This is a genomic window from Vibrio harveyi NBRC 15634 = ATCC 14126 = KCTC 12724, assembly GCF_001591145.1.
Lineage (GTDB): Bacteria > Pseudomonadota > Gammaproteobacteria > Enterobacterales > Vibrionaceae > Vibrio > Vibrio harveyi.
In genome coordinates this window covers 1-50,278 of the sequence record NZ_BCUF01000044.1, presented here as the reverse complement: position 1 = coordinate 50,278, position 50,278 = coordinate 1, and the positions used below count along the sequence as shown (strand labels likewise).

The following is a 50,278-nucleotide window of genomic DNA, read 5'->3' as shown; positions in this document are numbered from 1 at the left end:
ATTAACAGACCCTAGGTATTACCCCACCACAGACACATTATCAGCCACCCATTTAAGAAGCTGTTTTGCGGCTTTGGACAGCACTTGGTTTTGGCGCACTATGTAGCCAAAATCTGTGTTGGGGAAACTAGGTAATGGCGTGACTTCTCGCGAGAGTTTCAACCTTGGGTCGAGGGAGAAGTCAGGTACAATCGCAGTTCCAAATCCGGCTTCAGCCCAATCTATTTGAGCTTCAACACTGCCAACTTCCATGACCCTATGCCTAGGAAGATTTAGCTCTGGTAGAGACGCGTCAATCAACTCGCGCGTTCGGGTGTCGTGACCGAGCAAGATCAATGTTTGGTTCTCTTCACTGTTTTCTCGCCAATCAAAGATGTTATCGCCGAAAGCACACCAATGAATTTGAGTAAGTGACGTAAAGTGCAATGGTTGGCTCTCTTTCTGCGCAATAACAAAGCCGATGTCTGCACGAGCACTTTTTACCAAATCTACCGCTTGTGATGATGTAGTGTTGAACAGCGCCAAATCAATTCCAGGATATTCACTTTTAAACTGTTGAAAAGGCTTGATAAGTAATAGGCGCGAGACAATATCACTCGCTGCAATCGAGAGCGTTCCTTGCGTTAAGTCATTGATGGCATTGAGGTCGGATTGGCAGATTTGCAGCTCATTCAGCATGTGTTCGGCAGTGTCTAACAAACGCTTTCCGGCTTGGGTCAATTGCACAGGGTTGCGTTCAATCAACTTAGTGCGAGTGGCTTGTTCTAGCTGTTTGATATGAAGACTCACATTTGGCTGCGTCATGTGCAGTTCAATCGCTGTTTTTCCGAAATGTTTCACTTCTGCCAAGGTGACAAACGTGCGTAACCAGTTCAAATCCAACATAGAAAATTACCCGATATGAGTTTCTTATCAAGTTAATGAGTATAATTAATTTCTCTTATTCATGCGAGCATCCTAAGATTTTCCGGTCTGTTTTTGGAGAATGAATTATGTCGTCTATCGTTGTTGTGGGTGCAAACTGGGGTGATGAAGGCAAAGGCCGCATCGTTGACTTTTTGGCAGAGCAAGCTTCTGCAAGCATTCGTTTCCAAGGTGGTAACAACGCGGGTCATACCGTAGTTAACGACCTAGGTACGTTTAAGCTACACCAGCTACCAAGTGGCGTTTTCAACCCTGACTGTTTAGCAGTATTAGGTCCGGGTATGGTAATCAGCCCAGCGTCGCTGTCTCAGGAGATTGCGGAAGTTGAAGAAACGGGCGTTAAAGTGAACATGTGCATCTCTGATCGCGCAACACTGTGTCTACCTCTACACGCACTAGAAGATACGCTAGAAGAACAACGCTTAGGCGACAAAGCATACGGTTCAACTCGTCAAGGTATTGCACCTGCATACGGCGACCGTGTGATGAAAAAAGGCATCCTAGTTGGTTGGTTGAAGCAGCCAGAAGTCCTAGTAGAGCGCATCAAATTCTGGATGGAGTGGAAACTTCCTCAACTACGTGCGCTTTACCCAACGTTCGAGTTTGAACAAACCGCTGAAGAGATGGCGAGCTGGTTGTTAGAAGTAACTGCACCTTGGCGTGACGCTATCTGCAACGTAACGCTACCGTTAAAAGAACTGCAAGCGAAAGACCAAACTCTACTGTTCGAAGCGCAGCTAGGTGCAGGTCGTGACCTTGTTTACGGTGAGTACCCATGGACAACATCTTCAAACGTTGTGTCTATGTATGCAGGTATCGGTAGTGGTCTTCCTGCTCTTCGTCCAGAGCGTGTTATTGCGGTAGCAAAAGCGTTCAGCTCATCGGTAGGTACCGGCACACTAATTACTGCAATGGAAGAGCAAGATGCATTCCGTGAACTAGCGGGTGAGTTCGGTGCAACAACAGGTCGTCCACGTGACATGGGTTACTTTGATGCAGTAGCAACGAAGAACGGTGTTGAGCTTCAAGCAGCGACTGAAATCGCACTGACAAAAGTGGACTGTCTGACTGGTCTTAAAGATCTAAAAATCTGTGTTGGTTACGAAGGCGAGCACAGCGAAAACCCAATTTGGCCTCAAACGGCTGCACTAGCACCAATCTACGAGAAGATGGAAAGCTGGAGCGAAGACATTACTGGTTGTCGTAAATTCGAAGAGCTACCAGTCGCGGCACAAAAATACGTTCTACGTATTGAAGAGCTGATGGGTGTACCTGTGAAGATGGTATCGGTTGGTCCTGGTCGTGAACAAATGATTATGCGCTAAGACGTGAATTAACACGTCTATTGGCAAGCGGCTTTTATCTTTTCCGGGGTAAAGCCGCTTTTTTTTAGTTCTAGCCCGTCATTGTGCGCTTCCAGCACAGTATGCTGTCATTCAGTCATCATCGACAAACTATACGCCCACACAAAGTTACAAATAAAGCTCAAAAGAGAAATAAAAGCTCAGCAAAAAACACCAAAAACACTCGTATTCATGACTATCTCATCATCAAAAACCTGCATTTTCATCGTTCATAAATCCAGTATTTAATCTCAAAAACTTCACTCCCAGAAATAAATAAAATCACATCAAAATCACCCTAAGATAATGCAAAAAAATCGTCTTTATCTCAGCCAATTTCTACTCGAACAGGCACGACCAGTTGCCTAAATAGCAACTAAAATTGAATAAACTCGCTTTATGGTCGCCTTATATTTAGATAAGGAAACCCATACTTTTTATTTTAAAATAGTAGTTTATAGATAATTTATAAGATCTAACTCACACTTTGAAATGTTCAATTCCTAAAAATGAGACACTTGTTATAGTTTTACGCAATTACTTGCTGGTAGCACCGATAACTGTGAACAATAAATTCTTTAAAAATCCGTCCAAGAGTTGGAGTGACAACATTGCATTAATAGTTGTTGGTGTACTCTCTTTTAGCATCACTATGCTGGCTTTTATCCCTTTTGCACACCAATATCATAAAAAGCTCACAGAAGAAGCTATCTTGACGATTGAGTCTGAATTTCACGATAACGTGGAGCAGTTAACACACCTGTTAGACGATAACTTTTTTCTTAAGTCGTGCGACGAGCTTATCCATGATCTCAGGACAAGCATTTTTGGTCTGGGCATGGCAAAAGACATTGCCACCTTCGATCAAAACGGAAAAGTGTTGTGCACGAGTAGCGAACGCCACCCGTCTTTCAGTATCTATTCGTCAATATTGACGCGTCTTGGTGACAGTGATGTGCATGCAACATTGGCTTTTACTAAGCGAGCGCTCACCAACAACCAAGCTCTGATTCTCTTTTTCACCAAACAACAAGGACGAGGAATCAGTGTTGTTTTCCCGAAAGAGGTTTTGGAAGTTCTCGTTAGCGATATATTTCGTTTTGGTGATATGGATTACCGAATCGACATCACAGACAAAACCGCTATAGATTCTATTGCACTCAACCCACTTAGAATGGAACAAGCCAGTTCCGAGATTTTGCCTTTTACCGTCTACTCTGCAATCAGCTATCCATTCTATTTTCAGTTCTTAGGTAGCAAGCTTTGGATTGGGTTATTGGGAATGGCATGTGCGTTGATTGTTCACCTATTTTTCTCTTCCAAGAAGTTCGCCAAAAATAGCTTAGAATTCTCTCTTGCTCTTGCCATTAAAGGGCGTAACTTAACCGTTCATTATCAACCCATTGTCGATCAACGTGATGGCAGCGTTATTGGTGGAGAGTCACTTGTTCGCTGGAACGATCCAGTACAAGGGTTTATTTCACCAAGTATCTTTATCCCTCTGGCAGAAAAGGTGGGGTTGATCGATCAGATCACTTACCTTGTGCTAGATAAAGTGATCAGCATGATAAGCAGTAACAAGCTTGCGTTCCATGACCGCTACATTAGCGTCAACGTGAGCCGCTCATTGATCCTCAGAGAAGACTTTATTCAAGAGGTTGAATCGCGTCTTAAATATCATTATTTCATTAGTGAGCGTTTGGTGTTTGAAATCACCGAAGAAGCCATCTTCAGCGCGAGTGAACTGGCTGTACTTCGAAAGCACTTGGACCGATTAACCGCACTTGGTATCCGAATTGCGGTGGATGATTTTGGTACCGGATATTCGGGTTTAGATTTTATCGGTCAATATTCATTCGATATCATCAAAATCGACCGCGTATTCGTTAACAACCTTGGTAATGGCCAGACGATCCAACCTTTGTTGGAAGCAATCCTCACCCTGACAAGAAACCTAAGCATGTCAGTGATTGTCGAAGGAGTAGAAGAGCGAGCGCAATTGCAAGTCTTGCACGATCTCGGTTTTTACAACATTCAAGGGTTCTACTTTTCAAAACCACTACCTAAACCTCTCTTTCTCGATTATTTAGAAGTAAAGCCAACCGTCGCTTTTCAAAAATTCGCACCTGCCGTCAGTTAAGCAGCGATCATCAACCAGCAGTTGAACAAGCAGATTGGAGCTCGTATGGCTAACCAAAGGTAACTCAAGTGAACTGTCACTCCGAGTTCTCTCGCAGGGTCTTTACTTACAAATCAATTAATTACAATTAATCAAATGTTGTCCAGATTACCGGAACATCTCACTTGTTAATGAAGCACGCCAATTAGGTTAAACACTTGATTTAATGTTCTTTAAGTGATTAGTTGATCACGATTTTCATCTGTAAATTGGTGAAGTTGTACTCAAAAAATCTACTGTTCTGTTTTTAGGATAGATAACGTTTCCCCCAACATCTAACCCAAAAACAGGTGATTCCTATGACCAAAAAGTTTCTCCGCCTCAGTTCGATCACGCTTGGTTTGTGCATGAGCTCATTTGCTTTTGCCAATGCCGATTTACCAAACATCAAAATTCTGGCGACTGGCGGCACTATCGCTGGCGCAGGTCAATCTGCGACAGAATCAAATTACACCGCAGGTAAAGTCGGTGTTGATTCGTTGATCGCCGCCGTACCCAGTATGACGAAGATCGCCGACATTTCTGGCGAGCAAGTGGTCAGCATCGGCTCTCAAGATATGAATGACGAGGTCTGGCTTAAGTTGGCTAAACGAGTGAATGAGTTACTCGCCCAAGATGACGTGGATGGCATTGTGATTACTCATGGCACTGATACATTAGAAGAGACAGCCTACTTCCTCGATTTAACGGTAAAAAGCGATAAACCAGTGGTTATCGTTGGTGCAATGCGCCCTTCTACGGCAATGAGTGCTGACGGTCCGGTTAATCTCTACAATGCGGTTGTCACAGCAACAGACGAAGATTCTCAAGGTCGTGGTGTACTGGTTGCGATGAATGACACCATCTTTGATGCGCGTGACGTAACAAAAACTAACACAACATCAGTCAGCACTTTCCAATCTCCTAACTTTGGTCCGCTAGGTTATATCCACAACAGTGATGCGAAATATCAAAGAAGCCCGGAACGTAAACACACTACTGAAACAACCTTCGATGTTTCCAAGCTCGATAAGTTGCCACAAGTCGGAATCGTTTATAACTATGCAAATGCGTCGAGCTTACCTGTTAAAGCATTCGTCGATGCGAAGTTTGATGGCATCGTCAGCGCAGGTGTCGGCAATGGTAACTTGTACCACACGGTATTTGATGAGTTAGAAAAAGCAAGCAAAGACGGCATTCTGGTTGTTCGTAGTTCTCGTACGCCTACCGGCTCTACCACTTTAGATGCAGAGGTTGATGATGATAAGTACGGTTTCGTGGCATCAGGTACACTGAATCCACAAAAAGCACGTATTTTGCTGATGCTATCACTGACACAAACCAAAAATTACCAAGATATTCAGAAGATGTTTCAGCATTACTAGGGTCTATTGACCTTTTGAGGTTAAATTTAAGAGGAGGCACAGGTGCCTCCTCTTTTTTTGATTTATTACCGGAAACTTAGCCGAACAAGCGGCGCTTCATCCCTGCTCTTTCAAGAATCCGCGTAGTGATCTCTTCTACAGACAAAGAAGACGTATTGATATATGGAATTGCTTCTCTTCTAAACAACGCTTCTACCGTATCTAGTTCCAGTTTGCATTGTTCCGTACTCGCGTATTCGCTGCCTGATAAGCGGTTCTCGCGAATCTCATTCAAACGTTCTGGATTGATGGTTAAGCCAAACAGTTTGTGTCGATGAATTTCGAACTCCGGCAACAAACGCATCATCTTGACGTCTTCAGCGATAAACGGGTAGTTCACCACACGTAAACCAAACTGCATCGCCATGTAAAGACTGGTTGGGGTTTTGCCACTGCGTGAGACGCCAAGCAGAATAATGTCAGCCTCCTCCAAGCCTTTGAGCGTAATACCATCATCATGAGCAAGTGTGTACTCAATCGCCGCGATACGGTCAAAGTAAGTATCGGAATCTTTGCTCACGCTTCTTGAACGCTGCATCTTAGGCTGAGGAGCCATCTGAATGTCGTCTTGTACCTTTTGCACAATGCTTTCTAGCACGTCATAGCTGTAAGCGGGAGCTTTGAGCAACACTTCACGAATTTCTGGCACAACAATCGAAAAGAAAACCAGCGGTTTCACGCCATCACGTTGGTAGGAAATCTCGATTTCTTTGATGACATCGGCAACTTTGTCTTCACTTTCAACAAAAGGAAAGGTTTTTTCATTAGGAATAAAGGGAAACTGACCCAGAACAACATGTCCTAATGTCTCACATGTTATGGCCGTTCCGTCAGAAACATAGAATACATCACGACTTTGGTTATTTATTTGCATTTTAGTTTAATTTTTCAAATTCATTTGAGTAGGATGGTTTACATAATATTAATAAATGAGTTTGGCTTGCAATTACGTTCCCCACAGCTTTGAAAATTCTTCGGAGTTTTTTTCAGCAAATACGTAATCGTTTGCCTTTCATATCAACCAAGAAAAGTGTTGATACATGTTTGCGTCGGAAAATTCGTTTAAGCCCTAGTTGGGAAGTTGTAGTTAACGCCCCTTATCTACAATGGCTGCTATCAGCTCGAAACTGCGTCTTCAATGACATTGACCTGCAAGGATGCATAACCACTGTTCGAGGTTGGTATTAATCCCTACAAAGCTGCAATGTTTCTGGAGAAAGACATGCAAAAGAACACCCTCTGGTTCAATGGACTATCCATGGATGATGTCGACAAAGTCGGCGGTAAAAATGCTTCACTTGGCGAGATGGTTTCTAACCTAGCCAATGTTGGTGTATCGGTACCAAACGGTTTTGCGACAACCTCGTATGCGTTTAACCAATTCCTTGACCACGAAGGTTTGGATGAGCGTATTCACCAACTACTTGATGAACTGGACGTTGAGGATGTAGAAGCCCTCCGCAAGACAGGTGCCACCATTCGTCAATGGGTATTAGAAGCCCCGTTCCCAGCGGATCTTGAACAAGACATCCGCGATAACTACAAAGAACTGACAGATAATCACCCTGAGATTTCTGTTGCTGTTCGCTCTTCTGCAACTGCAGAGGATCTGCCGGACGCGTCATTTGCTGGTCAGCAGGAGACGTTCCTAAACGTAAAAGGCATTGATGCAGTCTTAGAAGCGACTAAGCACGTTTACGCTTCTCTGTTCAATGACCGTGCAATTTCATACCGCGTACACCAAGGCTTTAACCACCGAGGCATCTCGCTATCGGCAGGCATTCAACGCATGGTGCGCTCGGACAAAGCCTCTTCTGGCGTTATGTTTACCCTAGATACAGAATCTGGCTTCGATCAGGTCGTATTCATCACCTCTTCTTGGGGCTTGGGTGAAATGGTAGTTCAGGGTGCAGTTAACCCTGATGAATTCTACGTTCACAAGCCAATGCTAGAAGCGGGTCAATACCCTATCGTTAAGAAGACGTTTGGCTCTAAGCAGATCAAGATGATCTACTCAAATAGCCAAGAGATCGGTAAGCAAGTTGAGATCATCGATACCTCTGTAGAAGAGCGCAATGCCTTCTCTCTGAACGATGAAGAGATCAAAGAGCTGGCAAAACAGGCGATGATCATCGAGAAGCACTACCAGCGTCCTATGGATATTGAGTGGGCAAAAGATGGTATCGACGGCAAACTTTACATCGTTCAAGCACGCCCTGAAACCGTATGTTCTCAAAGCGAGCAAAACGTAATTGAACGTTACGAGCTGAGCAACAAAGCAGACGTTTTGGTTGAAGGTCGTGCAATTGGTCAACGTATCGGTAAAGGTCCAGTACGTTTGGTTGACTCCCTAGACCAAATGTCATTGGTCCAAGACGGTGATGTACTGGTTACAGACATGACTGACCCAGATTGGGAACCAGTGATGAAGAAAGCCTCTGCGATTGTTACAAACCGTGGCGGTCGTACTTGTCACGCGGCCATCATCGCACGTGAACTTGGTATTCCGGCTATCGTTGGTTGTGGTGACGCCACCAGCAAACTGACTGACGGTGAGACCGTAACAGTATCTTGTGCTGAAGGCGAAACGGGTTACGTTTACCAAGGCGAGTTGGACTTCGAAGTGAAACGTTCTGCGGTTGATGAGCTTCCACTGCTACCAACCAAAGTCATGATGAATGTGGGTAACCCAGACCGTGCATTCGACTTCGCTCAGATTCCAAACGAAGGTGTCGGTCTTGCGCGTCTTGAATTCATCATCAATAAGATGATTGGTATTCACCCGAAAGCGCTGCTGAACTTCGACGCGCAAAGCGATGAGCTAAAAGCCGAAATCACTGAACGTATCCGTGGTTACAAAGATCCAATCGACTTCTACGTTAGTAAGCTAACAGAAGGCATTGCGACCATCGCGTCAGCATTCTGGCCAAAGCGCGTCATCGTACGTATGTCTGACTTCAAATCCAACGAGTACAGCAACTTGGTTGGCGGTAAAGGTTACGAACCACATGAAGAAAACCCTATGCTGGGCTTCCGTGGTGCATCTCGCTACATTTCTCCAGTGTTTGAAGACTGCTTTGAGCTAGAAACTCAGGCAATCAAGCGCGTTCGTAACGAGATGGGTCTGAAAAACGTTGAAATCATGATCCCGTTCGTTCGTACACCGAGCGAAGCGGCATCGGTTATCGACTTACTTGCTAAGTTCGACCTACGCCGTGGCGACCAAGGTCTAAAAGTCATCATGATGTGTGAACTGCCATCAAATGCGGTACTTGCTGACGAATTTTTGAAGTACTTCGATGGCTTCTCTATCGGTTCAAACGACATGACTCAGCTTACACTTGGTCTTGACCGTGACTCTGGCGATGTTGCACACCTATTCGATGAGCGTAACCCAGCGGTGAAAGCCATGCTACAAATGGCGATCGATGCGGCCACTAAAGCAGGCAAATACGTTGGTATCTGTGGTCAAGGTCCATCAGACCACGATGACCTTGCAGAATGGTTAATGGAACAAGGCATCAGCTCTGTGTCATTGAACCCAGATACGGTTATCGATACCTGGTTGAAGCTAGGTAAAGTGAGCAAATAAGCCACTCTACTCTGTCGATAATATAGCCCTCAAGCTCCTGAGTTTGAGGGCTTTTTACTGTGTCTTAATTATGTCAAACCTACGTGAGTTCGTGACAGCAATCCCAACCCAATAAGCTGATCAATTCTCCCTGTTAAAATTTTCACCTAGAATAAAAGGATATGATTTCATAAAAGAACGGACCTATGAAAAAGCCTCTTGCTCTCATCACCGCATTAACGCTTCTTGCTTCTCCCGCTTATGCAGACTGGGATGACATTTCCAACAGCCTTTCAGACCTAGGAGATGCCGTCTCTGACACCGCTAAAGAAACTTGGGACAGCACCAAAGCCTTCTCCAAACAAGCTTGGGAGGACTTCACCAATTGGTCAGAAGATGCGATTAACACCGCTGGCGAGTGGACCGACGCAAGCATTGAAACCAGTAAAGGTTGGATCGATGAAGCGGACAAGAAGATCACCGAACTGATGGAAGGCGATACACCTCAAGAAGCACGCCAAGCGATTGATCTTATGGCGGATAGCACACTTCTCAAACTGTTCAATGAAGAGCCTAAAGCCAAAGCACTGTACGACAAGGCATACGGCTACGCGGTTTTTGATTCACGCAAACTATCGCTGATGTTCCATACCAACTCTGGCTCTGGGGTTGCGGTCAACAAGTCCACAGATCAACGTACTTATATGAATATGTTTGGTGCGGGCGTCGCTCTTGGCGTTGGTGGTAAGTTCTACCAACAGGTCGTACTGTTTGAAAAAGAAAAAGACTTTAACACCTTTGTCGAAGAAGGTTGGGAAGCATCAAGCGAAGCTTCTTTAGTCGCTGGTGAGGACGGCGAAGAAATGACAGCGCAATTCAACAGCGGCGTAGCAGTATATCAGCTAAACACCACAGGGTTATTAGTTGATGCAAACGTTTCTGGCTCAAAATACTGGGTGAATAAAGAGCTAACCGATTCCCAGTAATCTCTTAGTGACAATGATTTATTGAGGGGGAGCACAACGCTCCCCTTTCTGATCACTTTGGGATATCAGCCTATTGCGTTATGCTTACCCCAACCTTTATCGAACTCCCGAATCACCATGCCCAGCGACGCATTCAACACTCAGCTTGCAGAAACAATATCTGCCCTTAACTCACCAAGCTTTACGCCTAAACTCATGCGCGTGATAGCTTCACTACTGAGTTTTGATTGCGCAGTGATCCTCGGCTACCGCGAAGGCAAACACCCTATCTATCTGTATGATTCGATTGAAAATGAACGCGAGCTACTGTTCCAGCGTTATCTCACGACTTCTTTTCAAAATGACCCGTTTTATCAAAAACTTAACGCTAACAAAGAACAAGGTATCTTTACGCTCAAAGACGTGGTGAGAAAAGATGTCGCGCGCAACGATCTCGATTATCAAGCCTACTGCGAGCAGTTCTACCATCAAACTGGCTGGAAAGATGAACTCAGCATGTTGGTCGAAATCGAACCGACACGTTGGGTGATGTTCTACTTCGGTTTTATGCAGGACGATAAGCGCTTCACCAAGCCTCAAGTAGCCAAGCTCAAATCTTACTTTGCCATTATTCAGTCTTTGTGCCGACAGCACTGGAAACAAACCGAGTTTACACTCGCCGAGCCAGTTTTCAGTCCTACCACCTACTCGGGACAAATGCGTACTGCAATTGAATCCGCTCTGGCATCTTTTGGCGAAACTGTCCTCACTAATCGAGAACAAGAAATTGCCGCATTAATCGCGCAAGGCTATGACAGCAAAGAGATTGCAGCGCAGCTAGATGTCGTAGAAGGCACAGTCAAGAATCACCGTAAACGCATCTACGCACAACTGAATGTGGCGTCTTTAAGCGAGTTCTTTCAGTTGTTTCTCAACCACCTGATCACTCAATCAAGATAACAAACTGTCCCTTTAGGGATATATCTCGATTCCGCATCGCCTTTTAATCTGAATACAACCGAACCAGATAAAGATAAGACGATGACACTGATTGAAGATTTACAAGCTCGCGGTTTGATTGCCCAAGCGAGCGATTTAGACCAAGTTCAACAACTGCTTTCTGAGCCACAAACCTTGTACTGCGGCTTCGATCCAACCGCAGGTAGCTTACACATCGGTCACCTTGTTCCACTTATTATGCTCAAACGCTTTCAAGATGCAGGACACCAAGCCATCGCCCTGATTGGTGGGGCAACGGGTATGATCGGCGATCCAAGTTTTAAAGCTACAGAGCGCAGCTTAAACTCAGAAGAAACCGTAACAGGCTGGGTAAAAGATCTGTCGAACCAAATTCAACAATTGATGAATAACCAAGTCAGCAAGCCAATGATCATGGTAAACAACGCAGATTGGGTGAAGCAAATTAACGTGATCGACTTCTTCCGCGATGTGGGTAAACACTTCTCCGTGAATACCATGATCAGCCGAGAGTCGGTTAAGCAACGCTTACAACGCCCAGACCAAGGGATTTCATTCACCGAGTTCAGTTACGCACTGCTGCAATCTTACGACTTTGCAGAATTAAACCGTCAGTACGGCTGTCGCTTACAAATCGGTGGTAACGACCAGTGGGGCAACATTGTTAGCGGCATTGACCTTACTCGCCGTCAAAATGGTGAACAAGTATTTGGCTTAACCTTACCTTTGATCACCAAATCCGATGGCACTAAATTTGGTAAAACCGAAGGAGGTGCAGTGTGGCTGGATCCAAGTAAAACCTCGCCTTACGCCTTCTACCAATTCTGGTTATCCGCGGAAGATGCCGATGTTTACCACTTCCTACGCTACTACACCTTCTTGAGTTGCGATGAGATTGCAGCAATTGAAACACAAGACAAAGAGAGTAAAGGCAAACCGCAAGCACAGCGTATCTTAGCGGAACAAATGACAAGCTTTGTTCATGGCGAAAAAGGATTAGCAAGTGCAGAGCGAATCACTCAAGCGCTATTTAGCGGTGATGTCCAGCAATTGAGCTTGAGCGAGCTAAAACAGTTGGAACTCGATGGCTTACCGAGCATGCAAAGTGCTGAGCAAGACTTGGTTGAGCTTCTGGTTGAATCCGGTCTAGCCAGCTCAAAACGCGTTGCTCGTGAGCTAATTGGCAACAACGCCATCAGTGTGAACGGCGAAAAAATCGATACAGAAAAACCAAGCTTGAACTTCCCACTGTTCGACCAGTACTGGTTGCTTCAACGCGGTAAAAAGCACTTCTGCTTGGTGAAGCGTCTCGAAGGTTAATCGCTCACACTAACTACCGATAATCTAGCTAACTTAACTAAAGCACGAGCCACTGTGCTCGTGTTTTAGTTTTCCTATTTTGTGAAGCTAAGAGCTAACTTGAGCGCAGATGCCCGCTATAGTGTTGTTCTTCAAAAACAACAACATGACCAAAACCATGATCAGACACATTCTACTCATCAAATTTAAAGCTTCTGCCACCAGCGAAAAAATTCAGCAATTACGAGAGCTATTCGAAACCATGCCAACGAAAGTAGAAGGCGTAACCGACGTTGAGTGGGGCTTAAACAACAGCCCAGAAGGAAAGAACAAAGACTACACGCACGCCGTGATGATGACATTTTCTGATGAAGCAGGTCGTCAGAATTATCTGCCTCACCCTGAGCACGACGCCTTGAAAGAAGTATTTAGACCTCTGCTTGAAGACATCATCGTATTCGATTACGAGATTTAGTATCGGCTATTCATTCCAAATCGGTGGGACATATCATCATCCATACGTCCTCCCTTCCAGCCGCCAGAGCCCAATAAATTCACCACATCTTGCGCGTTGTAGTCACCACCTTCGAAAAAATCATTGGCGACATCAGTGCGTAGAGACTGAATTTCAGCAGCTTCTTCTGAGTTAAGCGCTTCAGGGTTAGCATAAAGCGCCAAAGCAATGTGTTGTTGGCGCTTGCTTAACTCAGTTGTACTGCTCTGAACTTGACCAATAGAAAAGTAGTCACGACTACCATAGCCCTTTATTAGCCTTGCAGACAGTAATTTAATGACCTTTTTGATTCGACGGCGTTGGATAACTCTCAGCACATTAATTCCCTATTTCTATTTGATGACAAGTGACGGTTATCAAAAGTCGCGTTATGTTTTGTGCATAACCTTGTGATGCTTTAGAGTGTCACGGTTTAATACAGTGTTCAATAAGCATGGAGCGCCAGAGTGAAAATTGACGATCTCAAACTGTTCATTAAGGTGGTGGATTTAGGTAGCTTTACCGCCGCAGCCAATGCGCTGGACTTACCACGTGCGAATGTAAGCCGGCGAATTGGAGAGTTAGAACAATCTCTTGGAGCACAGCTATTCCATCGAACAACACGCAGTTTATCGCTCACCAACAACGGCGAGGCGTATTACGAGAATCTGCAAAAAGCACTCACTATGCTCGACTCTGCAAATGAGCAAGTCAGCAACGATACCAATGAGGTCCGCGGTCGAATCAAGCTCGGTTTATTACCTGAAACCGATGAACTAGTGCGCCCTATTCTGTTCGACTTTCACGATCAATACCCTCATGTTGAGTTAGATATTCGTAATATCAACAACGGCTTCCATGATATGTTCCAACAAGGCTTGGATATTGCGTTTCACGGTGGTGCATTATTCGATTCTGATATTGTGGCACGCAAACTGCTGACGCTCGACCGATGCTTGGTCGCCTCCCCGAGCTACCTACAAACCCACGGAACGCCGGAAACGCTAGAGCAATTAAAAACGCATCAATGCGTGTGCTTCCGTTGGCCAAATGGCGACATTGATAATGTCTGGCATTTTCAAGAACAAAGCGTACAACTCAGTCCCAAGCTTATCTCGAATAACATCGGTTTTATTAAAAACGCCACCATCTTAGATCGCGGCATTACTTTTATGCCCAAACTACTCGTAAAACGTGAATTAGAATCGGGCACTTTGGTCCAGTTATTGTCACAGTATTCGGTAACAGAAGAGTCTGGCTGGCTACTCTACCCTCAACCTAAAACCCTAAGCCAAGCGAGTCGATTACTTATTGAGCATCTAATTAAAGAAATCCCCAAATTGGTTTAGATACATTATTGTCTCATTTTTTGAGACAGTGAGTCTCAGAGTCGAGTAATTATCTGAACAGCGTTCGATTGTATGATGGCACCAAAATTAGGGAGCCATCTTATGAACCGTCTATTCAAAACCACAGCGTTAAGTGCAGCGACACTCGCGCTGCTTGGTTGTAACCAAAACCAAACCACATTCGCCGAACCTGAATCTCCTCGACCAATACAAGTCGTCGAAGTAAAGGACAGCAACTCCGCCTCAAGCAAATCATTTAGCGGCATTGTTCACGCCAAAGAAAGTGCTTCTCTTTCTTTTCGTGTACCAGGCACGGTAGAAAGCGTTTTGGTGAAGAAAGGCGATCATGTCGAGAAAGGGCAAGTCATTGCTACGCTTGACCCACACGATTATCAAGTCTCATTAGAAGAGCTACAAGCTCGTATGCTGGAGGCAAAGTCCGCACATAAACTGGCGAAAGCGGAGCTTAAGCGCGTTAAGCAAGCAACTGACGATAATGCCATTGCTAGCGTTAATTTAGACCGTGCCATCAGCGGTTATGAACGTAGTCTATCCGCTGTCAAAGTGGTAGAAAAAAACATCCAGCGAGCGGAAGACGCACTGACTTACACCACATTACGCGCACCATTTTCTGGCAACATTGGTGAAGTCCGTATTGATGCTTTCGAACAAACCCTGCCTGGCGTGAGCGTGGCTACGATTCAGCAAGATGGGCAATGGGAAGTGGATATCGATGTGCCAGAAAATATGGTTCGACAGTTTAACCTTGGTCAATCTGCAGCACTTTCTTGGTACGGTGCTGAGCAAACCTACAGTGCAAAAGTCGCCGAGATTGCTCCGAAGAAGCATTTAATCAAGCAAACTTATCCTGTCACGCTAGCGATCGATTCTATTTCTAAAAACTTGTTCAATGGTAAAGCGGTTACGGTAACGACTTCGTTCCAGCCGAATCAATCAAGCCACTGCTTCCCATACTCTGCCATTTTGGGCGAAAAGAAGACCCTACACGTCAACGTGGTGCGAGATGCTGTCGTACACAGTGAACCCGTTAACTTGCAATCCATCGATTCTCATCAAGCTTGTGTTTCCGGCGATTTCCAACAAGGTGACTATGTCGTTATCAGCGGAACTCACTATCTCAAACCAGGCGATAACACGCCAAACCTAACCATCAAAACGCTATAGGTTCAAACCATGATCAATTTAGCCGAATTCGCGATAAGACAGCGTACTTTCGTGTTGTTCTTCATCGCCTTAAGTGTGGTGGCGGGTATTTACTCCTACTTCGACCTAGGGAAATTAGAAGACCCAAGCTTTACCGTTAAAACCGCTGTCGTGGTGACCTTGTATCCGGGAGCATCGGCTCAAGAAGTCGAACAGCAAGTGACCGATACTATTGAGACTAAGCTGCAGGAAATGGCAGAACTGAACCGATTACGTTCATTGTCTCGTCCTGGAATGTCGATGGTATTTGTCGATTTGAAAGAGAGTCTCAATTCAAAAGCGTTGCCTCAGCAATGGGACTTACTGCGACGTAAAGTGAACGACGTGAAGCTACAACTGCCTTCTACGGCACAAATCAGCATAGTTCAAGATGAGTTTTCTGAAGTGTACGGCATGCTTTTCTCGATCCACAGTGAAGACGCAGTACCAGAAGAATTACGTCGTTATGCAGAAGAGCTTCAGCGCCAAATTAAGGCAGTAAAAGGCATCAAAAAGATCGAACTTCACGGCGTACAGCCGCGTGTCGTGCACATCGATATGCCTGATGAACGTTTAGCACAATACGGCTTATCTGTTGCGCAAGTGTGGAACCAGCTCAGCACACAAAACATGACCTTTGAAGCGGGGAAATTCGATGCAGGAACCGAGCGTATTCGCATCACGCAAACCAGCGAGTTTCAATCACTAGACGATATTCGCAACTTGGTGATCAAAGGTGGCGTAAGTGAACTAGGCACAGGTCTAATTCGCTTAGGTGACATCGCCGAAGTGAGTATGGGATACCAAACTCCCGCGCTGACAGAAAGTCGATTTAATGGTCAACCTGCCGTGACTTTGGCGGTGAGTCCTGTTGAAGGCATTAACGTTGTGTCACTGGGCGATACCATTCGTGACATTATCCATAACTACGAGCAAACATTGCCGCTCGGCGTCGATATTTCTACCGTCGCTTATCAGCCAGAGGAAGTACAAAAAGCCATTGATGACTTCGTGGGCAACCTACTGGAAAGTGTCGGTATCGTATTCGTGGTGCTGCTGGTCTTCATGGGTTTTAAAAGCGCAACGATTGTTGGCTCAAGCTTGTTGCTAACAATCTTGCTCACGTTGATTTACATGAACATCGCGGGAATTGATTTGCATCGTGTCTCGCTAGGTACCTTCATCCTTGCGCTAGGCATGTTGGTAGATAATGCCATCGTGATCACTGACATGATGATCGTGAAGCTGAGCAAAGGCATTGAGCGCACTCGTGCTGCTATTGATTCAGTCAAGGAAACGGCGGTACCACTACTTGGTGCCACCATCATCGCCATCATGGGTGCAAGCCCAGTATTGTTTTCGAAAACCGACTCGGCTGAATTTGCTGGTTCAGTATTCTACATTGTTGCTTCATCGCTGCTACTGTCTTGGCTGGTAGCCATGACCTTCACCGTATTGATGTGTTGGATGTTCATCAAACCAACACCCGCGGATGAAGATGCCAAACCAAGCCGATACAAGCAATTAGTGTTTTGGACAGTCGACAATCCGATGAAAGCACTGACGGCATTGATTCCGCTGATTTTAGTGACTGCATTTGCCGTGCCCTATGTAGCGGTAAACTTCATCCCACAATCGGATCGCCCTATCGTGTTCCTAGATTACTGGCTACCAAATGGCGCCAAGATTGAGCAAACCTCAGCAGACATGCGCAAAGTCGAACAGTGGCTGCTCAAGCAACCTGAAGTAGAAAGTATTTCTAGCTACATGGGCGCAAGTGCACCTCGATTCTCTGTGACTGTAGAACCCGAACCGTTTGATCCCGCATATGGTCAGATTTTAATTAATACCAAGGATTACGCAGGCATCAGCCAACTTGTTGAACGTGGTGATAAATGGCTGCAGAACACATTCCCGGACGCAGAGCCCCGCTTTAGAGCGCTGAAGCTCGCAACCTCGGACAAATACGCAGTCGAAGCTCGCTTCTCTGGTCCAGATGAAGTAGTACTGCATCAGCTAGCGGATCAAGCAAAAGCCATTTTTGCTACTCATCCTGATGCAAAATACGTTCGTGATGACTGGCGCCAAGAGAGCAAGGTTCTCAAACCCATCATCAATCAAGACAAAATGCGTCAAGCTGGTATCAACCGTGCGGACATCGCCTTTGCTTTGAAACGTGCTTCTGACGGCATGCCTTTGGGACAGATGAATCTCAATGATGAGCTCATTCCAATTCAACTGCGTGGCACTTCTCAAAACATGGCGTCACTGGAAACATTACCTGTACGTTCACTACTGGGCATGCACAGCGTACCTCTTGGTCAGGTGGTTGATGGCTTTGAGTTAGTACCAGAAGAGAGCATGATTTGGCGTCGTAACCGAGTAAAAACCATCACTGCGCAAGCGGGTGTCGCACGTCACTCGACACCTGCGACAGTAAGAAATGCTGTGAAAGATCAGATTGAAGCCATTCACCTTCCTGCGGGCTACAGCTTGGAATGGGGTGGAGAGTTCTACGACGAGCACAAAGCTGTTACGGATATCTTCAAGCAATTACCGAAAGCGATGTTAATTATGGTGATCATTTTGGTCGCGATGTTTAACGGCTTTAAACAACCAATCATCATTTTTGCGACTTTGCCATTGGCCGCAACGGGCGCAACCTTTGCTTTGCTTGGCTTTGATAAACCATTCGGTTTTATGGCATTGATTGGTGCGGTAACGCTGACTGGGATGATCATTAAAAATGGCATTGTATTGATGGATCAAATCGAACTAGAGCGAGCAAATGGACGCGCATTAGTCGATGCCATTAAGGAGGCTACCGTCAACCGAACGATGGCGATTTCTATGGGTGCATTAACAACAGCCCTTGGAATGATTCCGCTGCTGTCAGACCTATTGTTCGACCAAATGGCAGCAACCATTATCGGTGGCTTGGCAGCAGCGACAGTATTGTCATTGTTCATCATGCCGGCACTGTATCGCTTGGCATACAAAGAAAAGCCACAAACAACCCACACTGACGCCAAACTGAAGGAGGCGTAATCATGAAAAAGTTCGTTCTTGCGCCACTTGTATTGGCAATGAGTTTATCCGGTTGCGCTGTTGGTCCCGACTACCAAGCGCCAACCACAAGTATGGCTGAAACCTATCTTCATGCTGAGCAAAGCAACGTCAGCCAGGTTAGCGAAAAAGAAGCCTTTTGGTGGACGGAATTTAATGATCCGACGCTGAACGATTTAGTCCTTGATATGCAAAGCCAAAACATCCCGTTACGAGTGGCAGCAGAGCGCATCAAGATGGCTGAGAACTACAAAACCGTTGTAGAGTCATTCAAAGTACCAACCGTCAATATTGGCGCGGGTTACTTCAACTACCAACTGAGCAAAAATGATTCTCTGCTGGGTCCTGCACTCAATCCGATTGGTGATTCAGCAGCAGGTTTACCGCCACAGATTGGCAACACGACACTATTAGATAATCAACATGATGGCGTTTTTGCTGGTGCAAGCATCGCATGGGAAGTGGACTTATTTGGGCGTCTTGAGCGTCAATCTAATGCGGCAAAGATTCGTGTAGAACAAGCTGAAATCTATCAGAGTGGGCTCACCACATTGCTCACCGCTGATTTGATCCACAACTACTTACAATATCAAGGTGCAACAGAACGTCTCGCGTTGGCAACATCCAACCTAGAGGACCAACAAAAAACCATGGATTTGGTCGAAAAGGTGGTTCGCAGTGGTTACGGTTCCGAGCTCGATTTAGCCCAAGCTAAAGCAACATTGGCAGCAATGGAATCCATCATCCCTCAATTGGAAATCGCACAACAAGTGCACAAGCATCGCATTGCGGTACTACTTGGTGAGCCTTTATCGAAAGTCGAGATACGACTCGCTCAGACACAAACAGTACCTACCATGCAAAATGTGGTACCGATTGGGCTGCCTTCTGACCTGTTGCAGCGTCGACCAGATATCCGCATTGCGGAACGTGAAATGGCTGCCATCAATGAAGAACTCGCAGCCAGTGTGGCCAATCAATATCCGAAGTTCTTCCTAACAGGGGCGCCAGGTGTTTCAGCGTCTAGCTTTGATGACTTATTCAGTAGTGATTCATTTGGCTGGGTAGGCTCAGCAGGTATCAGTTGGAATGTATTTGACGGAGGTCGTGGTGAAGCGTTAGAGAAAATCAACCAAGCTCGTTTTGAATCCGCCACCTTGGCTTACCAACACGCCGTTGATTCCGCATTTACAGAAGTAGACTCGACCCTATTTGCTTACGGAAGAAGCCAAGAGAACCAACGCCGAATTGAAGAAGCGCTGGAGGCAACGGACAACGCGGTCAGCAAAGCGAAATCACTCTATCGCGCAGGTTTAATCGATCACTTATCCGTCCTTGATGCACAGCGACAAAAACGCATGATGCAAGACCGTCAGCTTGCTGCCAAATTGCAAACGGCACAAGTTACCGTCGCACTCTATAAATCATTAGGCGGTGACTGGGCGTTGGAACAACCACCAAAACAAGACGGTAAGTAACGCGTTTTTGTAAAAACGGTTTTGGGGAGAGGATCAGATTCATCTGGGACCTCGAATCTGCCCTCTCCTCTTTTTTTATATAAAGTCGCGCATTGATACGCATTTCCTATAGTTAAAAGGATTGAAATCAGAGAGTAAGGAAGGAACTCCCTCATGATGACACTAATTTTTGTACTATTGTTAATCGCGATGCTCAGTGCATTTTTAGGCAAGAAAGCGATGGGTTATGCCTTCTTTGCTTCCTCCGTGATCATTGGGCTGTATTGGTTCAACCACCATGCAACCGACCCTCTAGCTATTTTGTTGTAGGGGGCGTTGATATGAATCGCAACTATTTGGCTTTACTCAATACCCTCGGATTACTCGGCATGACCGCCGTGTTGTTAATTGGTTTTGTTCTGCAATTTGTACTCAATGAACTGCCTTGCCCATTGTGTCTGTTACAACGCATTGGCTTTGTCATGATCATGTTCGGCTTTCTATTGAATGTGGTTTACGGTCCGCACGCTCGACATTATGGCGTGGTTCTAATTGGCGCACTTTATGGCGTAGCCACATCGCTAAGACAAGTCTCACTGCATGTCATTCCGGGAACGCCTGGTTATGGTAGCCCTATCTTAGGTATGCATTATTACACTTGGGCGTTTGTCTTGTTCGTCGCGACTATATTTGCGGTGGCGGTCATCCTTATGCTCACCAGTAAAGAAGAGTCACCGGAACCTTACCAAATGAGCAACCTTGGTCGAATTGCTTGCCTGTTGGCTATCTCCGTTGTCGCACTTAATGCCATCGGTACATTTGCCGAGTGTGGTCCATACCAATGCCCTGATAACCCAGAAAGCTACTGGCTATTTAATTAGGGGCTTTTTGAGCTGATTCGACGAGGAGTCATGCATAGGTTAACGCAGCCTTGTATCACTCCTCTTTTCTATCTGTCATGGGAATACCATGCTCAGAGTAATCCGACTTGGTTCAAATTCATTAGTATGCAACTGGATGTCATTCAAACATGTCAGTATGTTTAGAGGTAAACGTACCGATTAATTCTCTCATCATGTTTTATTAGAACAGGAGTGGTTATGAACTTTGTCGACGGTGTATTACAAGTCGAATCCTTTCTCGCGGTGACTCTTGGAATCATCGTTTTATTCTTAGGTAGGCGATTAACGCAAGCGAGCACTTTCCTCAAAGAGTTCAGTATTCCAGAACCGGTTTCTGGCGGTATTTTGGTGTCCGTACTGTTTGCGGTGATTCATTACGTTACCCAAATTGATGTCCAATTCGATCTCGCGACTCGTGACCTACTCTTAGTGTATTTCTTTACCACCATCGGCATTAACGCAAGCTTGCAAGATCTGTTTAAAGGGGGAAAGCCTTTATTAATTCTGCTTTCGGTCACCATCGGCTATATGTTGATTCAAAACCTTACTGGTATCGGAATCGCCACCATGCTCGGTCAACCAGAAGCGGTTGGCTTGCTAAGTGGCACAGTCTCATTAATTGGTGGGCATGGCACTGCTATCGCTTGGTCACCAAGAATTGCTGAAATTTTTGACCTAAATACCGCCATGGAAATCGGTATCGCTAGTGCGACATTCGGTTTGATCTTAGCAAGCTTGATGGGAGGACCTATTGCTAAGTACCTGATCAACAAACACAACCTCAAACCCGCGAAAGTTGAAGAGATGGATGTCGGTACCGCGCAAGATGAGCCTCAACCCTCGATCAATGCCTATGACTTTTTAGACGCGATGTTAGCGATTCATGTATGTATTATCTTAGGTGCAATCTTGAATGAAGGCGTCAGCAGTTTAGGGTTAGAGCTGCCATTGTTCGTAACTTGTCTGTTTGCTGGTATTCTGATTTCTAACCTGATTCCTGCTTCTTACCCGCGCCTAACAGGAACGCGCTGGCCGGCTAGAAAACCCGCGGTTGCATTGATCGCAGATATGGCGTTAGGAGCATTTTTGGCGATGTCACTGATGAGTATGCAACTATGGGCTTTGGTGGATTTGGCAGGACCGATTTTCATCATTCTTGGCGCACAGTTTCTTGTCGCTATTTGTATCGCGATTTTTGTCGTTTTCCCTTTGATGGGAAAAAACTACGATGCGGCGGTGGTTTGTTCTGGTTTTGGTGGAATTTCTCTTGGTTCCACTCCAACGGCGATGGCAAATATGTCGGCAGTCGCACAGAAGTACGGTAACTCTCACCAAGCGTTTATCATCGTGCCTTTAGTCTGTGCGTTTTTTATCGACTTAGCCAACGCACTGATCATTCCATACTTCATCAATTGGATTGGATAATTAAAACGCCATCTGGTTAAAAAGAGGACACTTCGGTGTTCTCTTGCTTTATTCAAGCAAATATTGCTACCACTTCCCCCCTCACTAAGTTGTATAATGTTGACCTTGAAATATTTTGTTACGAACTCTGTAACTCTTGAGATGAACATGAACAGCAGCAGATGGGTTGGCCTTTCAATTGGCACCCTCTTTTTAATCGGAACCCTTATTCTTTTTGGTTCGACCGTACACGCCTCTTGGTACAAGATCCCAATGGAAGCCGTGAATGGCATTGCTTTTACCCTGTCATTCGGCTTAGGGCTGAATCACTTGTTTGCCTACATTTCTGCGTTTATTACCCTTGCAGCCTTATTCTATCTTGGTTATGCAATAGGTTACCGTATCCACCAAAAACTCAAGTAGACATCTCAAACTTAAGACTCATTTTCATCACCCCGCATAGTACTTAAGTACTAGTTTTTCCTCAATAATTTACCGGTTAACGCACTTTTTACGCGGACATATTGAGATCGGAGCATTTTCCCGAAAACCGTATAGTTTTATGCAACCCCGCCTCATAGAATAGTTTATAAAAACGGCAGTAGGTATCGAGCAACTATATGAAATGCAGTGTCGCTTGCAGACGAGAAAAACGCCCGAAAAAGCATATGCGCCTCGCATTTCCTTATTTATGCGGGGCTGGTTCTATGTTTCTCTCGTCCTCCATCCACACTCAACCCATACAGAATCCTCTCTCTGACTGCCCATTATTTGCTGTTCCTTTGAGACATAACTATGGACAGAACGCAGTTCACCAAAATTTTTACGCGCTACTATATGCGCTCCACAAGTCTTGGGATTCTTATCACCTTAGTCGCTTGTGCAATCAGAGGGGTTGATTATGTTGTATACCTTCCTTATATATTTTCCGCGATGGTCTGTTTTGCCTACCTTTGGGTGGGCAAATCATTTGCACTCGAGCAAAAGCATCAGTCTGTTGTCATCGCTCTGATCCTCGGCTACACCCTCACTTTTTACCTGTATTACTTCTTAGGCGGGCACTTTCTCTTCTCTTCGTTAGTCACCGTGAATCTCCTTTTAACCCTGATTGAGTTTGGCGTATTTTGGTCGGCACTCACATATGTCTTATCAATGGCAATCTGCTTTAACATTGATTTGATAACCGCAGGTAATTACCTGTTTAAACTACAGGGTTTAAGTGAGTTCTCCATTCGGAGCACGTTTCTTTACTTGTTCAATCTCTTTATTTACCAAGGCTTGCGCTCCATCGAGTGCTATTGGTTTAGCGCCTGGCAAACGCAATATGAACAAGTTGAAAAACTAGAAAGACTGCTCGAGATTGACGAGCTAACAGGGTGTTATTCCCGATTCAAAGGCAATCAGTTGATCGAACAACAGATACAACGAGCTCAACCGTTTACTCTGTTATATATCGACTTAGATGGCTTTAAATCGGTGAATGACGAATTCGGTCATGACGCCGGAGACAAAGTACTACAAATCACCGCCCAGCGTATTTTAAACCTACTCAGTGGTGGTCAGTTCGCAACAAGGATAGGTGGTGATGAGTTTATTGTTTGCCTCCCTGAGCTAGAAAGTACAAAGGACTTAGAACAATTTCAGTCTTCGCTGCACCAAGCGTGTAGCGCACCTATTTTTATCCATTTTCAAAACGTTCACATCGGTTTGAGTGTTGGTATTGCACGTTTCCCTTATGAGGGCAATAGCAGCGATTCCTTAATCCAGCACGCAGACCAAATGATGTATCTCACTAAAAGATCAAGAACATAGATTTGCGACTCATACCGAGTCGTTTCAAGCAATCAAAAATATAATGAGTTCAGGACGTAGATATATGGTTAGCAAGTTAGAATTTTCGCATGCTGTTGCAACAATTCGAAAGGAGAGAGGTTTAACTCAAGGTCAGTTGGCAGACGAGTTAGCACGGAGTTACAGTGCTTTTGAAAGCTTAAATCAACCTACATTAAGTCAATGGGAAAGCGGAAAAGTCACACCGAGTTTATTAAAAAGGCTCGCCTTCTCTCATTATATTGGTGAGCAATATCAATATACCTCAAGCGAGTATAAGCGCGTTAAAGCCTCGCAAAGTAAAAACATTTATTTAAGCTTTAAAGACATTGTTTATGAGTATCAAGTCACCGATGTAAAGAGTTGCTCACTCAATCAAATAAGCGCGTCGGAGTATCAACAAATTGATGCAGTCCACAAGCAGTTAATCACCCCAGGCGGTATGGCAGATACGCTCAATCAATTTGATGAATCTTCAAGTAAGGTACGCCTGTATTACTGTAAAGGCATGTTAGTCGGACACCTTATTTATCAAGAGCTGAGGTCTGAATTTAGGATTCTAAGCTTATGGCATTTGGGGCGCTCTATCCTGAAGTTTTTAGTCACCGATATCATCCAAGTCATGGGGAATGCGGTTGTCCACTTTCCGGTTCATGAACCCGTGGTAAAGCAACTTTTATTCGACATTTTTATACGGGATTTCTATCACCATCGGCGAGTCACGTACTTCAAAGCACCCGCCACTCAAATATTTGAAAACCCAATGGTTAAACACTGCTTCGATGGATTCTTAGATCTTGTTTTGTATCGCTTCCATCAAGTAGGAAATGAATTTATGCAGTCTCGACAGGAGGCCCACTAATGATGAATAACAATCCAACCACCAACACCATCTTATTATTCACTTGCAACAACATTCAAGGAAGAGGCTTACAGACGACAATCGAACAACAGCTTGGTCAACCAGTCCTCTTGGCGAAAGGATCAAGTACTGATCTTCCTGTTTATCGCGATGAACACTATGTTGCTATTGTCGACAGTTCACTGCCAGATCTCTCTGGGGTTAAAGTCGTGCTCAACGAGCTCGATCACGTTGATGCGACCGTTTTGGTTAATGCCGAACCTAATTTGGGCATCGAGAGTCTGCTCTCTTGGTCGAACTTAAAAGGTCTGTTTTACTTCGATGAAGATTTTGACAAAGTGATTCGAGGATTAAAAGGTGTTGTGAATGGTGAAAACTGGCTCTCACGCGACATACTCAATCGTTTAGTGAGCTATCTTGTAAACTTAAATCACTCGGTTTCTGAGCTCGACACGAAACTCGAAATTGAGCTAACTCGACGTGAAATGCAAGTACTTACAGCGCTTTGCCAAGGAGGTTCTAACCTCGATATCGCCGACTCGTTGTTTGTAAGTGAGCACACTGTGAAGTCGCACCTCTACAGTATCTTTCGCAAACTTGAAGTGAAGAATCGAATGCAGGCGATCACTTGGGCAAAACGAAACCTGTTCTAAATCAAGCCATTCTCAGGCTGAGAAATCAAAAGGGAGCACGGAAGCCCCCTTTCAAAAGTGCTTTCCGTTATTGCATCAAGTGGTAAACACGCAGAGACTCTGCCATTGCCGCCCAATCGTCACCCAAGAATGTTAACGTAACGGGCTGGTTTGCCAATAAAGTGATGCTTGAATCTTCAAAGCGCCCAGCCGTATCACACTCCAAATGAACAAAAAACGCCGCTTTATTTGCCCGTAGGGTCACTTGGTTTGCTTCAATCGTTACTTCAATATTTGCTTTAACCATAGGTAGCGTCTTCAGTTCATGAGTGCTAAACCAGGTATTGTTGATTCGTTCATCACCCACCTGCGCTTCCACATACAAGAACCCTGATTTCAGGTCGCCCAAACCAACTAGGTCAACCTGCTCATCTAAAGACCAAATGACAGTATTGCTATCATTCGTCACCGTTTTCTCTATCTGCCAAGTTTTCTCAATTTCGCCTTGCCAATTAACCCAATGAAGTTGAATATCCGCACTAACTGGTATTTTGGCATCGTTGAGCAGATGCAGACTCAAGTTGCCTGTGTGTTCCGAGAACACGAAATACTGAGGTGCAAAGAAGCGTTTCGCATGGTAATGCAACTGCTTCCAACGACCACTGTATTCGAGGCTAGACCATGAACTCACAGGCCAGTTGTCATTAAGTTGCCAATACAACATGCCACGACATATCGGTGTGATGGCTCGCCAATGGTCACACGCAGTTTTGATAGCCATCGCTTGCTGCACTTGGCTAAGGTACAACATTTGCTCAAAGCCGCTAGGAAAACGGAAATATCGGGTGAACATCTCAGTAATGATGCTGTTACCACGTGGGTTCTTTTGGTGCTGCTCAAAGGTAGGTGACGTAACGTTCCAGTCTTGTTCCGGTACAAACTGTTTTGCTTCCGCAAACGAAGGCCAAGATTGGAAACCAAATTCTGAGCAAAAGCGAGGATTAATGTTTAGGTAGGCATTAAATGATTTTCCTGAATGCCACACATCCCAAAAATGCATGTCACCTTTACTGTCATCATGCCAAGCATCTCCGAAGTCCAGTTCACCATTACAAGGAGAGCTAGGCCAAAAACGACGAGATTCGTCTAACTGTCCGATCACCTGCTCTATCATGCGGTTGAGACGGTCATAGTTCACCGTATATTTCACTTTGTTATGCTTGGATTCGTCATACCAGCCAATAGCTCCAATAACTTCATTGTCGCCACACCATAACGCAATAGATGGGTGTTCTTTTAAGCGTGGAATTTGGAAACGCAGTTCTTGTTCAACTTCTTTTAAGAAGTCATCGCTAGAAGGGTAAAGCGAACAAGCAAACATCATGTCTTGCCAAACTAACAGCCCCAGTTCATCACACAAGTCATAGAAGGTTTCACTCTCATACTGCCCACCACCCCAGACACGAATCATGTTCATGTTGGCATCAACGGCACTTTGTAAAAGCGTTCGGTAGCGGGTTTCGCACTCACGCCCCGGCATGGCATCGATCGGAATCCAGTTCGCCCCCTTAGCATTAATCGGAGTGCCATTAATGATGAATTCCATCGCCGATCCATGTTCATCAGCTTGATTATTTAAGCTCAACTCTCGTAAACCAATCTTACGGACTAGAGTTTGTTCACCAGAAGTGACTGAAATGGAATAGAGGTGCGCTTCACCATAACCTGCCGGCCACCAAAGCTTAGGTTCGCTTACAAGGAACTCACAGTGATAGTGACCACTTCCTTCGGTTTGGAGCACTTGTCGTTCACCATTAAAATTAACAATGATTTCATGACATTGATTGCCAGCCTCTACCTCTATAAGAACGTCAACCAATACACTTCCATCTGTCTGCCATTGCTGGTTTGTGGAGAAGCTTTTTAACCACACGTCCTCGACAACATCGATTTGAATCGGGTCATAGATACCCGAGACCATTAAACAAATACCCCAATCCCATCCCGAATGACATTGAGTTTTGCGAATCAAGTTCATGTGCGGGATCTGGTTGTTCCCCATTGCAGAAGGAATAGGAAACGGCAGTTTCTTTGCTCGCTCTGCGCCTTCTAAATCTACGCGAGCAAACTCAACTCGAATCGTGTTAGTGCCTTGTTTTAAGTAAGGTTTAATATCAAGACGTTGTTGGGCAAACATGTTGCTGCAAGTTAGTACTTGCTCACCATTAATGTAAAACGTCGCTAAAGTATCAACGCGAGTAAGTGTCATCCAAACTTGTTTGGCAAAGAGCACTGCGTCATCCACATCAAACTGACGTGAAATATGCCAATCACACGTTTCAATCCAACGAACTTTCGCTTCGTTATCCGCAAAATAAGGATTAGGGATGAGCTCTGCTTGTAACAACGCAGAAACGTTGTCTCCAGGCAAAGTCATTGGAATATCGATATCTGGGTGCTGTGGTGAAGTTAACTGCCACATTCCATTGAGTTCAACATGAGCCATAGGATAAGACCTTCAATTTTTATTAGAACAGGTTGGCTCAATGTAATCCTGAGATGTCCTTGCAAGAATAAGGGAAATGTCATTTACGTATGAAATGCGGCGCACTTCACGCAAAAGATCTCTACCCCAAAATCAGTAATTTGCTTCAGATTTCCATAATTAATCTGGCTCTACGGTTATATTGGTGTGCTCAACGTGCTAGTATCAGCGGCTTTTTGATCATCCTCACACTTTTCGAGCTATTCGTGTGAGGGAAATGCACGGCTTCCGAGCCCTAAAAAGCGAAGTAATTATGTCAAATATGACGAACGCCGCCTCTCATGCTCCTATTCAGGAGGCAGACTATTCTGCGATTCATCCTCCTTCCCTTCTCAAGCGTCTTGAACTCACTAACCCTGTTTTCTGGTTAAGTGGTAGCTTCCTCACTGTGTTTGTTTTGCTAGCTCTAACGAATACAGACTCTCTGACCGCAATGGTTAATGCAGGCTTTGGCTTTGCAACTCAATACTTCGGTGCCTTCTGGCAAGTATTACTCCTTCTGAATTTCCTTATTGGTTTGGCTATTGCGCTAGGTCGTACGGGTTACGTACGCTTAGGTGGTTTAGCGAGACCAGATATCGATACCTTTAAATGGCTATCAATCGTACTTTGCACCCTACTTGCTGGTGGCGGTGTATTCTGGGCTGCAGCTGAGCCTATTGCTCACTTTGTTTCTGCACCACCTTTATATGGTGAAGCCTCACCAAAAGCCTCTGCAATCAATGCGCTTTCTCAGTCTTTCATGCATTGGGGCTTCCTTGCTTGGGCTATCTTAGGTTGTCTTTCTTCTGTGGTGTTAATGCACCTTCACTACGACAAAGGTTTACCGCTTAAACCACGCACTTTGCTGTACCCTGTGTTTGGCGACAAAGCGATTCACGGTCGAATTGGTGATGTCGCAGACGCGTGCAGCATCATTGCTGTAGCCGCTGGTACTATTGGTCCTATCGGCTTCTTAGGTCTACAAATCAGCTACGCATTGAACTCTCTGTTTGGTTTGCCAGATACCTTCATTACTCAAAGCCTGGTGATTGTCGCTGCGATTCTCATGTACACTTTGTCAGCGCTAAGCGGCGTGAGCAAGGGCATTCAACTTGTTAGCCGTTACAACATTGTGTTGTCTGTAGCATTGATTGGTTACATTCTGTTCTTCGGACCAACTAGCTTTATTGTGGATGGTTACGTACAAGGCATTGGTCGCATGGTTGATAACTTCTTCCCAATGGCGCTTTATCGTGGTGACACAGAATGGTTAAGTTGGTGGACGGTTTTCTTCTGGGGTTGGTTTATTGGTTACGGACCAATGATGGCGATTTTCATTGCTCGTATTTCACGAGGCAGAACCATTCGTCAGTTGATCCTCTCTATCAGCATCGCTGCGCCTTTGATCACCTGCTTCTGGTTCAGCATTGTTGGCGGCAGCGGCTTGGCCTTCGAGCTAGCAAACCCAGGTTTGATTTCATCAGCATTCGAAGGCTTTAACCTTCCCGCAGTTCTACTTGCCATTACCTCTGAATTGCCATTCCCAATGGTGATTTCAGTATTGTTTTTGATCCTGACTACGACTTTTATCGTAACGACTGGTGATTCAATGACTTACACCATTAGTGTCGTGATGACGGGTTCTACCGAGCCAAATGCCGTTATTCGTTCATTTTGGGGCTTGATGATGGGGGTGGTGGCAATCGCACTTATTTCTATGGGCTCAGGTGGTATCTCTGCACTGCAGTCTTTCATCGTCATTACGGCAGTACCCGTGTCTTTTATTCTGCTGCCAAGCATTTGGAAAGCACCAAGCATCGCGAACCACATGGCGAAAGAGCAAGGTTTGATTTAGTACGTTACTGAGTACGCAGCCTTAACTAAATGAAAATCGGCCCCGATAGATAACCTGTGTCGGGGCCGAATATTATGGTTTGGATTCAAAAAGTTTCACTACTTACAGATGAAGTTTACGCAGTTCTTTCTTATCCACTTTACCAACGCTGGTCTTAGCAATCTCGTCCACTATCTTCACTTTAAGTAGTAATGCTTCTCTAGCAAGAATCCCTTTATTGATGAAGTCTTTCGCAAAACCTAACAGTTCCTTTTCTGTGACTTGAGCGTCTTCTTTCAAAGTCACCAAAGCTAACGGCACTTCACCCCACTTGTTGTGCGGCATACCAATCACCGCAACTTCGGAAACACTCTGATGCTGGTGGAGAATGTCTTCAAGCTCTAAAGAACTTACCCACTCACCAGATATCTTAATCATATCTTTTACGCGGTCAGTGATCTTGATAAAGCCTTCGTCATCAATATGCGCCACATCACCTGTGTGCAGGTAACCGCCACGCCATAGTGCTTTAGAGTTTTTGTTGTCTTTGTAGTAGTTAGGCGTTAACCAAGGTGCACGAACAACAATTTCACCAGCGGTTTCGCCATCATGAGGCAGTTTGTTCATATCCTCATCCACAATATACGCTTCTACAAGCGCAACTTTCTTACCTGTCTTCGAGCGATATTCCGCTTGTTGGTCGACATCTAACTCTAATTGCTCAGGCGTCAATTGGACGATAGAAAGAATAGGTCCAGTCTCACTCATGCCGTAACCAGCAAATACGTCGATATCACGTTCTAGAGCTGATTTACATAATGCTTTTGGTAGCGCAGCACCACCAATGACGACTTTCCACCCAGAAAAGTCCATCGCTTTCGACTTTGGAGAGCTCAGAAGTAGATGCAAAATAGTCGGCACACAGTGTGAGAACGTCACCTTCTCTTGCTCAATCAGGTTAAGCAAAACATCTGGAACATACTTACCCGGGTAGACTTGCTTAACACCAAGCATGGTTGCCATATATGGAAGCCCCCAAGCATGGACATGAAACATCGGCGTAATCGGCATGTAGATGTCACCTTGATGCAATCGACCTTGTGAAGCGTTGGTACCGATTGTGCTTAATATACCCATAGTATGAAGAACAAGTTGACGATGCGTGAAGAAAACGCCTTTTGGAAATCCTGTAGTACCCGTGGTGTAGAAAGTTGTCGCCACCGTGTTTTCATCGAAATCAGGGAAATTGTATTCCGTGCTTTCCTGTTCAAGAAGGCGTTCATACTCACACTCTTCATCATCACGTAACACAACGTAGCGAGTGACCGTATCAATGCGCCCTTTGATCTGGTCTAAGATTGGTAGAAACTCTTCATGAATAAGAATGATGTCATCTTCGGCATGATCAATGGTGTAAAGGATCTGTTCTGGAGACAAACGAACGTTAATCATGTGCAGCTTGGCACCAATCATTGGGATAGCAAAGTAACACTCAAGGTAACGGTGGGAGTCGTAATCCATCACAGCAACCGTATCGCCTTTTTTCACGCCCATTTTGGTAAGCGCGTTGGCAAACTGTCTTACACGGTCATGAAACGTTTTGTAGCTATGACGACGGTGATTAGCGTAGACGATTTCTTGCTCTGGGTTGAAAGCAACTGGGGAAAACAGCAAGTTTTTAATTAGTAACTGATAATTGGATGGATCATTTACATACTGGTTCATATCGGGGGTTCTTTTTGTATTTTTCTTAATGTTCGCTTTGCGAGTGAGTCTATTATCGCTCAAAAGCGTGACTGTATTCAGTACACAAGAATAAGATTAGATTCGAAAGTTCTATTGTAGCTCTCTAACGCCAACTCAGAAATGCTTCATCCCTAATCATTGAAACTAAGTTTTGTGATAGTCCGGAGAAAGTGCAACGAAACCGTCACAGTTTGTCGTTAGCATACCTCACACACTCATAAGCCTCGCTCTGTACTGAGCGACAAGTTACATCGTCCTCAACCCAACCAGTGAGAACCGAACTATGTCCAAACCTTTGTATGTATTTGATATGGATGAGACCTTAATCAACGCTGATTGTGCAATGATTTGGAATGAGTTTTTGGTGGAGAAAGGCATCGCAACTGAGCCTAACTTTATTGAGGAAGATCTTCGCCTAATGAGCTTGTACGCAGAAGGGAAAATGGAGATGGAAGATTACCTAGCGTTTTCCATGAAGCCAATAGAAAACATGCCGATTAAAGAAGTCAACGCCTTGGTTGAAGAGTGCGTTGAAAAGCATATTCTGGCTAGACAGTACCCTCAAGCCAAAACGCTCATTGAGCAACTGTCTGGTGATGATATTGATATGGTCATCATCTCAGCAAGTGTCACTTTTTTAGTGACAGCTGTTGGACGACATCTGGGTATTCCGACTGCTCTTGGAATTGACTTGGTGGTGGCTGATAACCGCTATACCGCAGAAATCGATGGAATCCCAAGTTACCGAGAAGGCAAAGTTACCCGATTAAAACAGTGGTTGGCGACGCAGGCAAAGTCCTATTCGGAAATCCACTTCTATACTGATTCAATCAACGACTTGCCACTGTGTGAATACGCAAATTACGTCTACCTTGTGAATCCATGCCCTCGCTTAAAAGTGCACGCTGATAGACCGAATTGGACCTTGTTGAATTGGGGTTAGTGGTTCAACACTAACTGCTAATAGGTAGATAAAAAATCATGCTCTGATGAAACCTAGCCTACTTCAGCAAGTGCTCAGAAGAGCCTTCTTCAATATATTTAGAAACATGTAATGAAGACACTATAATCTCTTCTGCCTGTTTCGAATTTTCGAAGCAGACACCCATATATTTATCATTCCATCCATCATGGTGGACTTCCAAATTAATATATCCATATTCATTGAGGATATAGAAATACTGATTCTTTAGATTTGATTCTGAACGAACCTCTTCATACATTATATAATTATCCCTAAAAACAAATTCAGGATTTTTTATTAAAACTTCTTGAATTCGTTTATTTATAAGGCTTTCCTTAAGTCTCAAATCACCAATAATGTAATTTTCGTTGAAATGTTTATTAATTAGCTTAATTTTAAATTTATTATACCCTCTTCCTGTTTCATGATCATATTCCTCTGCGTTATAGAATGTTTCATATCTTTGTTCAATATCTCTTTTTATACAATCCATGTCTATTTCTTTTTTATGTTTAAAAAGAAAAGGGATCAATTGAATTTTAACGGTCAATTTACCATAGTAACTATAATTCATAGGATATGGAATTAACGTATGGTAAAACCAATCTAAACGTGATATTTCAATAATATCGTTATGATATTTAGTTTTTGAATTATTAAGATAGTATTCAAAATCCACTTCTGGCAAATTACCACTTAGACTACTTTCGTTAAACCCTTCAGGAACAGTCAAGTCACAAATTAAACTACCAAACCGATAGAGTCTTTGTTGCGTTTGAGCAAGCTTAGCTCCTGCCCGAAACTTAAGATTAAAAAATGAAGAAATGTACATCAGTGCTTTCCTATTTTCGCATATTTTCCTACCACCCTCGCCTTTTGCTTTGCACTGTTCTCTCGCAACTGTTCCTCAGCAGAATTTAAACAAGAGTCAATATAATTAGACAATTCCAATCGTTCTAACATTTCTTTTTCGAATTTTGCATCGGCATTACTCACCCAATTTAACAATTTTTTATTTGTATAACTAGAGTCTAATTTATACCAAAACTCTACACTAAGATAAAATCCACCACTAATTATTATGTTATATACTCGCTTTAGATCATATTTATAATAAACGTTTCCTTCTTCATATTTAACACATCGATGATTACCTATATTTACCTCTTTACATTTAATAGGTGGATACCCCAAAAAGAAACTATGTATAAGATATTTTTCTTTTTTCTTTATTTTATCTTCATCGTCAGGATTAACTCCCCAACGCTGATCTGCAATTATTCTGGCATCATTCATTAAGTCTGTATGATAACCACGCATAGAATCACTGCATGGATTAGGATCATGATAATAGTCGTTATATTCTCTTTCTATAAAATTTGATAATTCATTTTCAGTTTCAATAGTGGCATTTGATTTTTTAATTCTTAAATTAATATACAGTTTACCTAAAGTGTTCACAGGAAAAATATAATTTGTTACTATCTTCCTGAAAGAATAACCAACATAGAATAGATTGACATATTTCTGGTGTATATACTCAGTAGATTTAATATTAAAGTCTTCAAAAAGAAAGCTATCTTCGTAATGACGCTTTTCCAATGTATCTTTCGGGAATTCAAATTTAATCAAGTAATCGTCGACTCTAAAAATATCGATGGACATTTCAGATAAGTCAAGCTTCCCTTTGAAACCATCTAGGAGCAATTTAAATATTTTCAAATTTCCATCCTATTTAATCCAATAATTAATTTACATAAAATTCACTGATAAAAATATGATATTTAGCTAATGTTTAAGCTTTAATGTTATAAACCATTGAGGAATCAATACAATTTGAAATTTCCAATCGTTCTAACACTTCTTTTTCAAATGTTTCGTCAGCTCTTTCAATCCATTTCAAAAACTTTTTCTTAGGATAGCCATATTGAGTTACATACCAAAACTCAATACTTAAGCAGAATCCATCTTTAATGATTAAATTATATACTCGACTGAACTCCCCTTTATACTTTAAACTTCCTTCCAAATACTTAGAAAACGTATATTTACCTATTTTTTCATTTTCACACTTTATTGGTGGATAGCTATAGTAAAAACTATCGATAAGATATTTTTCTTTTTCCAATATCATTTCTTCACGCTCTGGGTTTTCTCCCCATTGACGATTTGCTCTTTCAGTAAAATCTCTCATTGACTCTGTATGCTCTCCACGCGTAGAGTCTGAACATGGATTCGGATCATGATAATATTCCAAATATTCATTTTCTAAGTAGCTTGAGAGCTGATTACTTGTTTTTATATTTCTGTCTATCGACTTTATTTTTATTTTAATAAAAAGATCTCCTTGCTTATTAACCGGGGCAATAGGATTAAAAATCACTCGACTAAAAAGAAAGTTTACAGAAGCCAATTCAATTATTTTTTCATGACCTTCATGAAACGAATTATCATCAAACTTGTCTAGATCAACTACATCATCATATATTGAATATTCATACATATTGTCTGGACATAAGAATAAAACAATGAAATCATCAACTTTAAATATATGATGAAACAAACTAGAAAACTCTGGCTTTTCTTTGAAACCATCTTTTAACTGTTCTAAAAATTTCAATTTTATACTCATTTATCAAAAACACTTTTTTAAAAATTCAACTCTATAAAATATAATCATTCAAAACATTATTCAATCCTCCAATTCTTGCCTAGATATGAATCGATAAAAGGTGATATTTCTAATCGTTTCAGCACTTCTTTTTCAAATGTTTCGTCAGCTCTTTCAATCCATTTCAAAAATTTTTTCTTAGGATAGCCATATTGAGTTGCGTACCAAAACTCAATACGTAGACAGAACCCATCTCTGATGATTACATTATATACTCGACTAAACTCCCCTTTATACTTTAAACTTCCTTCCAAATACTTAGAAAACGTATATTTGCCTATTTTTACATTTTTACACTTTATTGGGGGATAGCCGCGGTAAAAGCCATCGATAAGGTATTGTCTTTTTTCTGATATCATTTCTTCAGATTCTGGGTATTCTCCCCATTGACGATTAGCTCTTTTTATAAATTTTTTCATTAACTCCGTATGATATCCACGTTTAGAATCCGAACTTGGATTTGGGTCATGATAAAAATCAAAATACTCTTTTTCTAAATAATCTGATAGTTGTTCTGTTGTTTTCACATGACTATCTATTGATTTTATTCCTAACCTAACGAAAAGATCACCTTGTTTATTTACAGGTGCTATAGGGTTAAAAATAACTCTACTAAAAGAAAAATTAACATAAGCCAGCTTAATTATACTATCATGATCTCCGTTAACTGAATTGATATTAAAATTCTTTAGTTCAATCTTGTTCTCGTATACTGCACCTTCAAATATGTTATCTGGGCATTCAAATAAAATAACGAGATCATCAACCTGAAACGCATGATAAAACAAATTAGAAAATTCTGGCTTTCCTCTAAAACCATCTTTTAATTGATCTAAAAATTTTAGTTTCATACTCATTTTATAATAAATACTCGTTGTAAAATGTCAGTCATATAAAAGAAAACTAATCAAAATAACTGAATGACTACAATTAATTTTATCCATATTTTCAACTAAATATGAATCGATGAAAGACGATATTTTCAATCGTTTCAACATTTCTCACTTACTAGGACACGTTAAATCTGATTATAGAAAGACCACACGAACGAAGGGTCGGTAGAGACTCTTTGATGATTACTAATTTTTCCGCGCTTAGTTAGTGTTTTATGTATCATCTTCATCTCACACAATAAGCATCATTAACGCAGCATGGTAATTGAAAACAGATTCAGTTCGAGATGGTTATGAAGAGGAAATACTGATTTTTCGATTGACTAGAGAATTATATCTTATTGAGAAACATATCGTTTTCATTGATGTTAGCTTACTCATAATGCGAGTCGTACTGCTCCTCTCGTTGCTCGAAGTCGCCTTCATCACAAATTAATCAATTGATTAAATAGCGATGAATTTTTCGTATGTCGTATGACGAATCGCCGTCTTATAATTAATCAAATGTTTAATATTTTGAGAGGCGACGGTGACAAAAGCTCAAAGAAAGGCAGGAAGACCCACAGACCAAATTGATGCTCGTGAAAAGTTAATACTCCACGCACGCGAGCTCTTCACCATCATGGCCTACGACAAAGTATCCACTCGTTTGGTCGCACAAAAGGCTGGAGTGAATGTCGCGATGATTCGTTACTACTTTGGAAATAAGGAAGGGCTATTTGAAACGATGCTGCGCGAGACACTGTCACCCATGCAGAAGCAATTGCAAGCTCTCGTATCAGACAGCAGTGAGCAAAATTTTCTCGACTTAATGCGTACCTATTACCGAGAAATGATCAAAGTGCCGCAGTTTCCTCGCTTAATAGCTCAAGTCATGCACATGCCTCCTTCCGAAACTCAACGAAAGTTACTTGAAAAAGTATTTGCCGACATCAGCCAACCAATGCAAGGGGTTATCTTCGATAAGTTGGTCGACAGTGGTGTTCTGCGAAAGGGAGCTGACCCGCAACTTTGTCGTGTCTCTTATATCAGCTTAATGGTTTTCCCTTTTATGGCACCACCAGCGCTGCTCGCCATACACGGTATTGAACTCTCAGAAGCATTCTTGAACCGATTGTTCGAACACAACATACAACTGATGAAACATGGACTCTTAGACTCGGGCAACCAATATGAAAATGAATAAAAAACTGCTGTTCTTTCCTGCCCTTGCTACCGGGATCGTCATTCTGCTTTTGGCAATTAACCTCAAACCAGATTTGCCAGTAAAACCTGCGGGGGATCGCGCAAGGTTAGTCGAAACTGTTCCTCTTGAACTGAAAGCCATTGCTCCTATCGCTATTGGGTTCGGAAAAATTACACCCAAAATTGAGTGGAAGGCTATCGCCGAAGTCACTGGAAAAGTAGTTTATCGCCACCCACAATTGGAAAAAGGGCAAGTACTACAAGCAGGAACGGAGATCTTAAGGATCGATCCACTCGATTACGAATTAAAACTGGTTCAAGCTCAAGCCGACCTTAAGTCTGCACAAACCTCTCTGGCTAAGCTAAACCAAGAAGAAGCGAACTTAAAAAGCACACTAAAAATTGAAGCGAATCGTTTAGTGATCGCCAACAAGGAACTTGCTCGTAAACAAAACCTACGCAAGAAAGGCTTAACATCACAATCTGATGTGGATCAACAAGAGCAAAGTGCGCTTTCTCAGCGTAAGTTGGTGCTTGATATTGAAAATCAGATAGGTTTGATGCCAGATGAGAAGCGTGTCGCTGAGGCGTTAGTTAAGGTCAACGCTTCCAAAGTGGATGAGGCGAAACGTTCACTTGATAAAACCATCATCACGCTCCCATATGATCTGCGCATTGCTCAGGTGGATATCGAACAAAATCAAGTAGTGAACCTTCAACAAACTATGGTCACAGGGCATGGCATTGATGTGATGGAAGTTGAAGCCCAGCTATCGATACATGATATGCAAACCCTTGCTTCAAGCATTGGTGAGTTTGTACGTGATGAGTCTGGTATCCCACAACCTGATATGAATGCTATCCACGCCATTATTGAGCTTAATAGCGGCAACCTATCTGCGTCTTGGTCTGCTAAAGTCGCGCGTATCAGTGAGACGGTGGATCCAAGCCAAGCCACCGCTGGGGTGATATTGGAGATTGAGCAAGACTATCGAGCATTGAAACCAACGTCTGTACCACCTCTCGTGAACGGTATGTTTGTACGTGCATTGATTGAAGGACAACAGAATCCAAGCTGGGTTATTCCTGAACGCGCGCTCCATGGAGACAAGATCTACCTGATGGGTGAAGATAACCGCCTTCAAATCGTGACTGTTGAGGTACTCTATCGACGCGACAACCAAGTCGTTGTCGAAGGAGCCTTGGAACAAGGTCAAAAGTTGATCATTAATGACCTGTTGCCTGCTATCAACGGCATGTTGTTGAAGGAAACATCAGAGCAGAGCCAAACGGTGACTGAGGGGTCCGACTCATGATCCGATTCTTTGCAAAACACCCAACCGCAGCCAATTTGTTGATGTTGACGTTGCTTATCTTGGGTATTTCTTCCCTCTCTGGCATCAAGCGAGAAACCTTTCCGGAATTCGATCCCCCTTATATTCTTGCTGGCGTGGTTTATCCAGGAGCATCCCCTCAAGAAGTGGAAGAGAGTATCTGTGTTCGTATGGAAGACGCCGTAGATGGACTCGCTAATATTGAAGAAACTCAGTGTGAAGCTATTGAAGGGTCAGCTCGTCTCATCTTAAAGTTAAATGAGGACGCCGATATCGGTCGCATGCTCGTTGACGTTCAAACTCAAATTAACTCGATCAATGACTTCCCACAAGAAATTGAGTCGCCCGTAGTTCAAGAACTGGACTGGAACGAGCCTGTCGTTGATGTGGCAATCACTGCAGATACGACTTGGCCGGAATTAAAAGGGTATGCCGAACAACTTAAACGCACACTAAAACTCGATTACGGCGTGTCTTTGGTCGATGTGGCAGGCTTCTCGGATCATCAATACAGGGTAGAGCTTGATACACAAGCGATTCGACAATTAGGTCTGAGTGTGGGTGATATTGCGGAGCAAATTGGTCGTCAAAACGTTAAGTTACCAAGTGGTAATGTTGAAACACCAGACAAAAATTTCCTGATTCGTTTTGACGAACGCCGCGTTACGCCAGAAGAACTAGAAACTATTGTTGTTGGCTCAGGTCCGAATGGCTCAATCATTCGCTTAAAAGACATCGCTACGATTACAGATCGCTTTGAATTAGATGAGCAGAAAGTACTCTTCGATGGTCACCCTTCTGCCCTTCTAAAGATCAGTAAAAACAAAGAAGACGATGCTCTCAGAATCAAAGAACGTGTCGCTCAATTTGTGGAAGAACAGCAAGCCATTGCGCCAGACGGAGTCATGCTACAAATGACCAATGATCTCTCGTCAGTGCTTTGGGATCGTCTTACTATGATGGTCAAAAATGGCTGGCAAGGTATCATTTTGGTCTTCGCTACGATGTGGTTGTTTTTTAGCTTTCGCTATTCATTTTGGGTTGCCGCCGGTTTACCTGTTGCATTTTTAGGTGGCTTGTTTTTGATGGCACAGCTTGGACTATCCATCAACATTATGTCCTTAGTCGGCTTGCTAATGGCGATCGGTATCATGATGGATGACGCAATCGTTATAGCAGAGTCCATTGCCGCTCACCTTGACCGAGGCGAAGAGATTGATGACGCCGTTATCAAAGGCGTTAAGAAAGTTTTACCGGGTGTAATTTCTTCCTTCTTAACCACCGTTTGCATCTTTGGTAGCCTGCTGTTTCTACAAGGTGAAATGGGTGCAGTGCTAAAGGCGGTTCCGCAAGTACTTATCTTGGTATTAAGCTTGAGCTTAGTGGAAGCATTTTTGATTCTACCCAACCACTTATCTCATTCACTGCATAAACAAAAACAGGAAAAGACCACACCAAAGTTCAAACAAAAGCTACTGGCATCTTTTGAGAACTTCCGTAATACCACGCTGGTTAATGCCGTAGATAAAGTGGTTGAGTATCGCTACGCTTTCATGGGCAGTGTCATTACTTTGCTGCTGATTTCTGCCGCAACGTTAATTGGCGGTTTGCTTAAGTTCCAGCCCTTCCCTGAGCTAGACGGTGATATTGCCGAAGCTCGTATCATTCTTCCTCCTGGGTCTTCGCTATCCCAAACAGAGGCAGTGGTAGATAAGATCGTCGCATCAGCGCAAAAGCTCGATAAAGAATGGACTGAAAAAGTTGAAGGCGGTAATCCGCTCGTACTACACATAACCAGTCAATTCAACGCGAATGCCGATGCCAACGAATCAGGTCCCCATATCGCAACAGTTAGATTGGACTTGTTAGGGGCAGAAAGCCGCAACACTCTCATTGATGACTTTATCGCAGCATGGCGTGAAGATATTGGAGAACTCGCAGACCCCATCTCTCTGGTATTCAAACAGCCCACGATGGGACCGGGTGGTCGAGCGATAGAAATTCGTGCAAAACATGATGATCTTGATGCATTGAAAGCGGCTTCGATTGATATTCAACAGTATCTTAATCAATTTGACGGTGTTCATGGCGTGCTTGATGACATGCGCATGGGTAAAGAGGAAGTTCTGGTTAAATTGCGTCCCGGCGCAGAAGCTTATGGCATCAATGGTCAGCTTGTTGCAAACCAACTGCGTGCGGCATTTTTTGGTCAAACCGCTGACGAAATCCAAGTCGGCGTTGAGAATATTTCGATAGAAGTTCGACTAGATAAAACGCAAGCAGGCGACTTACAGCAGTTGGCGAACTTTCCGATTATCTTGCCAGACGGTAGCCAAATTCCGCTCGCGACCATTGCAACATTGAATTTCCAGCGCAACTACGTACGCATCCAACGTATTGATGGATTGCGCACGGTGAGCGTATTTGGTGATACCGACAACACCAAGGCAAACTCAACCGCTATCATTCGCCAATTCCAACAAGATGAAGCGCCAAAATTGATGCAGAAGTACCCTGGGTTACGTTTCGACTTTGAAGGTGAAGCTAAAGACACCGCCGAGACCGGAGCCTCTATGGGCAAAGGCTTCTTGCTTGGGTTATTTGGCGTGTTTGCCATCCTAAGTTACCAATTCCGCAGTTACTTGGAACCGTTTGTAGTCATGCTCGCGATCCCACTTGCTTTTATCGGGGTAGTATGGGGGCATATTGTGCTTGGGCATTCCTTAAGTATGCCGAGCATGATGGGCTTTGTCTCATTGGCTGGTATCGTAGTAAACGACTCAATCCTGCTAGTACAGTACATACGCCATCATGTAGATGAAGGTGACAATGTTCATGATTCTGTCGTTAAAGCGAGTAGAGAACGTTTCCGTGCCGTATTCCTAACCTCGATGACAACCGCTGCAGGTTTGCTACCGTTGCTAACGGAAACCAGTTTGCAAGCCCAAGTTATCCAACCTCTGGTTATCTCTATCGTGTTTGGTATTTTCGCCTCGACGTTGTTGGTACTGTTTATGATTCCTGCCGCTTATGCCATTTTGGCTGACTTCGGTCTAGTTCATAAGCACGAAGAGATCTAAAACAATCCGATAAGTTTCCTTATCAAAACAAACAAGAGCGGCTTAGGTCGCTCTTTTTGTTTTCAGTGAAAAACGTTAAAAGCCACACAAACACGTAACAATTAAAAGGTTATTATGAGGCATTAAGTGCAAATATGAACAATTGAGAATGCGATATGTTGACTTTTATATAACTAATTCAAATGACAGGTACCGTGTTTATGATAAGTTTTATTATCAAAAACGACATTTAGCACAGTAAAAACACACACAGACAACACATTCACAATTTGAACTAACGATAATGAAATCATTGATTGAAGAATTAACATTTTAACAATGATTACAACAATGTTAACTTTAGCCCCGTTGGTCGCACTGGTGGTAAGCCTCTCACCAAGCCTATTGTCAGTATGATATGGACGTTCGACCATCTCCAAAATGAATAGACACCCAAATTGGTGCCCTTTTTTCGCCCGCGAAGGTATTCTTCGCGGGCTTTTTTCTTTCTAACTATTTCAACTCACTACTGTTGTCTATCATGTCGCCAGATATATCGTTCGTTTTCACTAACTCGTAAACACAAAAAAAGCCAACCTAGTTAAATAGATTGGCAAACAGAGCAACAAGATTGACGCCGATAATTCATCACGTCGCCCTTGTATCGGATGTACTTTGGTTAATCACGCTTCCTTGTGACTAACACGGAATCTTTAACGTCAGAGCTTAAGATTTGGTTGCCTCTATCTTCTGGCACTTGATCTTTACCAACTGCGCTTGTTGTTCTTTGATGTGTTTAACAATGCGCTCATCACGTTCATCAATGGCGTCCATGTTCATTTGTTGGATGTCCGCAACTGCCTCATGCTTCATTGTTGTAAATTCTTGACGTAGATCTGCACTCCACTCATCTTTGTCTAGAGTGTTAGCAGTAGCGATTGGTGATGACATTACAGCAATAAGACCTAGAGTAGATAGAAATACGCTTTGCATAATAAGCTCCTTAGGGATTAGCAGTTCATTGGGTTGCATCCTATACATTGCACATAGAATGCCAACTTTTTAAACCTTTAATATCAATAACTTAAAATAAACATCATTTTTCTACCATCTGCTCGGTGGCGAATTTCACACACTCAGTGTTAAATTAACCAAGAAAATTTATGAATATTTAACCATTCACTCAATTTATAGCATAGGAAGTTCATTTCAGTTCGCTTAAGGTACAAAAAAAGCAGCCCGAAGACTGCTTTGTAATTTCGTTCTAGGTGAAACTAGCTTTGCATACTTTCTCTACCAGTTGTATTCGCTGACGGCTTCTTGAACTTACTCATCACACGCCCGAAAAAGCGTTTGATTGCTCGGAAGATGTTTTTAATGTCTTCAAGCATCAGGTACAAACAAGGCACCAAAATCAAGGTAAGTACAGTAGCAAACAGCACTGCGAAACCAAGGGCTACTGCCATAGGGATAACGAATCGAGCCTGCAAGCTGGTTTCAAACATGATGGGTAAAACACCAGCAAACGTCGTGATCGATGTCAGCGTGATCGCTCGGAAACGTGCACACCCAGCCTCGACGACTGCTTGCTTGATGCTCATGCCTTTTTCACGCACCTGGTTGACGTAATCTGTCATCACCAAGGAATCATTGATAACCACACCCGCTGCCGCGATCAAACCAAACGTCGACATCATGCTGATGTCCATATCCAGCCAGAAGTGTCCCCAAATCGCACCTGTTAAGCTAAACGGAATCACCGACATGACGATCAGCGGTTGGGTATAGCTCTTCAACGGCACAGCCAGCAAGATGTATACGATGATCATGCCTGCAATGAAGAACATGATTTGCTCGTTACGCTGCGCAGCTTGCTCTTCAATATCACCGCCCAATTCCGTTTTCACACTCGGGAAAGCTTGCTTCATGTCCGGTAAGATGTTGTCGTCAATTACCTTCACAACTTCTTGAGGTTCAACCAACTCTTCATCAATAGAACCATAAACGTAAACGGTTTGGTAACCACCTTCTCGTCGAATGCTACTCACACCCGGTTGTTCGTTGATCTTAACCACATCACCCAGCATGACCTTTTTCCCTGCTGGCGTCGTGATCACTGCATAGCGTAAAGAAGAAAACGCTTCACGAGTCAATTGCGGGTAACGCACCATGACTTTGATTTCTTCACCATCACGAATGATGCGTTGCGCTTCACCACCATAGAAACTGCCACCAACTTGTTCTGCAATCATCGTCAGATCCAAACCAAGGTCGTAAGCAACTGGAGCAAGTGATAGTAGAACTTCTTTGCTACCGGAATCGATAGACGAAGATACGTCATACAAACCTTCTTCTTGCTGCAGTCGACCAATCAAGTAACGACCAGCTTCATTCAGCTCGTTAATATCCGAACCAAACAATAAGTAACCAAACTCATCACGATCACCACCGCCTGCACTTTGCTCACGGATCTTAAAGCTCTTCATTCCCGGAATCACAGGCATAGCTTCACGCCAACGACGCGCAAGCTCAAAGGTATTAAATGGACGTAATTCTTCATCGACAAGTGGCACAAGAATGCGACCTTCAGTACGACTGCGGTTGTAAGACAGCACGTCACGAATCATACCTTGACCGTATTCATCGATGATCTGATCTTCGATTTCTTGCATCACACCTTCAATGGTTTTTAGCGCATTAATGGTTTGCTCACTCGATACCGTGTCATTCATTTCAATCGTAATCGCAGGATAATCCGTTGGTACCTTTGGATTCGGAATCACACGCACATAGTTAGAACTCACCAAGGCTGCACTAATAAGAAGCAAGCCACAGAAGAAGGCAAATACAGTCCAGCGCCAATGCGTACAAGCTTTAACAAAACTACGGTAAGGACCATTCACAAAACCAAAGAAACGCTTGTTAAAGCTATCACGCCATCCATCTGGTTTGATTGGTTTGAAGTTCGTATGCGCCAAGTGAGCCGGAAGAATCAACTTAGATTCAATCAAACTAAAGGTAAGACACAGGATCACAACACCAGCAATGCCATAAAAGAAAGCACTATCAATACCACTAGAAAGCAGGAAAGGTGCAAATACCGCAATCGTAGTCAACACACCAAAGGTAGCTGGGGTAGCAACACGTTTAACGCCAGTGACAACATTTTCGACACCACCGCCCTTCTCTTCGATTTCACTATAAGCACTTTCCCCAGTCACGATAGCGTCATCGACAACGATACCGAGTACCATAATAAAGGCAAATAAAGAAACGATATTTACAGTGATACCAAGCATGGGCATCATCATCACTGCGCCTAAGAAACACACTGGCAGCCCTAACATTACCCACATCGCCAAGCGGAAACGCAAGAACACGCTCAGCATGATCGCTACAAGCGCCGCACCTTGAAGCAAGTTTTTCAGCATCATATCGAGACGACCATTGAGGTAATAGGTCATATCAACCAGTACTTTTAACTGAATATCGCTAGGTAACGTTTTGTTCTTTGCTTCAATATAGTTACGAACAGACTCTGCAACAGGAATGATGTTTTGGTCGCGCGTGGCTTGAACCGCCATGTAAATTGCATTTTGACCTGAATATTCAAAGTAACGATCTTCTTCTGTGAAGCCATCTTTGATGGTTGCAATGTCTTGCAGTAACACCTTGGCGCCATTTGCGCCGAGTTTAACGGGGATATTTCGAAATTCATCGCCATGGTAATACTGGTTCTCAATACGAACCGCAATCATACCTGCGTTGGTTTTCACCTCACCTGCGGAGAAGTTAGCAGAATAGCGACGAATCGCATTACTCACGTCATTCAGTGTTAGATCATACTTACGCAAAACAAGTGGGTCGACTTCAATCGCAATCTCTTCCTCTGGCGCACTGAGATCCACTAACATAACGTTTTGTAGTTGCAGAAGCTCATCTTCGACTTGTTTAGCAATAGGTTTGAGCTCTTCAAGAGGTCGGTCCCCGACTAACCCCATCTCAATAACTTCTTGTCGCCACTCCACTTGATAAACGTTAATCGGCTCCATGCCCGCAGGCAAATTGGATAAGGTGTCCACTCTTTGCTTTACATCGTTCAACACACGTTTGATGTCCGCGTTCACATCCACTTCAATCGACACATGCGCACTGCCTCGGGATGCGCGTGCGACCGTCTTTTTGATGCCGGTGACGTCTTTAATCGACTCTTCCACTTTCACCAAAATACTCTCTTCAATTTCTTGTGGAGAAGCACCTGGATAAGCAGCACGAATATTGATGTAGTTAACCTCAACATTCGGGAACATTTGGCGTTGAATGAATAAGAAACTCACGATGCCCATTACGATGATGAACACCATCATTAAGTTTGCAGCGACAGAGTTATTGGCAAAATAGGCAATAATGCCTTTTTGTTGATTCTCTTCCATGATTGACTCCTACTTACTGTACGACGGTTTCGGAGTCGTCATTCTTTTTTGCGACTTGGACTGCCATGCCTTTTTGCGGGTACTCAGGCAAAGTCAGAACAAGCATGTCTGATTGCTCTAAGCCTTCCCCAACAAGCAAAAACTCACCTTCTGCACGAAGCACGTTTACTGTTCTTGGTTGCAGTTCATTTTCACCATTCACTACCCAAACCGTTCGGTTTTTCACTAACTCTTGTGGTAAGCGATAAATGTGCTTTAGTTCTTTACCTGTGAAACTCACTTCGACATACGAGCCAAACTTAATCGGTGGCTGCTTGTTATCTAAGCCATAAGGATCTTTCACCTGAATGACCATGTTGATCATACGTGTCGCGCTGTCGATCATTCCTAAATCTCGAACGACCTTACCTTCTCTCGTTGTTGAAAGAATACCTTGTTGGGTCACCGTTGCTCGCAGTTCTTTTAAGGAGTCAGGGAGGAACGCACTGTCAAAGCCTGCGATCGGAACATGGATCTCTGCCACTTCAATGTTATTTAACGTAGCCACGCGAGAACCAGAAGAAACAAATTGACCGACACCGATGTCGCGTTCAACAACGAGAGCATCGTAAGGTGCTACCACTTTGCAGTTTTCTAGGTCACGCTTTGCTCGTTTCAGGGCTGCTTGCGCTGACTTCACTTGCGCTTGAGCACTTAACACCTGTGGTTTGCGTAAATAGAGGTCTGTAATTTGTTTATCGCTTAACTTCTTCGCTTGACGTTTCGCTACCTCAGCTTTTGCTTGCTCTTCAATTAGAGCTGCACGAGCGCTTGCTAAACCGGCTTCAGCTTGGAGTACTGCCGCTTCGTAATTATCACTTTCAATCGTGAATAGCACTTCACCACGTTTAACGATGCCACCAGTGACAAAGTTTGGATGCCAACTCACGACCTCACCGCTGACTTGTGCAGCGAGGTGGGTTTTCTCAAAAGGGACCATCTCACCATGACTGGTGATTACGACTTTATGATCGGTTGGAAAAAGTGAAGAAGTTTGTACTGTAGGTTCAGTAACGGTGTCTTTGGTTGACTCTTTTTCTGGTGCGGTCGCAGCGATAGCGGCATAGCCCGCATAAGCCCCCCCCATCACGACGAAGGGTAAAAGCCAACGTAATACTGGTTTTGCTAACATCAAAAATCCTTTTTTATTTTTGTATTCTCCTATTCATCCCCATCAGGCATTCGCCTTAAGACCACGTTAAAAATCCGAGATTTTGTAACTGGACCTTACACTCCCCGCGGACAAACAGTGAGATATTTGCATCTGAAATAGACAACTTTATAAAAGAGCCGTGCTTCCGCTGTTTTTGTGACTATCGATCACAAAAGAACTATCCATGGCAAGTTAATAAAATTAACAAAAACTTAACCACTTTCGCAAGTTACGGCCTCTCACACTCACCGTTTATACGCAATAGGTGTGCCAATCGTTTACTTTTTAAATATCAATAAGTTAAATTAATCTAGCTATTTTTTGTAGTTCAGTGTTGGTAATTACCACCAGATATTAGTGATATTAACCATTTACCAACAAAACATAAGTTAAAAACATGATATTGTCCGCCTGAATAATATTCCATTTTCATGCATTAAATGTGGTTTCGCGCTCTTTGCCTTGAATGTGAAAACTGCGACTTAACCTAACCCGCTCGCATTACCAGTTACCAACGCTTGATATATAATCAAAAGGTTATGATAAACAAGGAAGTGTGCATTGCGACGTTCTCTCTCAAAAGCCCTCTTGGGCTCTATGCTCTTACTGGTCTCAGCGTGTTCATCCATTCAACCCAGAGATCCAAGTGAGAAATCCACCAGCTTTCAATTTGGCTATCAAAATGATTCTGCTTTGGCTGATTTTTTTGAAAGCTACGACAAAGATCCAGACTCTGATACCGGTTTTTATCCACTAAACCAAGGCAATGACGCACTTCTTGCTCGAATAGCTCTGATTGAATCCGCCGAGAAAAGTTTGGATTTGCAGTACTACATTTACCGTAGCGACGAAACTAGCCAACTGATGACATGGCGATTGTATGAAGCCGCTCAACGCGGTGTACGTGTTCGCCTATTGCTGGATGACATGCAAAAACGCAATGATGAAGGTATGGCGCAACTGAATGCTCACCCTAACATCGAAATTCGTTTGTTCAATCCTCATCAATACCGAGACGCGCGCGTATTTGCTCTTGCGAGTGACTTTGACCGCCTTAATCGTCGTATGCACAACAAGTCACTAATATCAGATAGTGTCTCCGCGATTGTTGGTGGCAGAAACATTGGTAATGAATACTTCTCTTTTGAATCTAATGTCGAATTCGGCGATTTCGATGTCATGCTTTATGGCGAGGCTGTGACACAAACCGCGGATCAATTCGACCTTTACTGGAACAGCTTGTATGCGATTCCAATGGAATGGATTGTGCCTGAATCAGAAAGAGTTGCCGATGATGCCATTCAAACTCAAGTTAAGAGCTTGAAATTAGAAGAAAAGTTCTCTACTGGTCCCTATAATTTTAAAGAACTCGATCTTTACGAAGAACTGCAACAGGGCAAGTTGAATTTATACTGGGGACAAGGTGAAGTTTGGTTCGACTTGCCCGATAAGATTGCAACTCAAGAAAGCCAACTTGTTGCCAACCTCAGTGAACTGTTAGCAAACGTAGATAACTCTTTTGTACTGATATCCCCGTACTTTGTGCCAACAAAATCTGGGACAAAAGCACTGACGGACGCGGCAAAGCGAGGTATCGACATCACAATAGTCACAAACAGCTTGGCATCGAACGATGTGTTTGCCGTTCATGGTTGGTATGCGAAATACCGAGAAGACTTGGTTAAAGCTGGGATCAAGCTTTGGGAAGTGAAAGCCAGCGCAAAAATCAAAAGTAAATGGAGTCTCACGGGCAGTAGCAGAGCAAGTTTGCATGCCAAAGCCATGATGATCGATGGTAAAACTCTGTTTGTTGGTTCCATGAATTGGGATCCACGTTCCGCTGAACTCAATACCGAAATGGCAGTCGTCATCGAACAACCTGAATACGTGCAAAAATCCTTAGCGCAGTTGCCCAAACAGCTCAGAGAAAATGCCTATAAAATCGTAATCAAAGATGGCGACATAGCGTGGGTTGATATGGAGACTGGTGAAGAATTCGATTCTGAGCCAGAAGCCAGTGTATGGAGAAAAATGGGCGCTTGGTTCTCGGGCATACTTCCAATTGAAGATCAGCTATAACTCTCGTTACGCGCCTGCTAAACACCAGAAACCAGAGAGAATAGCCCACCGCTCAGAACATAAGGGAGTCGTGTTCTATTGAAACGTAATACGACAAAAATAGAAGAGTGAGAAAGGAATCACGATGTCAGTAAAATGGAACGAATATTATCAAAAGGTCGCGCAGCAGCCGCACCGTCCCAACGTCGAGCGCGCAGCGAATTTACTTACTCTCGATAATAAAACCGCTATAGATGCGGGATGTGGAACTGGAAGAGACTCTCAGTATCTTCTTAGTCGAGGCTACACCGTTCATGCTTTCGATGCGCATCAAGACGCCGTCGAAACCTGCTTAACTCGCTTTGAAGGCAACCCTCACTATTCCATATCCCATTCTTGTTTTAGTGATTTTACGTATCCTGCTTGCAGTTTATTTATCGCCAGCGCTAGTTTGTTCTTTTGCCCTAGCGAACACTTCGCCAAGGTCTGGCAAAAAATCAACAAAGCATTAGGGTCTGTTGA

38 protein-coding genes are annotated in these 50,278 nt (G+C 43.6%); 26 read left to right on the top strand and 12 right to left on the bottom strand.

Translation table 11 applies throughout. From position 1 onward, the window contains the following. Window positions 1-18: 18 nt before the first annotated feature. Window positions 19-885, bottom strand: a complete 867-nt coding sequence (locus tag VHA02S_RS19655) for a LysR family transcriptional regulator (RefSeq protein ID WP_005451305.1) — start codon at window positions 883-885, stop codon at window positions 19-21. A 107-nt stretch (window positions 886-992) separates the two neighbouring features. Here VHA02S_RS19655 and VHA02S_RS19650 point away from each other — a divergent pair, with 107 nt between their 5' ends. The 3 genes from VHA02S_RS19650 (at window position 993) to ansB (ending at window position 5,810) form a co-directional block, all read left to right on the top strand. Continuing rightward, complete coding sequence (locus tag VHA02S_RS19650; RefSeq protein ID WP_038898782.1) at window positions 993-2,249, top strand: adenylosuccinate synthase; 1,257 nt, start codon at window positions 993-995, stop codon at window positions 2,247-2,249. Between the two features lie 670 nt (window positions 2,250-2,919). Continuing rightward, entirely contained in the window at window positions 2,920-4,407 is a 1,488-nt protein-coding gene (locus VHA02S_RS19645; RefSeq protein ID WP_038898783.1) for an EAL domain-containing protein, read from the top strand. Between the two features lie 338 nt (window positions 4,408-4,745). Continuing rightward, window positions 4,746-5,810 carry an L-asparaginase 2 gene (ansB, locus tag VHA02S_RS19640; RefSeq protein WP_029790131.1) on the top strand — a complete coding sequence of 355 codons (1,065 nt, stop codon included), beginning with the start codon at window positions 4,746-4,748 and terminating at the stop codon, window positions 5,808-5,810. A gap of 76 nt (window positions 5,811-5,886) precedes the next feature. On the opposite strand, the gene ppsR is transcribed toward ansB, so the two are convergent. Continuing rightward, window positions 5,887-6,723 (bottom strand): posphoenolpyruvate synthetase regulatory kinase/phosphorylase PpsR, encoded by an 837-nt coding sequence (gene ppsR, locus VHA02S_RS19635; protein WP_005451298.1) that lies wholly within the window; start codon window positions 6,721-6,723, stop codon window positions 5,887-5,889. Between the two features lie 348 nt (window positions 6,724-7,071). Here ppsR and ppsA point away from each other — a divergent pair, with 348 nt between their 5' ends. The 5 genes from ppsA to VHA02S_RS19610 all read left to right on the top strand — a co-directional run bounded on the left by ppsA (window position 7,072) and on the right by VHA02S_RS19610 (window position 13,137). Continuing rightward, window positions 7,072-9,441 (top strand): phosphoenolpyruvate synthase, encoded by a 2,370-nt coding sequence (ppsA, locus tag VHA02S_RS19630; protein WP_038898784.1) that lies wholly within the window; start codon window positions 7,072-7,074, stop codon window positions 9,439-9,441. 185 nt (window positions 9,442-9,626) lie between these two features. After that, the gene (locus tag VHA02S_RS19625; RefSeq protein WP_005451293.1) at window positions 9,627-10,406 is read left to right on the top strand and encodes a lipid-binding SYLF domain-containing protein; all 780 of its coding nucleotides are present in this window, start codon (window positions 9,627-9,629) and stop codon (window positions 10,404-10,406) included. A gap of 117 nt (window positions 10,407-10,523) precedes the next feature. Beyond that, window positions 10,524-11,345, top strand: a complete 822-nt coding sequence (locus VHA02S_RS19620; protein WP_017819381.1) for a LuxR family transcriptional regulator — start codon at window positions 10,524-10,526, stop codon at window positions 11,343-11,345. Between the two features lie 81 nt (window positions 11,346-11,426). Beyond that, window positions 11,427-12,683 (top strand): tyrosine--tRNA ligase, encoded by a 1,257-nt coding sequence (tyrS, locus tag VHA02S_RS19615; RefSeq protein WP_017819382.1) that lies wholly within the window; start codon window positions 11,427-11,429, stop codon window positions 12,681-12,683. Between the two features lie 157 nt (window positions 12,684-12,840). Continuing rightward, window positions 12,841-13,137 (top strand): Dabb family protein, encoded by a 297-nt coding sequence (locus VHA02S_RS19610; RefSeq protein ID WP_080640376.1) that lies wholly within the window; start codon window positions 12,841-12,843, stop codon window positions 13,135-13,137. Here VHA02S_RS19610 and VHA02S_RS19605 read toward each other — a convergent pair. Next, window positions 13,134-13,493 (bottom strand): DUF6559 family protein, encoded by a 360-nt coding sequence (locus VHA02S_RS19605; RefSeq protein WP_038898785.1) that lies wholly within the window; start codon window positions 13,491-13,493, stop codon window positions 13,134-13,136. The genes VHA02S_RS19610 and VHA02S_RS19605 overlap by 4 nt on opposite strands. 129 nt (window positions 13,494-13,622) lie before the next feature. Here VHA02S_RS19605 and VHA02S_RS19600 point away from each other — a divergent pair, with 129 nt between their 5' ends. The 11 genes from VHA02S_RS19600 to VHA02S_RS19555 all read left to right on the top strand — a co-directional run bounded on the left by VHA02S_RS19600 (window position 13,623) and on the right by VHA02S_RS19555 (window position 25,881). Then, the gene (locus VHA02S_RS19600; RefSeq protein ID WP_005451283.1) at window positions 13,623-14,504 is read left to right on the top strand and encodes a LysR family transcriptional regulator; all 882 of its coding nucleotides are present in this window, start codon (window positions 13,623-13,625) and stop codon (window positions 14,502-14,504) included. Between the two features lie 102 nt (window positions 14,505-14,606). Then, entirely contained in the window at window positions 14,607-15,689 is a 1,083-nt protein-coding gene (locus tag VHA02S_RS19595) for an efflux RND transporter periplasmic adaptor subunit (RefSeq protein ID WP_029790137.1), read from the top strand. A gap of 9 nt (window positions 15,690-15,698) precedes the next feature. Then, window positions 15,699-18,755, top strand: a complete 3,057-nt coding sequence (locus VHA02S_RS19590; protein ID WP_038898786.1) for an efflux RND transporter permease subunit — start codon at window positions 15,699-15,701, stop codon at window positions 18,753-18,755. 2 nt (window positions 18,756-18,757) lie between these two features. Further along, window positions 18,758-20,251, top strand: a complete 1,494-nt coding sequence (locus VHA02S_RS19585) for an efflux transporter outer membrane subunit (RefSeq protein ID WP_038898787.1) — start codon at window positions 18,758-18,760, stop codon at window positions 20,249-20,251. Window positions 20,252-20,404: 153 nt separating this feature from the next. Continuing rightward, window positions 20,405-20,560, top strand: coding sequence for a DUF5993 family protein (locus VHA02S_RS26215; protein ID WP_005451278.1), 156 nt, complete (start codon window positions 20,405-20,407; stop codon window positions 20,558-20,560). A gap of 11 nt (window positions 20,561-20,571) precedes the next feature. After that, window positions 20,572-21,111, top strand: coding sequence for a disulfide bond formation protein B (locus VHA02S_RS19580; RefSeq protein ID WP_009697204.1), 540 nt, complete (start codon window positions 20,572-20,574; stop codon window positions 21,109-21,111). Window positions 21,112-21,330: 219 nt separating this feature from the next. After that, window positions 21,331-22,557, top strand: coding sequence for a sodium/glutamate symporter (gene gltS / locus VHA02S_RS19575; RefSeq protein WP_005451274.1), 1,227 nt, complete (start codon window positions 21,331-21,333; stop codon window positions 22,555-22,557). A gap of 147 nt (window positions 22,558-22,704) precedes the next feature. Continuing rightward, on the top strand, window positions 22,705-22,959 hold the full coding sequence (locus VHA02S_RS19570; RefSeq protein ID WP_026000163.1) for a hypothetical protein: 255 nt from the start codon (window positions 22,705-22,707) through the stop codon (window positions 22,957-22,959). 372 nt (window positions 22,960-23,331) lie between these two features. Continuing rightward, window positions 23,332-24,348, top strand: a complete 1,017-nt coding sequence (locus VHA02S_RS19565) for a GGDEF domain-containing protein (protein ID WP_009697206.1) — start codon at window positions 23,332-23,334, stop codon at window positions 24,346-24,348. A gap of 64 nt (window positions 24,349-24,412) precedes the next feature. Next, a complete protein-coding gene (locus VHA02S_RS19560; protein ID WP_005451271.1) occupies window positions 24,413-25,228 on the top strand; it encodes a helix-turn-helix domain-containing protein in 816 nt (271 codons plus the stop codon). Beyond that, window positions 25,228-25,881 carry a LuxR C-terminal-related transcriptional regulator gene (locus tag VHA02S_RS19555; protein ID WP_009700994.1) on the top strand — a complete coding sequence of 218 codons (654 nt, stop codon included), beginning with the start codon at window positions 25,228-25,230 and terminating at the stop codon, window positions 25,879-25,881. The genes VHA02S_RS19560 and VHA02S_RS19555 overlap by 1 nt, the downstream gene beginning before the upstream one ends. A 67-nt stretch (window positions 25,882-25,948) precedes the next feature. Here VHA02S_RS19555 and VHA02S_RS19550 read toward each other — a convergent pair whose 3' ends face one another. Beyond that, window positions 25,949-28,366, bottom strand: coding sequence for a beta-mannosidase (locus VHA02S_RS19550; protein WP_038898788.1), 2,418 nt, complete (start codon window positions 28,364-28,366; stop codon window positions 25,949-25,951). Window positions 28,367-28,658: 292 nt separating this feature from the next. Between VHA02S_RS19550 and VHA02S_RS19545 the strand changes: the two genes are divergently transcribed. After that, entirely contained in the window at window positions 28,659-30,242 is a 1,584-nt protein-coding gene (locus tag VHA02S_RS19545; protein WP_017188630.1) for a BCCT family transporter, read from the top strand. Window positions 30,243-30,344: 102 nt separating this feature from the next. Here VHA02S_RS19545 and VHA02S_RS19540 read toward each other — a convergent pair whose 3' ends face one another. Continuing rightward, entirely contained in the window at window positions 30,345-31,946 is a 1,602-nt protein-coding gene (locus tag VHA02S_RS19540; RefSeq protein ID WP_017819392.1) for a long-chain fatty acid--CoA ligase, read from the bottom strand. 304 nt (window positions 31,947-32,250) lie between these two features. Between VHA02S_RS19540 and VHA02S_RS19535 the strand changes: the two genes are divergently transcribed. After that, window positions 32,251-32,910 (top strand): HAD family hydrolase, encoded by a 660-nt coding sequence (locus VHA02S_RS19535; RefSeq protein ID WP_038898789.1) that lies wholly within the window; start codon window positions 32,251-32,253, stop codon window positions 32,908-32,910. Between the two features lie 58 nt (window positions 32,911-32,968). On the opposite strand, the gene VHA02S_RS19530 is transcribed toward VHA02S_RS19535, so the two are convergent. The 4 genes from VHA02S_RS19530 to VHA02S_RS19515 all read right to left on the bottom strand — a co-directional run bounded on the left by VHA02S_RS19530 (window position 32,969) and on the right by VHA02S_RS19515 (window position 36,453). Next, window positions 32,969-33,763: a hypothetical protein gene (locus VHA02S_RS19530; RefSeq protein ID WP_038898791.1), complete on the bottom strand. Its 795-nt coding sequence runs from the start codon at window positions 33,761-33,763 to the stop codon at window positions 32,969-32,971. Beyond that, window positions 33,763-34,653, bottom strand: coding sequence for a hypothetical protein (locus tag VHA02S_RS19525; protein WP_038898792.1), 891 nt, complete (start codon window positions 34,651-34,653; stop codon window positions 33,763-33,765). Before VHA02S_RS19525 ends, VHA02S_RS19530 begins: the two co-directional genes overlap by 1 nt. Before the next feature lie 73 nt (window positions 34,654-34,726). Further along, a complete protein-coding gene (locus VHA02S_RS19520) occupies window positions 34,727-35,551 on the bottom strand; it encodes a DNAase (protein WP_227740464.1) in 825 nt (274 codons plus the stop codon). 68 nt (window positions 35,552-35,619) lie between these two features. Next, window positions 35,620-36,453 (bottom strand): hypothetical protein, encoded by an 834-nt coding sequence (locus tag VHA02S_RS19515; RefSeq protein ID WP_038898794.1) that lies wholly within the window; start codon window positions 36,451-36,453, stop codon window positions 35,620-35,622. A 571-nt stretch (window positions 36,454-37,024) separates the two neighbouring features. Here VHA02S_RS19515 and VHA02S_RS19510 point away from each other — a divergent pair. Genes VHA02S_RS19510 through VHA02S_RS19500 form a run of 3 tightly spaced genes read left to right on the top strand, consistent with a single transcriptional unit; the run spans window position 37,025 to window position 42,094 of the window. Further along, window positions 37,025-37,681: a TetR/AcrR family transcriptional regulator gene (locus VHA02S_RS19510; RefSeq protein ID WP_038898795.1), complete on the top strand. Its 657-nt coding sequence runs from the start codon at window positions 37,025-37,027 to the stop codon at window positions 37,679-37,681. Beyond that, a complete protein-coding gene (locus VHA02S_RS19505; RefSeq protein ID WP_038898796.1) occupies window positions 37,668-38,996 on the top strand; it encodes an efflux RND transporter periplasmic adaptor subunit in 1,329 nt (442 codons plus the stop codon). The genes VHA02S_RS19510 and VHA02S_RS19505 overlap by 14 nt, the downstream gene beginning before the upstream one ends. Beyond that, the gene (locus tag VHA02S_RS19500) at window positions 38,993-42,094 is read left to right on the top strand and encodes an efflux RND transporter permease subunit (RefSeq protein WP_038898797.1); all 3,102 of its coding nucleotides are present in this window, start codon (window positions 38,993-38,995) and stop codon (window positions 42,092-42,094) included. Before VHA02S_RS19505 ends, VHA02S_RS19500 begins: the two co-directional genes overlap by 4 nt. 705 nt (window positions 42,095-42,799) lie before the next feature. On the opposite strand, the gene VHA02S_RS19495 is transcribed toward VHA02S_RS19500, so the two are convergent. The 3 genes from VHA02S_RS19495 to VHA02S_RS19485 all read right to left on the bottom strand — a co-directional run bounded on the left by VHA02S_RS19495 (window position 42,800) and on the right by VHA02S_RS19485 (window position 47,677). Further along, complete coding sequence (locus tag VHA02S_RS19495) at window positions 42,800-43,066, bottom strand: hypothetical protein (RefSeq protein ID WP_005449840.1); 267 nt, start codon at window positions 43,064-43,066, stop codon at window positions 42,800-42,802. A gap of 281 nt (window positions 43,067-43,347) precedes the next feature. Beyond that, window positions 43,348-46,506, bottom strand: coding sequence for an efflux RND transporter permease subunit (locus tag VHA02S_RS19490; RefSeq protein ID WP_038898798.1), 3,159 nt, complete (start codon window positions 46,504-46,506; stop codon window positions 43,348-43,350). Window positions 46,507-46,519: 13 nt separating this feature from the next. Beyond that, entirely contained in the window at window positions 46,520-47,677 is a 1,158-nt protein-coding gene (locus VHA02S_RS19485) for an efflux RND transporter periplasmic adaptor subunit (RefSeq protein ID WP_009697217.1), read from the bottom strand. Between the two features lie 582 nt (window positions 47,678-48,259). On the opposite strand from VHA02S_RS19485, the gene VHA02S_RS19480 reads away from it, so the two are divergent. Together VHA02S_RS19480 and VHA02S_RS19475 are read left to right on the top strand one after the other, a co-directional pair. Continuing rightward, a complete protein-coding gene (locus tag VHA02S_RS19480; protein WP_038898799.1) occupies window positions 48,260-49,777 on the top strand; it encodes a phospholipase D family protein in 1,518 nt (505 codons plus the stop codon). A gap of 124 nt (window positions 49,778-49,901) precedes the next feature. Further along, window positions 49,902-50,278, top strand: a 377-nt coding sequence (locus tag VHA02S_RS19475; protein WP_155725049.1) for a class I SAM-dependent methyltransferase, incomplete at its 3' end; no start/stop codon positions are given.

Bases quoted from the DNA above. Each gene is read 5' to 3' on its own strand.
- VHA02S_RS19655 (WP_005451305.1), bottom strand. From the start codon at position 885: ATGTTGGATTTGAACTGGTTACGCACGTTTGTCACCTTGGCAGAAGTG.
- VHA02S_RS19650 (WP_038898782.1), top strand. From the start codon at position 993: ATGTCGTCTATCGTTGTTGTGGGTGCAAACTGGGGTGATGAAGGCAAA.
- VHA02S_RS19645 (WP_038898783.1), top strand. From the start codon at position 2,920: ATGCTGGCTTTTATCCCTTTTGCACACCAATATCATAAAAAGCTCACA.
- ansB (WP_029790131.1), top strand. From the start codon at position 4,746: ATGACCAAAAAGTTTCTCCGCCTCAGTTCGATCACGCTTGGTTTGTGC.
- ppsR (WP_005451298.1), bottom strand. From the start codon at position 6,723: ATGCAAATAAATAACCAAAGTCGTGATGTATTCTATGTTTCTGACGGA.
- ppsA (WP_038898784.1), top strand. From the start codon at position 7,072: ATGCAAAAGAACACCCTCTGGTTCAATGGACTATCCATGGATGATGTC.
- VHA02S_RS19625 (WP_005451293.1), top strand. From the start codon at position 9,627: ATGAAAAAGCCTCTTGCTCTCATCACCGCATTAACGCTTCTTGCTTCT.
- VHA02S_RS19620 (WP_017819381.1), top strand. From the start codon at position 10,524: ATGCCCAGCGACGCATTCAACACTCAGCTTGCAGAAACAATATCTGCC.
- tyrS (WP_017819382.1), top strand. From the start codon at position 11,427: ATGACACTGATTGAAGATTTACAAGCTCGCGGTTTGATTGCCCAAGCG.
- VHA02S_RS19610 (WP_080640376.1), top strand. From the start codon at position 12,841: ATGATCAGACACATTCTACTCATCAAATTTAAAGCTTCTGCCACCAGC.
- VHA02S_RS19595 (WP_029790137.1), top strand. From the start codon at position 14,607: ATGAACCGTCTATTCAAAACCACAGCGTTAAGTGCAGCGACACTCGCG.
- VHA02S_RS19590 (WP_038898786.1), top strand. From the start codon at position 15,699: ATGATCAATTTAGCCGAATTCGCGATAAGACAGCGTACTTTCGTGTTG.
- VHA02S_RS19585 (WP_038898787.1), top strand. From the start codon at position 18,758: ATGAAAAAGTTCGTTCTTGCGCCACTTGTATTGGCAATGAGTTTATCC.
- VHA02S_RS26215 (WP_005451278.1), top strand. From the start codon at position 20,405: ATGATGACACTAATTTTTGTACTATTGTTAATCGCGATGCTCAGTGCA.
- VHA02S_RS19580 (WP_009697204.1), top strand. From the start codon at position 20,572: ATGAATCGCAACTATTTGGCTTTACTCAATACCCTCGGATTACTCGGC.
- gltS (WP_005451274.1), top strand. From the start codon at position 21,331: ATGAACTTTGTCGACGGTGTATTACAAGTCGAATCCTTTCTCGCGGTG.
- VHA02S_RS19570 (WP_026000163.1), top strand. From the start codon at position 22,705: ATGAACAGCAGCAGATGGGTTGGCCTTTCAATTGGCACCCTCTTTTTA.
- VHA02S_RS19565 (WP_009697206.1), top strand. From the start codon at position 23,332: ATGGACAGAACGCAGTTCACCAAAATTTTTACGCGCTACTATATGCGC.
- VHA02S_RS19560 (WP_005451271.1), top strand. From the start codon at position 24,413: ATGGTTAGCAAGTTAGAATTTTCGCATGCTGTTGCAACAATTCGAAAG.
- VHA02S_RS19555 (WP_009700994.1), top strand. From the start codon at position 25,228: ATGATGAATAACAATCCAACCACCAACACCATCTTATTATTCACTTGC.
- VHA02S_RS19550 (WP_038898788.1), bottom strand. From the start codon at position 28,366: ATGGCTCATGTTGAACTCAATGGAATGTGGCAGTTAACTTCACCACAG.
- VHA02S_RS19545 (WP_017188630.1), top strand. From the start codon at position 28,659: ATGTCAAATATGACGAACGCCGCCTCTCATGCTCCTATTCAGGAGGCA.
- VHA02S_RS19540 (WP_017819392.1), bottom strand. From the start codon at position 31,946: ATGAACCAGTATGTAAATGATCCATCCAATTATCAGTTACTAATTAAA.
- VHA02S_RS19535 (WP_038898789.1), top strand. From the start codon at position 32,251: ATGTCCAAACCTTTGTATGTATTTGATATGGATGAGACCTTAATCAAC.
- VHA02S_RS19530 (WP_038898791.1), bottom strand. From the start codon at position 33,763: ATGTACATTTCTTCATTTTTTAATCTTAAGTTTCGGGCAGGAGCTAAG.
- VHA02S_RS19515 (WP_038898794.1), bottom strand. From the start codon at position 36,453: ATGAAACTAAAATTTTTAGATCAATTAAAAGATGGTTTTAGAGGAAAG.
- VHA02S_RS19505 (WP_038898796.1), top strand. From the start codon at position 37,668: ATGAAAATGAATAAAAAACTGCTGTTCTTTCCTGCCCTTGCTACCGGG.
- VHA02S_RS19500 (WP_038898797.1), top strand. From the start codon at position 38,993: ATGATCCGATTCTTTGCAAAACACCCAACCGCAGCCAATTTGTTGATG.
- VHA02S_RS19495 (WP_005449840.1), bottom strand. From the start codon at position 43,066: ATGCAAAGCGTATTTCTATCTACTCTAGGTCTTATTGCTGTAATGTCA.
- VHA02S_RS19490 (WP_038898798.1), bottom strand. From the start codon at position 46,506: ATGGAAGAGAATCAACAAAAAGGCATTATTGCCTATTTTGCCAATAAC.
- VHA02S_RS19485 (WP_009697217.1), bottom strand. From the start codon at position 47,677: ATGTTAGCAAAACCAGTATTACGTTGGCTTTTACCCTTCGTCGTGATG.